Origin of the sequence: Actinoplanes solisilvae (assembly GCF_003999975.1) — a bacterium.
GTDB lineage: Bacteria > Actinomycetota > Actinomycetes > Mycobacteriales > Micromonosporaceae > Actinoplanes > Actinoplanes solisilvae.
The window spans coordinates 1-54,582 of sequence record NZ_RJAC01000027.1; the positions used below are offsets into that span (position 1 = coordinate 1).

Annotated in this window: 61 protein-coding genes and 1 riboswitch (1 of these 62 only partly in view); of the genes, 35 read left to right on the plus strand and 26 right to left on the minus strand. The window is 70.8% G+C overall.

The features are described 5' to 3' along the window. Nucleotides 1-124 precede the first annotated feature (124 nt). The 5 genes from dtd to EER30_RS39320 all read right to left on the minus strand — a co-directional run bounded on the left by dtd (nucleotide 125) and on the right by EER30_RS39320 (nucleotide 2,519). Complete coding sequence (gene dtd / locus EER30_RS39300; RefSeq protein ID WP_127506651.1) at nucleotides 125-547, minus strand: D-aminoacyl-tRNA deacylase; 423 nt, start codon at nucleotides 545-547, stop codon at nucleotides 125-127. 1 nt (nucleotide 548) lies between these two features. Continuing rightward, nucleotides 549-1,193: a phosphotransferase gene (locus EER30_RS39305; RefSeq protein WP_127506823.1), complete on the minus strand. Its 645-nt coding sequence runs from the start codon at nucleotides 1,191-1,193 to the stop codon at nucleotides 549-551. A 27-nt stretch (nucleotides 1,194-1,220) separates the two neighbouring features. Then, nucleotides 1,221-1,571 (minus strand): hypothetical protein, encoded by a 351-nt coding sequence (locus EER30_RS39310; RefSeq protein WP_127506653.1) that lies wholly within the window; start codon nucleotides 1,569-1,571, stop codon nucleotides 1,221-1,223. A 73-nt stretch (nucleotides 1,572-1,644) separates the two neighbouring features. Further along, on the minus strand, nucleotides 1,645-2,205 hold the full coding sequence (locus EER30_RS39315; RefSeq protein WP_127506655.1) for a Fic/DOC family protein: 561 nt from the start codon (nucleotides 2,203-2,205) through the stop codon (nucleotides 1,645-1,647). Further along, the gene (locus EER30_RS39320; RefSeq protein ID WP_127506657.1) at nucleotides 2,202-2,519 is read right to left on the minus strand and encodes an antitoxin VbhA family protein; all 318 of its coding nucleotides are present in this window, start codon (nucleotides 2,517-2,519) and stop codon (nucleotides 2,202-2,204) included. Before EER30_RS39320 ends, EER30_RS39315 begins: the two co-directional genes overlap by 4 nt. 67 nt (nucleotides 2,520-2,586) lie before the next feature. On the opposite strand from EER30_RS39320, the gene EER30_RS39325 reads away from it, so the two are divergent. Both EER30_RS39325 and EER30_RS39330 read left to right on the plus strand, forming a co-directional pair. Next, nucleotides 2,587-3,156: an HhH-GPD-type base excision DNA repair protein gene (locus tag EER30_RS39325; protein WP_205650620.1), complete on the plus strand. Its 570-nt coding sequence runs from the start codon at nucleotides 2,587-2,589 to the stop codon at nucleotides 3,154-3,156. A 109-nt stretch (nucleotides 3,157-3,265) separates the two neighbouring features. After that, nucleotides 3,266-3,655, plus strand: coding sequence for a DUF3099 domain-containing protein (locus EER30_RS39330; protein WP_127506661.1), 390 nt, complete (start codon nucleotides 3,266-3,268; stop codon nucleotides 3,653-3,655). Between the two features lie 310 nt (nucleotides 3,656-3,965). Here EER30_RS39330 and EER30_RS39335 read toward each other — a convergent pair whose 3' ends face one another. Continuing rightward, complete coding sequence (locus tag EER30_RS39335) at nucleotides 3,966-4,844, minus strand: carbohydrate kinase family protein (protein WP_127506825.1); 879 nt, start codon at nucleotides 4,842-4,844, stop codon at nucleotides 3,966-3,968. Further along, nucleotides 4,844-5,791, minus strand: coding sequence for a pseudouridine-5'-phosphate glycosidase (locus EER30_RS39340; protein WP_127506663.1), 948 nt, complete (start codon nucleotides 5,789-5,791; stop codon nucleotides 4,844-4,846). Before EER30_RS39340 ends, EER30_RS39335 begins: the two co-directional genes overlap by 1 nt. A 172-nt stretch (nucleotides 5,792-5,963) precedes the next feature. Here EER30_RS39340 and EER30_RS39345 point away from each other — a divergent pair, with 172 nt between their 5' ends. The 5 genes from EER30_RS39345 (at nucleotide 5,964) to EER30_RS39365 (ending at nucleotide 9,463) form a co-directional block, all read left to right on the plus strand. Beyond that, a complete protein-coding gene (locus EER30_RS39345; protein ID WP_127506665.1) occupies nucleotides 5,964-6,182 on the plus strand; it encodes a DUF3039 domain-containing protein in 219 nt (72 codons plus the stop codon). A 25-nt stretch (nucleotides 6,183-6,207) separates the two neighbouring features. Then, on the plus strand, nucleotides 6,208-6,822 hold the full coding sequence (locus tag EER30_RS39350; protein ID WP_127506667.1) for a trimeric intracellular cation channel family protein: 615 nt from the start codon (nucleotides 6,208-6,210) through the stop codon (nucleotides 6,820-6,822). A gap of 90 nt (nucleotides 6,823-6,912) precedes the next feature. Continuing rightward, complete coding sequence (locus EER30_RS39355; protein WP_127506669.1) at nucleotides 6,913-8,637, plus strand: DEAD/DEAH box helicase; 1,725 nt, start codon at nucleotides 6,913-6,915, stop codon at nucleotides 8,635-8,637. Nucleotides 8,638-8,708: 71 nt separating this feature from the next. Then, entirely contained in the window at nucleotides 8,709-9,203 is a 495-nt protein-coding gene (locus EER30_RS39360; RefSeq protein ID WP_164842651.1) for a hypothetical protein, read from the plus strand. Then, nucleotides 9,203-9,463, plus strand: a complete 261-nt coding sequence (locus EER30_RS39365; protein WP_127506671.1) for a helix-turn-helix transcriptional regulator — start codon at nucleotides 9,203-9,205, stop codon at nucleotides 9,461-9,463. Before EER30_RS39360 ends, EER30_RS39365 begins: the two co-directional genes overlap by 1 nt. Nucleotides 9,464-9,773: 310 nt before the next feature. Here the strand turns inward: EER30_RS39365 and EER30_RS39370 are convergent, their stop codons facing one another. Together EER30_RS39370 and EER30_RS39375 are read right to left on the minus strand one after the other, a co-directional pair. Further along, nucleotides 9,774-10,013: a DUF7455 domain-containing protein gene (locus EER30_RS39370; protein ID WP_127506672.1), complete on the minus strand. Its 240-nt coding sequence runs from the start codon at nucleotides 10,011-10,013 to the stop codon at nucleotides 9,774-9,776. Nucleotides 10,014-10,257: 244 nt separating this feature from the next. Further along, the gene (locus EER30_RS39375) at nucleotides 10,258-11,847 is read right to left on the minus strand and encodes an RNA polymerase sigma factor (protein WP_205650621.1); all 1,590 of its coding nucleotides are present in this window, start codon (nucleotides 11,845-11,847) and stop codon (nucleotides 10,258-10,260) included. Nucleotides 11,848-12,051: 204 nt separating this feature from the next. Between EER30_RS39375 and EER30_RS39380 the strand changes: the two genes are divergently transcribed. After that, complete coding sequence (locus tag EER30_RS39380) at nucleotides 12,052-12,906, plus strand: inositol monophosphatase family protein (RefSeq protein ID WP_127506676.1); 855 nt, start codon at nucleotides 12,052-12,054, stop codon at nucleotides 12,904-12,906. Between the two features lie 16 nt (nucleotides 12,907-12,922). Here EER30_RS39380 and EER30_RS39385 read toward each other — a convergent pair whose 3' ends face one another. Then, the gene (locus EER30_RS39385; protein WP_127506678.1) at nucleotides 12,923-13,462 is read right to left on the minus strand and encodes a LytR C-terminal domain-containing protein; all 540 of its coding nucleotides are present in this window, start codon (nucleotides 13,460-13,462) and stop codon (nucleotides 12,923-12,925) included. A gap of 351 nt (nucleotides 13,463-13,813) precedes the next feature. On the opposite strand from EER30_RS39385, the gene EER30_RS39390 reads away from it, so the two are divergent. Both EER30_RS39390 and EER30_RS39395 read left to right on the plus strand, forming a co-directional pair. Next, nucleotides 13,814-14,110, plus strand: a complete 297-nt coding sequence (locus EER30_RS39390) for a DUF4193 domain-containing protein (RefSeq protein ID WP_127506680.1) — start codon at nucleotides 13,814-13,816, stop codon at nucleotides 14,108-14,110. 154 nt (nucleotides 14,111-14,264) lie between these two features. Beyond that, entirely contained in the window at nucleotides 14,265-15,083 is an 819-nt protein-coding gene (locus tag EER30_RS39395) for a hypothetical protein (protein ID WP_240670587.1), read from the plus strand. Here the strand turns inward: EER30_RS39395 and EER30_RS39400 are convergent. After that, nucleotides 15,080-15,562: a DUF3093 domain-containing protein gene (locus tag EER30_RS39400; RefSeq protein ID WP_240670588.1), complete on the minus strand. Its 483-nt coding sequence runs from the start codon at nucleotides 15,560-15,562 to the stop codon at nucleotides 15,080-15,082. The two genes, EER30_RS39395 and EER30_RS39400, sit on opposite strands and share 4 nt — an antisense overlap. A gap of 100 nt (nucleotides 15,563-15,662) precedes the next feature. Between EER30_RS39400 and dut the strand changes: the two genes are divergently transcribed. The 4 genes from dut to EER30_RS39420 all read left to right on the plus strand — a co-directional run bounded on the left by dut (nucleotide 15,663) and on the right by EER30_RS39420 (nucleotide 18,072). Then, complete coding sequence (dut, locus tag EER30_RS39405; protein ID WP_127506684.1) at nucleotides 15,663-16,139, plus strand: dUTP diphosphatase; 477 nt, start codon at nucleotides 15,663-15,665, stop codon at nucleotides 16,137-16,139. A gap of 16 nt (nucleotides 16,140-16,155) precedes the next feature. Further along, nucleotides 16,156-16,830, plus strand: a complete 675-nt coding sequence (locus tag EER30_RS39410) for a DUF3710 domain-containing protein (RefSeq protein ID WP_127506686.1) — start codon at nucleotides 16,156-16,158, stop codon at nucleotides 16,828-16,830. Nucleotides 16,831-16,918: 88 nt separating this feature from the next. After that, entirely contained in the window at nucleotides 16,919-17,296 is a 378-nt protein-coding gene (locus EER30_RS39415; protein ID WP_127506688.1) for an OB-fold nucleic acid binding domain-containing protein, read from the plus strand. Then, nucleotides 17,293-18,072 (plus strand): DUF3159 domain-containing protein, encoded by a 780-nt coding sequence (locus EER30_RS39420; protein ID WP_127506690.1) that lies wholly within the window; start codon nucleotides 17,293-17,295, stop codon nucleotides 18,070-18,072. The genes EER30_RS39415 and EER30_RS39420 overlap by 4 nt, the downstream gene beginning before the upstream one ends. A gap of 42 nt (nucleotides 18,073-18,114) precedes the next feature. Here the strand turns inward: EER30_RS39420 and EER30_RS39425 are convergent, their stop codons facing one another. Together EER30_RS39425 and EER30_RS39430 are read right to left on the minus strand one after the other, a co-directional pair. Continuing rightward, nucleotides 18,115-18,798: a potassium channel family protein gene (locus tag EER30_RS39425; protein ID WP_127506692.1), complete on the minus strand. Its 684-nt coding sequence runs from the start codon at nucleotides 18,796-18,798 to the stop codon at nucleotides 18,115-18,117. Beyond that, a complete protein-coding gene (locus EER30_RS39430) occupies nucleotides 18,795-19,460 on the minus strand; it encodes a potassium channel family protein (RefSeq protein ID WP_127506693.1) in 666 nt (221 codons plus the stop codon). Before EER30_RS39430 ends, EER30_RS39425 begins: the two co-directional genes overlap by 4 nt. Nucleotides 19,461-19,572: 112 nt before the next feature. Between EER30_RS39430 and EER30_RS39435 the strand changes: the two genes are divergently transcribed. Both EER30_RS39435 and EER30_RS39440 read left to right on the plus strand, forming a co-directional pair. Next, nucleotides 19,573-21,618, plus strand: coding sequence for an APC family permease (locus EER30_RS39435; RefSeq protein WP_127506695.1), 2,046 nt, complete (start codon nucleotides 19,573-19,575; stop codon nucleotides 21,616-21,618). Continuing rightward, on the plus strand, nucleotides 21,615-22,871 hold the full coding sequence (locus tag EER30_RS39440) for a class I SAM-dependent RNA methyltransferase (RefSeq protein ID WP_240670589.1): 1,257 nt from the start codon (nucleotides 21,615-21,617) through the stop codon (nucleotides 22,869-22,871). Before EER30_RS39435 ends, EER30_RS39440 begins: the two co-directional genes overlap by 4 nt. Before the next feature lie 30 nt (nucleotides 22,872-22,901). Here the strand turns inward: EER30_RS39440 and EER30_RS39445 are convergent, their stop codons facing one another. Beyond that, nucleotides 22,902-23,768 (minus strand): bifunctional 5,10-methylenetetrahydrofolate dehydrogenase/5,10-methenyltetrahydrofolate cyclohydrolase, encoded by an 867-nt coding sequence (locus EER30_RS39445; RefSeq protein WP_127506698.1) that lies wholly within the window; start codon nucleotides 23,766-23,768, stop codon nucleotides 22,902-22,904. Between the two features lie 15 nt (nucleotides 23,769-23,783). Further along, nucleotides 23,784-23,867: riboswitch (ZMP/ZTP riboswitch) on the minus strand. A 160-nt stretch (nucleotides 23,868-24,027) separates the two neighbouring features. Here EER30_RS39445 and dxs point away from each other — a divergent pair. The 6 genes from dxs (at nucleotide 24,028) to EER30_RS39475 (ending at nucleotide 31,989) form a co-directional block, all read left to right on the plus strand. Further along, nucleotides 24,028-25,947, plus strand: coding sequence for a 1-deoxy-D-xylulose-5-phosphate synthase (gene dxs / locus EER30_RS39450; protein ID WP_127506700.1), 1,920 nt, complete (start codon nucleotides 24,028-24,030; stop codon nucleotides 25,945-25,947). An 83-nt stretch (nucleotides 25,948-26,030) separates the two neighbouring features. Further along, nucleotides 26,031-27,338, plus strand: coding sequence for an outer membrane protein assembly factor BamB family protein (locus tag EER30_RS39455; RefSeq protein ID WP_127506702.1), 1,308 nt, complete (start codon nucleotides 26,031-26,033; stop codon nucleotides 27,336-27,338). Nucleotides 27,339-27,341: 3 nt separating this feature from the next. Continuing rightward, nucleotides 27,342-28,700 carry a PQQ-binding-like beta-propeller repeat protein gene (locus tag EER30_RS39460; RefSeq protein ID WP_127506704.1) on the plus strand — a complete coding sequence of 453 codons (1,359 nt, stop codon included), beginning with the start codon at nucleotides 27,342-27,344 and terminating at the stop codon, nucleotides 28,698-28,700. A gap of 33 nt (nucleotides 28,701-28,733) precedes the next feature. Continuing rightward, nucleotides 28,734-30,011, plus strand: coding sequence for an outer membrane protein assembly factor BamB family protein (locus EER30_RS39465; RefSeq protein ID WP_127506706.1), 1,278 nt, complete (start codon nucleotides 28,734-28,736; stop codon nucleotides 30,009-30,011). A gap of 68 nt (nucleotides 30,012-30,079) precedes the next feature. Then, a complete protein-coding gene (locus EER30_RS39470) occupies nucleotides 30,080-30,754 on the plus strand; it encodes a response regulator transcription factor (protein WP_127506708.1) in 675 nt (224 codons plus the stop codon). Continuing rightward, a complete protein-coding gene (locus tag EER30_RS39475; RefSeq protein WP_205650622.1) occupies nucleotides 30,751-31,989 on the plus strand; it encodes a sensor histidine kinase in 1,239 nt (412 codons plus the stop codon). The genes EER30_RS39470 and EER30_RS39475 overlap by 4 nt, the downstream gene beginning before the upstream one ends. 7 nt (nucleotides 31,990-31,996) lie before the next feature. Here EER30_RS39475 and EER30_RS49090 read toward each other — a convergent pair whose 3' ends face one another. The 5 genes from EER30_RS49090 to EER30_RS39500 form a co-directional block, all read right to left on the minus strand. Continuing rightward, on the minus strand, nucleotides 31,997-32,938 hold the full coding sequence (locus EER30_RS49090; protein ID WP_240670590.1) for a DUF2637 domain-containing protein: 942 nt from the start codon (nucleotides 32,936-32,938) through the stop codon (nucleotides 31,997-31,999). A gap of 140 nt (nucleotides 32,939-33,078) precedes the next feature. After that, complete coding sequence (locus EER30_RS39485; RefSeq protein WP_127506710.1) at nucleotides 33,079-33,906, minus strand: hypothetical protein; 828 nt, start codon at nucleotides 33,904-33,906, stop codon at nucleotides 33,079-33,081. Nucleotides 33,907-34,033: 127 nt separating this feature from the next. Continuing rightward, nucleotides 34,034-36,094: a 3-hydroxyacyl-CoA dehydrogenase NAD-binding domain-containing protein gene (locus EER30_RS39490; protein WP_127506712.1), complete on the minus strand. Its 2,061-nt coding sequence runs from the start codon at nucleotides 36,092-36,094 to the stop codon at nucleotides 34,034-34,036. Then, nucleotides 36,091-37,281 carry a thiolase family protein gene (locus EER30_RS39495; protein WP_127506714.1) on the minus strand — a complete coding sequence of 397 codons (1,191 nt, stop codon included), beginning with the start codon at nucleotides 37,279-37,281 and terminating at the stop codon, nucleotides 36,091-36,093. The genes EER30_RS39490 and EER30_RS39495 overlap by 4 nt, the downstream gene beginning before the upstream one ends. A gap of 535 nt (nucleotides 37,282-37,816) precedes the next feature. After that, nucleotides 37,817-39,118, minus strand: a complete 1,302-nt coding sequence (locus EER30_RS39500) for a ribonuclease D (protein ID WP_164842652.1) — start codon at nucleotides 39,116-39,118, stop codon at nucleotides 37,817-37,819. A 142-nt stretch (nucleotides 39,119-39,260) separates the two neighbouring features. On the opposite strand from EER30_RS39500, the gene EER30_RS39505 reads away from it, so the two are divergent. After that, nucleotides 39,261-40,490 (plus strand): trypsin-like peptidase domain-containing protein, encoded by a 1,230-nt coding sequence (locus EER30_RS39505; protein WP_240670591.1) that lies wholly within the window; start codon nucleotides 39,261-39,263, stop codon nucleotides 40,488-40,490. 1 nt (nucleotide 40,491) lies between these two features. Here EER30_RS39505 and EER30_RS39510 read toward each other — a convergent pair whose 3' ends face one another. Further along, a complete protein-coding gene (locus EER30_RS39510; RefSeq protein ID WP_127506716.1) occupies nucleotides 40,492-41,058 on the minus strand; it encodes a DUF3000 domain-containing protein in 567 nt (188 codons plus the stop codon). A 73-nt stretch (nucleotides 41,059-41,131) separates the two neighbouring features. Here EER30_RS39510 and hemE point away from each other — a divergent pair, with 73 nt between their 5' ends. The 3 genes from hemE to hemQ are packed head-to-tail and all read left to right on the plus strand — an operon-like array spanning nucleotide 41,132 to nucleotide 44,435. After that, nucleotides 41,132-42,169, plus strand: coding sequence for a uroporphyrinogen decarboxylase (hemE, locus tag EER30_RS39515; protein ID WP_240670592.1), 1,038 nt, complete (start codon nucleotides 41,132-41,134; stop codon nucleotides 42,167-42,169). A 59-nt stretch (nucleotides 42,170-42,228) separates the two neighbouring features. Next, nucleotides 42,229-43,665 carry a protoporphyrinogen oxidase gene (hemG, locus tag EER30_RS39520; RefSeq protein ID WP_127506720.1) on the plus strand — a complete coding sequence of 479 codons (1,437 nt, stop codon included), beginning with the start codon at nucleotides 42,229-42,231 and terminating at the stop codon, nucleotides 43,663-43,665. A 23-nt stretch (nucleotides 43,666-43,688) separates the two neighbouring features. Beyond that, nucleotides 43,689-44,435 carry a hydrogen peroxide-dependent heme synthase gene (gene hemQ / locus EER30_RS39525; protein WP_127506722.1) on the plus strand — a complete coding sequence of 249 codons (747 nt, stop codon included), beginning with the start codon at nucleotides 43,689-43,691 and terminating at the stop codon, nucleotides 44,433-44,435. On the opposite strand, the gene EER30_RS39530 is transcribed toward hemQ, so the two are convergent. After that, nucleotides 44,419-44,868 carry a GNAT family N-acetyltransferase gene (locus tag EER30_RS39530; RefSeq protein ID WP_127506724.1) on the minus strand — a complete coding sequence of 150 codons (450 nt, stop codon included), beginning with the start codon at nucleotides 44,866-44,868 and terminating at the stop codon, nucleotides 44,419-44,421. The genes hemQ and EER30_RS39530 overlap by 17 nt on opposite strands. 81 nt (nucleotides 44,869-44,949) lie before the next feature. Here EER30_RS39530 and EER30_RS39535 point away from each other — a divergent pair, with 81 nt between their 5' ends. The 6 genes from EER30_RS39535 (at nucleotide 44,950) to EER30_RS39560 (ending at nucleotide 48,676) form a co-directional block, all read left to right on the plus strand. Next, nucleotides 44,950-45,225 (plus strand): isoamylase early set domain-containing protein, encoded by a 276-nt coding sequence (locus EER30_RS39535; protein WP_127506726.1) that lies wholly within the window; start codon nucleotides 44,950-44,952, stop codon nucleotides 45,223-45,225. 85 nt (nucleotides 45,226-45,310) lie between these two features. Continuing rightward, a complete protein-coding gene (wrbA, locus tag EER30_RS39540) occupies nucleotides 45,311-45,919 on the plus strand; it encodes an NAD(P)H:quinone oxidoreductase (RefSeq protein ID WP_205650623.1) in 609 nt (202 codons plus the stop codon). A 29-nt stretch (nucleotides 45,920-45,948) separates the two neighbouring features. Then, nucleotides 45,949-46,206 carry a type 1 glutamine amidotransferase family protein gene (locus EER30_RS39545; RefSeq protein ID WP_127506730.1) on the plus strand — a complete coding sequence of 86 codons (258 nt, stop codon included), beginning with the start codon at nucleotides 45,949-45,951 and terminating at the stop codon, nucleotides 46,204-46,206. 151 nt (nucleotides 46,207-46,357) lie between these two features. Continuing rightward, nucleotides 46,358-47,158 carry a thymidylate synthase gene (locus tag EER30_RS39550; RefSeq protein WP_127506732.1) on the plus strand — a complete coding sequence of 267 codons (801 nt, stop codon included), beginning with the start codon at nucleotides 46,358-46,360 and terminating at the stop codon, nucleotides 47,156-47,158. Next, nucleotides 47,155-47,649 carry a dihydrofolate reductase gene (locus tag EER30_RS39555; protein ID WP_127506734.1) on the plus strand — a complete coding sequence of 165 codons (495 nt, stop codon included), beginning with the start codon at nucleotides 47,155-47,157 and terminating at the stop codon, nucleotides 47,647-47,649. The genes EER30_RS39550 and EER30_RS39555 overlap by 4 nt, the downstream gene beginning before the upstream one ends. A gap of 25 nt (nucleotides 47,650-47,674) precedes the next feature. Continuing rightward, entirely contained in the window at nucleotides 47,675-48,676 is a 1,002-nt protein-coding gene (locus EER30_RS39560) for a glycosyltransferase family 2 protein (protein WP_127506736.1), read from the plus strand. Here EER30_RS39560 and EER30_RS39565 read toward each other — a convergent pair. Genes EER30_RS39565 through EER30_RS39575 form a run of 3 tightly spaced genes read right to left on the minus strand, consistent with a single transcriptional unit; the run spans nucleotide 48,630 to nucleotide 50,323 of the window. Next, the gene (locus EER30_RS39565; RefSeq protein WP_127506738.1) at nucleotides 48,630-49,037 is read right to left on the minus strand and encodes a DUF3037 domain-containing protein; all 408 of its coding nucleotides are present in this window, start codon (nucleotides 49,035-49,037) and stop codon (nucleotides 48,630-48,632) included. The two genes, EER30_RS39560 and EER30_RS39565, sit on opposite strands and share 47 nt — an antisense overlap. Beyond that, nucleotides 49,034-49,756, minus strand: a complete 723-nt coding sequence (locus EER30_RS39570) for a HipA family kinase (RefSeq protein WP_127506740.1) — start codon at nucleotides 49,754-49,756, stop codon at nucleotides 49,034-49,036. The genes EER30_RS39565 and EER30_RS39570 overlap by 4 nt, the downstream gene beginning before the upstream one ends. 9 nt (nucleotides 49,757-49,765) lie before the next feature. Further along, nucleotides 49,766-50,323, minus strand: coding sequence for a hypothetical protein (locus tag EER30_RS39575; RefSeq protein ID WP_127506742.1), 558 nt, complete (start codon nucleotides 50,321-50,323; stop codon nucleotides 49,766-49,768). 93 nt (nucleotides 50,324-50,416) lie between these two features. Between EER30_RS39575 and EER30_RS39580 the strand changes: the two genes are divergently transcribed. Both EER30_RS39580 and EER30_RS39585 read left to right on the plus strand, forming a co-directional pair. Beyond that, entirely contained in the window at nucleotides 50,417-51,484 is a 1,068-nt protein-coding gene (locus EER30_RS39580) for an ATP-dependent DNA ligase (RefSeq protein WP_127506744.1), read from the plus strand. A gap of 66 nt (nucleotides 51,485-51,550) precedes the next feature. Next, nucleotides 51,551-53,110, plus strand: coding sequence for an alpha/beta hydrolase (locus tag EER30_RS39585; RefSeq protein WP_127506746.1), 1,560 nt, complete (start codon nucleotides 51,551-51,553; stop codon nucleotides 53,108-53,110). On the opposite strand, the gene EER30_RS39590 is transcribed toward EER30_RS39585, so the two are convergent. Continuing rightward, entirely contained in the window at nucleotides 53,061-53,519 is a 459-nt protein-coding gene (locus tag EER30_RS39590; protein ID WP_127506748.1) for a potassium channel family protein, read from the minus strand. The two genes, EER30_RS39585 and EER30_RS39590, sit on opposite strands and share 50 nt — an antisense overlap. A 68-nt stretch (nucleotides 53,520-53,587) precedes the next feature. Between EER30_RS39590 and EER30_RS39595 the strand changes: the two genes are divergently transcribed. Beyond that, nucleotides 53,588-54,049, plus strand: coding sequence for a GNAT family N-acetyltransferase (locus tag EER30_RS39595; protein ID WP_127506750.1), 462 nt, complete (start codon nucleotides 53,588-53,590; stop codon nucleotides 54,047-54,049). Nucleotides 54,050-54,135: 86 nt separating this feature from the next. Here the strand turns inward: EER30_RS39595 and ligD are convergent, their stop codons facing one another. Continuing rightward, on the minus strand, nucleotides 54,136-54,582 hold the final stretch of the coding sequence (gene ligD / locus EER30_RS39600; RefSeq protein WP_127506752.1) for a non-homologous end-joining DNA ligase. Its footprint extends 576 nt past the window's final position; 447 of the gene's 1,023 nt are visible here — the last part of the coding sequence; its start codon lies beyond the right edge, outside the window; its stop codon occupies nucleotides 54,136-54,138.

The following is a 54,582-nucleotide window of genomic DNA, read 5'->3' on the forward strand; positions in this document are numbered from 1 at the left end:
ACCACCCAAAATCCCCACCCCCGGATGGCTCCAAGCCCAACTCCTCACCCACCTCAAAGTCGACCCCACCCGACCCCGCTGGCTATAACGGCAGTCCAACACCATGTGCGAAGTCCAGGTCTAGTCAGAGCTCGATCAGGATTGTCCGTGGCCCGACATTCACGCTCTCGACCAGCATGTGCGCCCGGAAGCGGCCGGTCTGAACGGTCGCTCCCCGGGCGCGCAGGCCTTCCACGTACGCGGTGACGAGCGGTTCGGCCACCTCGGCCGGCGCGGCCGCGTTCCAGGTGGGCCGGCGACCCTTCCGGGCGTCGCCGTAAAGGGTGAACTGGCTGACCACGAGCAGCGGGGCGCCGAGATCCGACGCGGACGCCTCGTTGTCGAGAATGCGCAGTTCATACGTTTTCCGAGCCAGTTCGGCGGCCTTGGCCGGTGTGTCGTCGTGGGTCACCCCGACCAGCACCAGCAAGCCGTCCTCGATCTTGCCGACCACCTCGTCGTCGACCGTGACCGAGGCCCGGCTCACCGTCTGCACCAGCGCCCGCATCTCAGAAATCTCCCCGCACTCGCGCGGCGGCCACCGGCAGGGCGGCCACCTCCTCGGCCGACATGGTCCACTGCGCCGCCCGGAAGGCGACGACCTCGTCCAGCTTCCCGAGCGGGTCGCCGGGCACGATCGCGAGTAGGCGGTCGAGCATCGCGCCCGCGTCCGCGCCGATGTCGTGGTCGATCGACCCGATCGCGACCTGGGCCAGGATCAGCGCGGTCAGGGCGGTGTCGAAGTCGGGATCGCCGTCGCCCGCGTTACGCCAGTCGATGACGACGGGGCCGCGCGCGGTGAGCAGGACGTTGTCCGGGTGCAGGTCGAGATGCACGATCGAGCCATCGCCCGAGCGGGCCGGCAGCGAGTGCAGGTGGCGCAGCAGGTCGGCCATGATCGTCGCGGCCTCGTCGGAGGTCAGGTTCCCGCTCAGGTAGGCGTCGGCCATCGTCGGGCCGTCGAGCCGCTCCATCTCCAGCTCGGGGCCGTCGACGCGATAGACCTGCGGCACCGGGTAGCCCAGACCCCGGGCGTACGCCATCACGGCGGCCTCGGGCGAGGAATCGCTGCCGTCCCGGTAGCGTCGCAGCACCCGATCCGCGCCGAGCGCGAAGACGTCGGCCTCGCGTCCGGCGGCGATCGGTTCGTCCATGGGCGTCACGCCGTGGACGGTAGCGGATCAGTCGACCGAATTACTGCTCGAGTCGCTGGTGTAGCTGTCGACCGGTGTCTCCATCGCGCCGGTCGTGGCGTCCCCGGTCGTCGTGTTGGCGACCCCGGGCCCCGAGCGAGGCCGCGTCTTGAAACTGTTCGGCCCCGCGGTGCCGCCGGTCGTGGTCATCACGCCGTGCTCGGGGTGCTCCCCGCCGTCCTGGAGCCGGTCGACGTCGGTGCCCGCGGCGAGCGTGCTGGACAGGCCCGGGTCGTCGTCGCCCTTCTCGGGCCGGTAGGTCTCGGGCACGTCGAGGGCGCCGGCCCCGTAGTCGCCTCCGAGGATCTCGCGCTCGATCTCTTCCTGCGAATCGCTCATGTCGTTCCTCCCGACGGTTCGGCGGCACCCAACGTTCCCCACGCCGGAGCAGGCAAAACCGAAGTGACGCGGGCTACAGCGGCCGGACCATGCCGTCGAGCATGGCGACGAGCGGTGAGAGGTCCCCGTGCAGTGCGGCGGCCGACGCGGCGTCGTTCACCGTCGCGTCGAGCTCGCTCCACGCGATCCGCCAGCCGGCCTCGCGGGCCAACTGCCCGAGGAAGGCTCGCTGCGTCCGGCCGTTGCCCTCGCGGAACGGGTGGATCGCGTTGATCTCGCCGAGGTAGTGCGCGAGTCGGCGTACGAAAGAATCGCGGGCCAGACCGGCCAGCAGACCCTCGGCGGCGAGGGCGGCGAAGACCTCGGCCGAGGAGGACTCGATGAACCGCCAGTGGCAGAACCTGTCCCGCGAGGTTCGCGCGATGTCGACGGTGCGCAGCTCGCCCGCCCACGGGTAGACGGCGCCGAAGATCTGCCGATGGAATTCGCGCAGATGAGCCAGGTCGTAGGAGCCGGGCAGAGGCCGTACCGAAAATCGAAGTAGCGCGGCGAAACTGAGGTCGGCCTCGGCCCGGCTCAGCGCGGCCGCCGAGGTGATGCCGAGTCTGTTGGGGAGGGCGTCGCCGTCGGTCACGCGCGGTGGTAGGCGAGCAGCATCGCTTCCATCTGGCCCGCGGTGATGCGGCCCTGGGCGAACAGGCCGGCCAGCTCGCTCGCCACCGACGACGGCTCCTGCCCCTCGGCCCGCAGCGATCCGGTAGCGTCGTCGACTGCCTGGTCACGCTCGCTGCGAAGCTCGTCGTAGACCCTGACCGGCACCAGCACGCCGACCGCCTTGCGGTGGGCGCCCAGAAACACGGAGTCGCCGGAGCCCCGGCTGAATCCGGCAAGAAGGTCGGGAAGCTGCTTCCGCGCTTCCGCGACCCCGAGAACGTCCTGACGTGGCATTTCTCAATGGTACAAGAAGATGTACAACTTTGCCGCCGCCCGGCGGCCCTCTTGCGGGATGGTCATCATGAGTATGTCGCTGCCGATCGCGCCCGAAGCCAACGATCTGCTCAACAAGAACCCGCTGGCACTGCTGATCGGGATGATTCTCGACCAGCAGATTCCGCTGGAGAAGGCGTTCAGCTCGCCCTATGTGCTGGCTCAGCGGCTCGGTCACGCGCCGACGGCGGCCGAGCTGGCCGGCTTCGACCCCGACGCGCTCATCGCGATCTTCGGGGAGCCGCCGGCGCTGCACCGGTTCCCCAAGGCGATGGCCGGCCGGGTGCAGGAGGTGTGCCGCACGCTGGTCGAACGCTACGACGGCGACGCCGCCAACCTGTGGACCGGCGTCGACAGCGGGGCCGAGCTGCTCAAACGGATCGCGTCGCTGCCCGGGTTCGGCAAGCAGAAATCGCAGATCTTCGTGGCCCTGCTCGGCAAGCAGTACGGCGTGCAGCCGGCCGGCTGGCGTGAGGCGGCCGACGGCTACGGCGTCGACGGCTCGCGCAAGTCGGTCGCCGACATCGTCGACGAGCAGTCGCTGGGCGAGGTCCGTACGTACAAGAAAGCCATGAAGGCCGCGGCCAAAGATCGATAGATTTGGATGTGTAACATCTTCCGGCTGCGATTTTTTGAACACGTTCGGCTCCCGCTGGGCGTACCGGCGGGAACGGTGCAAGTATGAGGGGTCGATCGGAGACCCCATCGTGAAGAAGCAGCCGGACCGGGCGGTTCTCATCACGGACGCCGCCCGCAGCCAGGACGAGCAATTCCGCAGCCGGCAGATCCGCTACGTGTCGATGATGGGCCTTCGCGCCGCGTGTCTCGTGGCGGGCGCCGTGCTGATCAGCATCCGCCCGCCCCTGCTCCCGCTCTGGCTGATCCTGTGCGCCGCGGGCATGGTCTTCCTGCCCTGGGCAGCCGTTCTGATCGCCAACGATCGCCCCGCGCGGTCGAAGGCCGAGCGGGCCGCCAGCGCCCAGGCCCGAGCCCCCAAGCCCCAGCCGACGATCACCCAGCACACCCCCGAGCCGACCGAATACCTGACGATCGACCTCGAGCCCGAGGCAACGTTCGAGCACCGCGAAAAACGTTGAATCGGACGTACGCCTCGTGTGGTGGGACAACCGCATTGCCGCGAACTCCGCCTTCGGCGGCTGCCGCGGCGACCTGATCGGTGGTCACGGCCGTAGCGCCCGACCGGGCCGTTCCCGGTGGTAACGCTTCAAGCACAACAACCCGAGCGGTAGAGCGATGCCCTGGGGACGCGCTGACCCGCGGATTCGGCTTTGCCCGGTCCAGCCCGGTCCAGCCCGGTCCAGCCCGGTCCAGCCCGGTCCAGCCCGGTCCAGCCTTGCCCGGCCGAAATGCGGCATTTTCAGCCGCGTGTTGTGAAGCGCTTGAATGTCAACGCCGCGGGCGGGCGCCGATCGCCGTGACGGCCTTGGCGCCTAGCGTGGTCGCGATCTTCAGGGCCGCCTCGGGCGTGTTGCCGGTGCACCAAGCCGTGAGCAGGCCCGCGGCGAAGGCGTCGCCCGCGCCGGTCGGGTCCTTCATAGCGACCGGGTCGGGAGCCACCGTGTGGCCGGCTCCGTCGGCCGAGACCCAGGTCGCCCCGGCCGCGCCCTGCTTGACGACGACATTCCGGGCGTGAGCGGTCAGGCGGCGGGCCTGTTCCTGGGCGGGGGCCACCCCGGCGAGCACATCGGCTTCGTCCGCGTTGCACAGCAGGACGTCGCACCCGCGTACCCAGGCCAGGAAAGCCTCGGGGCCGGCCGCACGCAGCGGAGCAGCCGAGGCCGCGTCGACACTGGTGGTCAGGCCGAGCTTGGCCGCCGCGGCCAGCGCGGCCAGACCCGCCGGGCGGGAGCCGTCGTGCAGCAGCGGATAGCCCGACAGATGCAGGTGGGTCGCCCCGGAGGACTCGATCGCGGCCCGCACGTCACCCGGGTCGAGCAGCAGCGCCGCTCCCCGGTCGGTGATCATCGTGCGTTCCGTGGGTCCGGCGAGCACGACGACGCTGCCCGTGACGGCTCCCGGATGGGCTCGCACCGCGCAACGGACGCCGGCCGCGGTCAGCTCGGCGACCCGCTCGCGGCCGGCGAGATCGTCACCGACCGCGGCGACCAGCGTGACCGCCCGGCCCGCGTGAGCGAGCCAGGCCGCCGTGTTCGCGGCCTGGCCACCGCCGCCCACGCTGATCGCGGCCTCGGTGTCGGTGCCCGGCTCGATCGGCCCGCCGTGCGCCACCAGCACGTCGGTGACGAGATCCCCGACGACGACGATCACGCGACGCTGAAGCCCAGGGGCGCGGTCGAGTCCTCGGCGGTCGCGACGGCGATCTTGGCGGCCAGCTCGGCGTTGCGCAGGATGATGCGTACGTTGACCTCGAGGCTCTTGCCGTGGGTGCTCTCGTGGAAGTGGCTCAGCAGGAACGGGGTGACCGCCTTGCCGGTGATGCCGCCGCGCGCGAGCAGGGCGAGGCCTTCCGAGAGCGTACGGTCGTGGAGCGCCGGGTCGAGTTGCTCATCGGCCGGCAGCGGGTTGGCCAGGATCAGCGCGCCGGCTCCCACGTTCTGGTCGGAGCGGGCGCGGATCACGTCGGCCACCTGCTCGGGCGAGTCGAGCTCCCAGTCGATGTCGAAGCCGCCGTCGGTGATGAAGAAGCCGGGGAAGCGCTTCGTGCGGTAGCCGGCGACGGCGACGCCCAGCGTCTCGAGCCGTTCGAGCGTGGCGCCCACGTCGAGGATCGACTTGACGCCGGCGCAGACCACGACGATCGGCGTCTGCGCGAGCGTGGTGAGGTCGGCCGATTCGTCAAAAGTGACATTCGCCTCGCGGTGCACGCCGCCCAGGCCGCCGGTGGCGAACACGCCGATGCCCGCGGCGGCCGCGACCGCGCTGGTGGCGGCGACCGTGGTGGCGCCGTCGGCCCGTCGTGCGGCGGCCACAGCAAGATCACGGACGGAGAGTTTCGCCACGCCCTGAGCCAGCGCGAGGTGCTCGATCTGGGCGTCGTCGAGCCCGACGATCAGCTGGCCGCCGACCATGCCGATGGTCGCCGGCACGGCCCCCTGGTCGCGCACGGTCTGCTCGATCTCGCGCGCCACCCGCAGGTTGTCGGGGTGCGGCAGCCCGTGCGAGATGATCGTGCTTTCCAGCGCGACCACCGGCCGGCCGTCCCGGCGGGCACGGGTCACGTGCTCGCCGTATCGAATCGCGAAGTCAGTCACGACAGCTACCGTACGGTGCCTGATCAGTGCCCGGCCAAGGACCGGCGAGCTGGTCGTTGGACCGACCCGGCCCGAGGTGTCAGACTTGCGGGTTGGAGCTTTCGTTAGAGCCGCCGCGACCGGGGGGCCCGGGGGCTCGATGACCCCGTGACCTGAACGAAAGGCAGATGTCGTGAGCACGCAGATCCTGGAGCGTCCGGAGACCAAGGACGCTGACACTGGGCCCGAGATGTTCCATTACGTGAGCAAAGAGAAGATCGCCGAGAGCGCGGTAATGGGCACCTATGTCGTGGCCCTGTGCGGCGAGAAGTTCCCGGTGACCAAGTCTCCGAAGCCGGGTTCCCCTGTGTGCCCGCAGTGCAAGGAGATCTACGAATCGATGCAGGACTGACCAGTCGTAACCCCCGAGGTGTCCGGTGACGAGTGGTGACGGGCTCCTCGCCGCCGATCTGATCGGCGTCGCGGTCTTCGCCGCCTCGGGCGCCTCGGCCGGAATCGCGAAACGGCTCGACCTCTTCGGGGTCGCCTTCGTCGGTTTCGTCGCGGCGCTCGGCGGCGGCATCCTGCGTGACCTGGTGATCGGGTCGGTCCCGCCGCTGGCCTTCGCCGATTGGCGGTACGCGGTCACCGCGGTCGCCGCCGCGCTGCTGGTCTTCTGGCTGCACCCGCAGTTGACTCGGTGGCGACGCCCGGTGCTCCTGCTGGACGCCTCGGGCCTGGGGCTCTTCACCGTCACCGGCACGATCAAGGCGCTCGACGCGGGCGTGCCGCCGGTCGGGGCCTGCCTGATCGGCATGCTCACGGCCATCGGCGGCGGCCTCGCGCGCGACCTGCTGACCGGAGAGATCCCGGTGGTCCTGCAGCGTGACTTCTATGCGCTCGCGGCCCTCAGCGGCGCGATTCTTGTCACGATCCTGCGGGAGACGGGCATCGCGGATCCACTCTCGATGGGCGTGTCGGCCCTGCTCATCACGGGGGTCAGGCTCGTTGCGCTCTATCGCCGGTGGTCGGCTCCGGTGGCTGCGCCGTAAGCCGCGCCCAGCCGTCGCCATGGCTATGCTGAATGCCGCCTCCGGTCCCGTGCCGGGGGTGTTTTTCTTGAGCGGAAGGATCGTCGCAGCTTGAGCCCGCCACTGCCGGACCTGGAGACCTTCCCGCCCCTTCGCGACTGGCAGCGCAAGGCCCTCGTGGGCTACCTGCGCCGCCGCAGCGACGACTACATGGCGGTGGCGACCCCCGGCGCGGGCAAGACCACCTTCGCGCTGCGGATCGCGGCGGAGCTGCTCGCCCACGGCACCGTCGAGGCGGTGACCGTGGTCTGCCCCACCGAGCACCTCAAGGTGCAGTGGGCGTCGGCCGCGGCCCGGGTCGGCATTCAGCTCGACCACGCCTTCCGTAACTCCGACATCCACTCGTCGCGCGACTTCCACGGCGCCGTGCTCACCTATGCCCAGGTCGGCATGGCGCCCGCGGTGCACCGGCGGCGCACGATGACCCGACCCACGCTGGTGATCCTCGACGAGATTCACCACGCGGGCGATTCCCGCAGCTGGGGCGACGGCGTCAAGACGGCCTTCGAGCCCGCCGAGCGCCGGCTCATGCTGACGGGAACGCCCTTCCGCTCGGACGAGAACCCGATCCCGTTCGTCAACTACGAGCGGGGGGACGACGGGCTGCAGCGGTCGCGGGCCGACTCCGTCTACGGCTATTCCGACGCGCTTCGCGACGGCGTCGTGCGGCCCGTGCTCTTCATGGCCTATTCCGGCGAGACCCGCTGGCGCACCAACGCGGGCGACGAGCTGGCGGCGCGGCTGGGCGAGCCGATGACCAAAGACCTGATCGCTCAGGCCTGGCGCACGGCGCTCGACCACCGTGGCGACTGGATGCCGCAGGTGCTGCGGGCGGCCGACGCCCGGCTCTCGAAGCTGCGCGACCACGGCATCACCGACGCGGGCGGCCTGATCATCGCCAGCGATCAGCAGACGGCCCGCGCCTATGCCAAGCTCATCGGCGAGATCTCGGGGCAGCCGGCCACCGTGGTGCTCTCGGACGACGAGGGTGCCTCGAAGCGGATCGCGACCTTCGCCGAGTCGCAGGACCGCTGGATGGTCGCGGTGCGGATGGTGTCGGAGGGCGTCGACATTCCCCGGCTCGCGGTCGGGGTCTATGCCACCAGCGCCTCGACCCCGCTCTATTTCGCCCAGGCGATCGGCCGTTTCGTGCGGGCGCGGCGGCAGGGCGAGACCGCGACGGTCTTCCTGCCGAGCGTGCCGCACCTGCTCGGGCTGGCGAGCGAGATGGAAGCGCAGCGCGACCACGTGCTCGGCCTGCCGAAGCAGAAGGACGGCCTGGACGACGACCTGCTGGAGCGGGCGCAGCGCGAGGAGAACGCGGAGGGCGACCTCGAGAAGCACTTCGAGGCGCTCTCGGCGACCGCCGAGCTCGACCAGGTGATCTATGACGGCACGTCGTTCGGCATGGGGGCGCTCACGGGCACGCCCGAGGAGGAGGAATATCTCGGGCTGCCGGGCCTGCTGACGCCCGACCAGGTGTCGGTGCTGCTGAACAAGCGGCAGGCCGAGCAGATGGCGGCCCAGAAGCGTAGGAAGGCGGCCGAGCCGGTGCCGGCCCAGCGCGAGGCCGCGCCGGTGCCGATGTCGGCCGGGGAGCGCCGCAACAGCCTGCGCCGCCAGCTGAACACGCTGGTAGCGGCTCATCACCACCGCACCAACCTGCCTCACGGCAAGATTCACGCGGAGCTGCGCCGGCTCTGCGGTGGGCCGCCCAGCGCGCAGGCGACCATCGAACAGCTCGAGGAACGGATCGCGACGATTCAGACCCTGTGACGCCGTCATGTGAAGCAGTCTTGACGTTAAGTCCTCTTGACGTCAAGAGGACTTAACTCGATGATGGACGCATGACGACGACAATCCTTGATCGGGTCGTTCGCTGGAACCTCGACCCCGACGGTGAGATCTACGGCGACGAGCGCGAGCGCTACCGGTGGTATGAGGGCATTTCCGCCGCCGCCTCCATGCAGTGGCTCGCCGTCCCGTGGGCCGCGGCCATCATGGTGTGGCCCCTGGGTCGCTCGTCCGTGCTGCCGCTCGCCGTGATCCTCGTCGCCATGATCATTCCGATCTGGATCTGCGGGACCTACGTGCGCCGCCGCCGGGTCGACACCCTGCCGCGAGTGTGGAGCGCGAAACGCGTCGTCCTCGGCGTTCTCAGCGGCATCCCCTACGCGGTGTTCCTCGTCGGCGCGCTCTACGCCTACGACCCGGCCGGCGCCACCTGGAAGGGCGCGGCGGGCGGGGGAGTGGCCGGCGGAGTGATCGGCCTGGTGGTCCAGGTTGCCCAGAGCCGCCGTCGTCGCCGTCGCGAGGCCGCCGCCGCTGAGGACGAGGACTGATGGCGCCGCCGTCGGGCCCGGTGCGCGCTCCCGAGGCGAGTGGTGCCGCCGGGGTCCGCATCCGCGCCGCCCGCAAGGACGCCGGCCTGACCCAGCAAGACCTGTCCGCGGCCGTGCAGGTGAGCCGCCAGACCATCATCGCGATGGAGACGGGCGACTACGCGCCCTCGGTCTACCTGGCCCTGAAGGTCGCCAAGGCCCTCAACGCCACCGTGGAGCAACTCTGGGACGCTGACCCCGAACCGGGCCCCACGCTCTGATTCAGGCCCAGGTTGGCCGTGGAGAGCGGGCTTAGTGATCCGGCCCAGGTTGGCCGTGGAGAGCGGGCTTAGTGATCCGGCCCAGGTTGGCCGCGGAGAGCGGGCTTAGTGATCCGGGCCAGGTTGGCCGCGGAGAGCGGGCTTAGTGATCCGGGCCAGGTTGGCCGCTGAGAGCGGGGCCTGGTGATCGAGGCCCAAGTCGGCCGCTGAGAGGGCGGGGCAGGGCTGTGGCGGGGTCAGGGCATGGAAAAGGGGCGCCCCACACCGTGGGCGCCCCTTTCAAAGTTCTGGTCGGGGGGTTTGGGGAAATCTAGTTGGAGTTAGACATCATGTCCGCGCCGCGCCAGGTGAACTCCGGGTCCGCCGCATACTGCACCGCGATCTTCACCAGGTCTTCGGCGTAGCGGTTGGCGTGGTGTCCGCAGAACACCAGCTCACTTCCACCAGCCAGGGTCAAACGGAGCTTTCCGGCTGCATTGCAGCGGTCGCACCGTTCATCGGCTGCGGTGCCGGCCACACTACCCGCCGGCGGCGTGAGAGTCGGGGTCATCGCCTTCCTCCTCTGTTCGAACCGATGAACATGTTCCTCGGCTACTGCTCACCATCGTGCAACACCCTGCACCGTTGCGGCCTTCCCACTGTGCCCCGGGGGGACCGAGGTCACACGTGCTGGGCTCTAAGTGTGCCGTGATCCAAGGGTGCCACGTCAACGATCACTTCTGCACAACGGTCTGATCACCACCCGGTGATGTACGGGTGGTGACCAATTGGACACGTATTGTTGACTGAAAGCCCTAATCCAGGTAGTCGCGGAGGACCTGCGAGCGGGACGGGTGTCGCAATTTCGACATCGTCTTCGACTCGATCTGGCGGATGCGCTCACGGGTGACCCCGTAAACCTGACCGATTTCGTCCAGGGTGCGAGGCTGCCCGTCGGTCAGGCCGAACCGCAACCGTACGACACCGGCCTCGCGCTCCGAGAGCGTCTGCAGCACCTGCTGAAGCTGGTCCTGCAGGAGCGAGAAGGACACCGCGTCGACCGCGACGACCGCCTCGGAGTCCTCGATGAAGTCGCCGAGCTGGCTGTCGCCCTCGTCGCCGATCGTCTGGTCGAGCGAGATCGGCTCCCGGGCGTACTGCTGGATCTCGAGGACCTTCTCCGGGGTGATGTCCATTTCCTTGGCGAGCTCTTCGGGCGTGGGCTCGCGGCCCAGGTCTTGGAGCAGCTCACGCTGTATGCGGCCGAGCTTGTTGATGACCTCCACCATGTGCACCGGGATGCGGATGGTGCGGGCCTGGTCGGCCATCGCGCGGGTGATCGCCTGCCGGATCCACCACGTCGCGTAGGTCGAGAACTTGTAGCCCTTGGTGTAGTCGAACTTCTCGACCGCGCGGATCAGGCCCAGGTTGCCCTCTTGGATGAGGTCGAGGAAGGCCATGCCGCGGCCGGTGTAGCGCTTCGCGAGCGACACGACCAGACGCAGGTTGGCCTCGAGCAGGTGGTTCTTGGCCCGCTCGCCGTCCCGGCCGATCCAGCGCAGGTCGCGCTCCATGTTGCGCTCGAGCTTCTCCTCGCCCTCGTCGCAGGCGCGCAGGCGCTCGGCGGCGTAGAGGCCGGCCTCGATGCGCTTGGCCAGCTCGACCTCCTGCTCGGCGTTGAGCAGCGGGACCTTGCCGATCTGCTTGAGGTAGGCGCGGACCGAGTCGGCCGACGCGGTGAGCTCGGCGTCGCGGCGCGCCTGCTTCAGCGCCTCGGACTCCTCGTCGTCCCATTCGAAGTCGCCGTCGGTGGCCGAGCTGGCGGCGTCGGTCGCGGCGGCGGCGACCATGGCCGGCGCCTCCTCGACGACGACGTCCTCGATCTCGGCGGCGAGTTCGGCGGGGTCGATCTCCTCGCCGTCGCCGGGGCCCTCCTCGCCGGGCTTGCCGGCCTTGGCCGGTCCCGCGGCCTTCTTGGCCGGGGTGGCCTTGGCGGCAGCCTTGCGCGGGGCGGCCTTCTTGGCGGGAGCGGTCTCGTCCCCGGCTTCGGCGGCCTGCTTGGGGGCGGGCGCTGCCTTGCGGGCCGGGGCGGCCTTGGCGGTGGTGGCCTTGGAGGCCGGAGTTGCGGAGCGGGCGGCGGCGACCTTGCGGCGAGTCGTGCTCGGCGTCCCGTCGACGGCCACGGTGATGCCCGCGTCCATGAGGCCGCGGAGGATCTTCTTGGCCTGAGCCGGATTCACCTGGGCGGACTCGAGCGTGCGCGCGACCTCGACCGATGTGAGCTGTCCGCCCGCGCCCTGGGCATGAGCGATCAGGGCCTCGGTGAGGGAACGAACGTCGGCACCGTTCTGGTGGGCTTCTGTCACGAAAGACCTTCCGGAGGCGATGAGGTTGAGCACGGCCATGAGCCCAGCGCAGCGCACGGCGAAGAGGCTGGCCGGTGTTGGTGTGGGGACCCCCGGGACGCGAACTGTGTCCGCGAAGCGGTGGGCAGGGGTGAATTGTAGCGCCGTCGAGCGAGATCCTCCCGCCGCAGCACGCCGCAGGGGGCCGCCGACCTCGCTGATGACCTCCGGCGGGAGAATGGTAACGGTGGAAAGGGCGTGCACGTGAGCGAGTTTTCTCAGACTTCGCAGTCATCGACACCGGGTTCGGCAGCGGGATCGACACCGGGCGCTCTGCTCGAACTCGCCGTCCGGGTGGCCCGCGAGGCGGCCGACACGGCGCGGCGAATGAGGGCCGAGGCGATCGGTGACGTCCAGACGAAGAGCACCGCGACCGACGTGGTCACGGCGGCCGACAGGGCCGTCGAGCGTCAGGTGGTCGAGGCCCTGCGGGCGGCCCGGCCGGGCGACGGCGTGCTGGGGGAGGAGTACGGCAGTTCGGCCGCGCCCGAGCCCGGGGCGGTGCGCTGGATCCTCGACCCGATCGACGGCACGGTGAACTACCTCTACGGGATTCCGCAGTACGCGGTTTCGCTCGCCGCCGAGCTGGACGGCGAGGTGATCGCCGGGGTGGTCGTGAACGCGGCGACCGGCGACGAGTGGACGGCGACGCGTGGCGGGGGCGCCTGGCGCGGCGAGCGGCGGCTGCACGGCTCGGCTCCCACGGGGCTCGACCAGTCGCTGGTCGCCACGGGGTTCAGCTACGACGCCCGGCGCCGGGCCCATCAGGGCCGGGTGGTGGCCGGATTGATCACCCAGGTGCGCGACATCCGCCGGTTCGGCGCGGCGGCCCTCGACCTGTGCGCGGTTGCCGAGGGCACGCTGGACGGCTACTACGAGAAGGGCCTCAACCCGTGGGACTGGGCCGCTGGGGCCCTGGTCGCCACCGAGGCCGGTGTGGTGGTCTCGGGCCTGAACGGGGCCGCGCCCGGCCCTGAGATGCTCGTGGCGGCCCCACCGGCGATCTGCGGCCCTCTCCTGACGGCCCTGGAGGACCTGGACGCGTCGGGCGGCCCCTAGGGACCGCCCGAAGGCGTCAGGAGTCCTTGTCGGCGGGCTTGACGCAGGCGCCCGGCGGCAGCGTCGGCTCGCCCACCTCGACCAGCGACTGGTTGACCTCGGTCGTGGTGGCGAGCTGGCGGAACTGGTTGCCGATCACGATCTCGATGACCGCGCCCTTGCGCTTGGCGCTGTAGGACATCTTGGACTGGGCCAGGAAGTAGGCCCGCAGGAGCTGCGCCTTGCCGACGGTGTCGGGGCCGTAGCGGATCTCGGCGACGCCCTTGAGCTTCGTCTTGCTCTCGCCCGGCTTCTGCACGGTGAAGCGCCGGTTCTTGAACTCGTTCGTGACGTTCTCGGCCAGTCCGGCGGTGCCGGTGCCGTTGAAGACCTTTACGGTCACCTCGGCCGGGTCGTCGGGCAGCCGCAAGTCGGCGAGCGGGGCTCCGGCCGGGCAGCCCTCGCCGGCTGTCGTGCCGCCCTGCGTGTCCTGCACCAACGCGACGATGACGAACACCACCGCGGCCACGGCAAGCACGCCGACGACGACGAGCGCTCGTACGCGCGCAAAACTCATGGGGTTGGCTCCAGGAATGTGGGGTCTCACGCCCGCCGGGGAGAGGGCGGGACCTGTCGAGAGGTTAGCGTCTGTGCGCCAGGCGCGCGGAAACAGGGAATACTTCCGGCGCGCCGACGATGATCCAGAGGCTGCGACCCCTACTTTGATGTCGCCTCGGTCACATCGGGAACAATGGGCTGCCCGTGCGCGTACAACACTGCCGCGACAGCGGTAATGTTCCCCGCTCACCGGGGGTGTTTCACGTGTTAGGGGCGGTGTCGGAAATCGTCCGGCGGAACCGGGAACCGAAACAACGTCGCGGGCGTTACTAACGCCAAGTGACACATCGATACAGGAGAGTGAAGACCGATGGCCACCGACTACGACGCTCCGCGTCGCGATGAGGTCGACCTCGGCGAGGACAGCCTCGAGGAACTCAAGGCCCGCCGCGCCGACTCGCAGTCCGGCGCGGTGGACGTCGACGAGGTCGAGGTGGCGGAGAGCTTCGAGCTTCCCGGCGCTGACCTCGCCGATGAGGAGCTCACCGTCAAGGTGCTGCCGATGCAGTCCGACGAGTTCCGCTGTGCTCGCTGTTTCCTCGTCCACCACCGCAGCCAGCTGGCCGCGGAACGCAATGGGGAGCTGATCTGCCGCGAGTGCGCCTGACGGCCACTCCCAGCAGCGCAACACCACCCGGCCGCGGCTCGCGGTCGGGCGTCAGGCCGTTGCCGGGTTTGACCCGGGGTCGACACCGGGCATCACCATGAGGCCAGCACGATCGTGAGGCCGGAACCCGGCGACCGATGACGGGAGGACGACGATGAGCGGAACGGACAACACCGCCGAGACAGGCGTACCGCCGGCCCTGGAGCAGAAAACTGCCGAGAGCCAGGAGCTGACAGCGGTCGACACCCAGCTCGAGCAAACCGTCGCCGCCCTGACCGCCGACGATTTGGAACCGGCCGGCCGCCGCCAACTGCTCGGCCGGCTCGCCGGGGACATCCGACGCCGCGGGCTGGGCCAGTTGTTCAAGCCCAAGGCCGCGATGCGCTGGATGGGTGACGTCGTCGCCGACGTGGCGCCGCACGTCCCGATCCGGGACCTGGAGACTCTGCGCCGGCACTACCCCGGCAAGAGTGACGACGAACTGGCGGATCACCTGATCAAGGTCTCCGCGCTGGCGACGGCCGGAGTGGGCGCCGCGGGCGGTGGCGTCGCCTCGGTCCAGTGGGTCGCCCCGCCGACCCTGCTCAGCGCGCCCGTGCTGCTCGCGGCCGAGACGGTCGCGGTGGTGGCGGTCGAACTGAAGCTGATCGGAGAACTGCACGAGATCTACGGCCAGCCGGTGCGGGGCAGCCTTGGCCAGCGTGCGATCGCGCTGATCCAGGCCTGGTCCCAGCAGCGCGGGGTCAACCCGTTGCTGCCCGGCGTCGGGGTGGCCACCGTGCTCGGCACGGCGGCCCGCAAGGAGCTCCAGCACACGCTGCTCAAGCGGTTCGGGCGCAACCTGACCACCCTGGGCCCGCTGCTGACCGGCGCGGCGGTCGCCGGCTACCTGAACCGCCGGGCCACCCGCCACCTCGGCGAGCACGTGAAGAAAGACCTGCGCAAGTCGCGCGGGAAGGCGATCGAGGGCTAGTTGTCGCGCGCCGCGAGCAGCGCGGTGGCCAGCTCGACCGGGCGGCGGGTGCTGACGATCCAGTAGGGCGTCGGGTCGTCCGGGTCGTCGAGCAGCACCTGGACGGCCGGGCCGACCCACGGGCGCTGCACCACGAAGGCGAGCGGGTGGGCCCCCACGCCGAGCGCTTCGCGCTTGCCCTCGGCGTCGAGCGCGACCACGTCCTTGACGAAGCGGACCGGCAGCCGGGCGTCGTCGACCTGGAACTCCCCGTCGGCGACGGCGATCCGGATGCGGCCGAGATAGAGCATCCAGGCGGCGGTGAGCGGGGTCAGGACCGCGAACGGCACCCAGGCCGGCACGGTCGGGAAGCCGAGCAGCGCCTCGACCGCGAGGATCGCCACGACGATCAGGGCGACCGGCCAGAGCCACCAGGTCAGGCGCAGCCGCTCGAGATAGGCGGGCGCCGCGGTGGTGCGCGCGGAGGTCTCCGGTGTCACCCTGGAAGGGTACGGCGCGCCTCCGCGACCGGGCACGGCAGGATGGCAGGGTGGGTGCCGCCCGCAGCGCCCTGATCGCCGCCAGTGAGGAATCTCAGTCTTGACCGACGTAGTCATCCCGATCCGCCTGCTCGACAAGGATCTGCCGCTGCCGGCCTACGCGCACCCGGGCGACGCCGGGGCCGACCTGGTCGCCGCCGAGGACGCCGAGCTGGCCCCCGGCCACCGCGTCAAGGTGCGTACGGGCATCGCCGTGGCGATCCCGCAGGGCTATGTCGGCCTGGTGCATCCGCGGTCCGGCCTGGCGGCCCGCCTGGGCGTGACCGTCCTCAACGCGCCGGGTACGGTCGACGCCGGTTACCGGGGCGAGATTCTGGTGATCCTGGTCAACCACGACCCGGAGAACACCGTCAAGATCTCTCGCGGCGACCGCATCGCCCAGCTCGTGATCCAGCGGGTCGAGCGGGCCTCGTTCCATGTGGTCGACGAGCTCGACGACACGGCTCGCGGCGCCGGCGGGCACGGGTCGACCGGCGGGCACAGCGGTCTGCTGCCGACGCAGCAGACGCAGGTATGAACGGAAGGTGGCAGTGATGTTCTCCCGTAAGCGCGGCGAACCCAAGCACGTGCGCGCGACCGACGCGCCGCCCTCCGAGGCGCTCAAGCAGAGCCTGGCGGCGGGCGACGAGCCGCCGCGGCCCGACCGCGGGCCGTGGGACGCGAACCAGGCCCCCGACGACATCCAGCGACTCGACCTGGGCAGCCTGCTGATCCCGGCGGTCGACGGCGTCGAGGTGCGGGTGCAGGCCAACCCCGACGGCGCGGTCGAGCAGATCGTGCTGGTCGACGGCGACAGCGCGTTGCAGCTCGGCGTCTTCGCGGCGCCGCGCACCGAGGGCATCTGGAACGAGGTGCGCGACGAGATCGCCGAGGCCATGAAGTCCGACGGTGTGGCCGCCCGCGAGGTCGACGGGCCGTACGGTGTCGAGCTGACCGCCCGGGTCAACACCCCGGAGGGCCCGGCCGACGTGCGGTTCGTGGGGGTCGACGGGCCGCGCTGGATGGTCCGCGCGCTCTACCAGGGCGCCGCCGCGGCCGACCCGTCCCGCGAGGGCCGGCTCGGCGAGGTGCTCTCCGGTCTGGTGGTCGTGCGCGACAACGAGGCCCGTCCGGTGCGCGAGGCGCTGCCGCTGCGCCTGCCCAAGGAGATGACCGAGCAGGCTCAGCAGGAGCAGGACGCGCAGACCAACGGCAACCGTCCCGCCTAGCGCCTCGTGATGGCGCTCACCAGGGGCGTACCGTATATGAACGGCACGGTGTGCAGGTGACCGTGCCGTTCATCGCAGGGAGAGGGTCATGACCACCGACGCGCGTACCGGCTTGCGCCGGTTCTTCGACCGGTTGACCGCCACCGACTCCGAGCTCGACGCGGAAGACCTGCAGCGCGAGGTCGCGAAGTGCGGCGCGATGCCGGCCGGGCAGTGCATGCGCGGCCAGGTCGTCTCCGTGAACGGTCGGCTGCGTACGGTGGCCTACACTCCTCGCACCAACCTGCCCACCCTCGAGGCCGACCTCTGGGACGGCAGCGACGTGGTGACCCTGGTGTTCCTGGGCCGCCGGTCGATCGCCGGCATCGAACCGGGGCGGCAGCTCACCGCGCGCGGCCGCATCGCGATCCGTGACGACCGCAAGGTCATCTACAACCCGTACTACGAGCTGGAGGCGCCCCGGTGACGTCCGGTAGCGAGCCGCGCCACGCCGCGCACGAATCCGTGGAGGAACGGCTCGCCGAGGAGGTCGTCGAGGAACTCGACCTGCACCCGGTCGAGGAGCCGAAGAAGGACGACGACGAGCCGCTCCCCTCGATGAGCGAGCAGATCGCCGAGCAGCTCGGCGGGGTGCGGGGCCTGATCGAGTCGAGCCTTCCGGTGCTCGCCTTCGTCGCGCTCAACGTGATCCTCGGCGACAGCGTCGTCGGGCTCGAGACCCGTACGGCGCTTTACTGGGCGATCGCGGGCGCGGTGCTGTCGGCCGTGGGCATCGGCGCTTACCGCCTGGCGCGCAAGCAGCCGGTGCGGCACGCGGTGAACGGCCTGTTCGGCATCGCGGTCGGCGCCTACCTGGCCTGGCGTACCGGCGACGCCAAGAACTTCTACCTGCCCGGCATCCTGCTGACCTTCGGGCAGGCGGCGCTGCTGCTGGGCTCCGTGGTGATCCGCAAGCCGATCATCGGCTACGTCTGGGGCATCATGGCCAACAAGGGCCAGCAGGACTGGTTCGGCAACGCCCGGCTCTTCCGCACCTTCCAGTGGCTCACGCTGGTCTGGGTGGTCTCGCTGAGCCTGCGCGCCGGCATCCAGTTCTACCTCTACCAGATCGGCGAGGCGAACGCGCTCGGCATCGTCCGCATCCTGATCAGCTGGCCGATCTACGCCGCCACGTTCGCCTTCACCGCCTGGGCCATCCACCGCGTCACCAGCGCGCAGAAGCCGGCCGAGTCCGCGGTCTAGAGCCGGTCGAGGCCGGGGTCCAGAGCCGGATGGGACCGCGGTCTAGTCGAGCGAGCGGCCCTGGCTGCCGAGCACGACGGCGCGGATCTGGTCCTCCACCTCGGCGGTGCAGACGAAGATCAACTCGTCGCCCGCCTCGAGCGTGTCGTCGGGGGTCGGCACCATGACCCGCTTGCCCCGCAGGATGGCGACCAGCGCCGAGTCGCGGGGGAGCGGCACGTCGCGTACGGGCTGACCCTCGTACGGCGCGTCGCGGGGCAGGGTGATCTCGACCAGGTTGGCCTCGCCCTGGCGGAACGTCATGAGGCGTACGAGGTCGCCGACCGTCACCGCCTCTTCGACCAGCGCGGCCATCAGGCGCGGCTTGCTCACCGACACGTCGACGCCCCACTGCTCGGTGAAGAGCCACTCGTTCTCGGCGCGGTTGACCCGGGCGACGACGCGGGGCACGGCGAACTCGGTCTTGGCCAGCAGCGAGACCACCAGGTTGGCCTTGTCGTCGCCGGTGGCGGCCACCACTACGTCGCAACCGGCCACGTCAGCCTCTTCCAGGCTGCTCAGCTCGCAGGCGTCGGCCAGCACCCACTCGGCCTCGGGAACGCGCTCAGGGCGCAGCTGGCGGGGCTGGCGCTCGATCAGCATGACCCGGTGGCCGTTGCCGATCAGCTCCTGCGCGATCGACCGGCCGACGTTGCCGGCCCCGGCGATGGCGATCCGCATGGTCACTGTCCTTCCTTGTCGGCACCGGAGGCGATGTCGAGCACGGCGTGCACCGTGTCGTCGGTGACCAGCATGAACACCTGGTCGCCGTCTTGCAGGACGGTCGACGCGGTGCCGAGCGTGCCCATGCCGAAGCGCATCAGGTAGGCCACGCGGGCGCCGGTGCGCTCCTCGAGCGACTTGAGCGTGCGGCCGACCCAGTCGCGGTGCAGCGGCGCCTCGACGATCGAGACCACACTGGTCGGGTCGCGGAAGACCTCGACCGTGCCCTCGGGGACCAGGTGGCGCACCATGCGGTCGGCCGCCCAGCGGATGGTCGCGACGGTCGGGATGCCGAGCCGCTCGTAGACCTGGGCGCGCTTGGCGTCGTAGATGCGGGCCACGACCCGGGAGACGCCGAACGTCTCGCGGGCCAGCCGGGCCGAGATGATGTTGGAGTTGTCGCCGCTGGAGACCGCCGCGAAGGCGTCGGCCCGTTCGATGCCGGCGGCCCGCAGGACGTCGCGGTCGAAGCCGATGCCGGTCACCGTCGTGCCGCCGAAGTCGGAGCCCAGCCTGCGGAAGGCGTCGGAGTTCTGGTCGATCACGGCCACCGAGTGGCCGCGCTCCTCCAGATTGTGGGCGAGCGTCGACCCGAGCCGGCCGCATCCCATGATCACCACGTGCACGTGCTGGGTCCTCCCGCGTGAGTGCGTCTGCACAGAGATTGTCACGCCTTCGCCAGCAGCGTCGCCCGGGGCGGGGTACGCGTCCAGGCGTACAGCCGTACGCTAGGCACTCGTGGCCAGTCCGACCTCCCTCGCGAAACGCCTGCTGCTCGGCCGGCCGTTTCGATCCGACAAGCTTCAGCACACGCTGTTGCCCAAGCGGATCGCGCTGCCGGTGTTCGCCAGCGACGCTTTGTCGAGCGTGGCGTACGCGCCCGATGAAATCCTCCTGACCCTGTCGATCGCCGGCGCGGGCGCCTTCGTCTTCTCCCCGTGGATCACTCTGGCCGTCGCGGTCGTGATGGTCACCGTCGTCGCCAGCTACCGGCAGAACGTGCACGCCTACCCCTCCGGCGGTGGCGACTACGAGGTCGCGACGGTCAACCTGGGCCCACGGGCGGGCCTGGGGGTGGGAAGTGCCCTGCTGGTCGACTACATCCTCACGGTGGCGGTCTCGAGCAGCGCGGGCGTGAACAACCTGGGCTCCGTGGTGCCGTTCGTCGCCGAGCACAAGGTGGCCTTCGCGGTCGGCGCGATCGTCCTGCTGACCTCGCTCAACCTCCGGGGGCTGCGCGAGTCGGGCACGGCTTTCGCCATTCCGACGTACGCCTTCATCGTCGTTGTCGTCGGCATGATCCTGATCGGTTTGTTCCGGGTCTACGTGCTCGGCGACGACCTGCGGGCACCCAGCGCCGGCCTGACCATCACGGCCGAGGAGGACCACCTCACCAGCTTCGGGTTCGCCTACCTGCTGCTGCGCACGTTCTCGTCGGGCTGTGCGGCCCTTACCGGCGTCGAGGCGATCTCGAACGGCGTGCCCGCCTTCAAGCCGCCTAAGAGCAAGAACGCCGCGACGACGCTGCTGTTGCTGGGTGGCCTCTCGATCGTCATGCTGGTCGGCATTATCTGGCTGGCGCGGGCCACCGGCTTGCAGTACGTCGAGGACCCCGGGCTGCAGATCGTCGCGGGCCCGGACAACTACGTGCAGAAGACGGTCACCACCCAACTGGCCGAGACGATCTTCGGCCAGGGGTCGTTGCTGCTCTACCTGGTCGGCGGGGTCACCGCTCTGATCCTCTTCCTGGCCGCGAACACCGCGTTCAACGGCTTCCCGGTGCTCGGCTCGATCCTCGCCCAGGACCGCTTCCTGCCCCGCCAATTCCACACCCGCGGCGACCGGCTGGCCTTCAGCAACGGCATTCTCTTCCTCGCCGTCGCGGCGATCGCGCTGGTGGTGGCGTTCCAGGCCGAGACGACCCGGCTGATCCAGCTCTACATCGTCGGCGTCTTCGTGTCGTTCACGCTGTCGCAGGGCGGCATGATCCGGCACTGGAACCGGCTCCTGCGCACCCAGCGAGATCCCGCGCGGCGACGCCGCATGAAACGCTCGCGGGCGATCAACGCCTTCGGCATGGGGCTCACCGGCACCGTGCTGGTCATCGTGCTGATCACCAAGTTCCTGCTCGGCGCGTGGATCGCGATCGCCTTCATGGTCGTCATCTACGCCGTCATGGGCGCCATCCGCAAGCACTACAACCGGGTCTCGCGGGAGCTGCAGCCGACCGACGAGCGGCCCGTGCTGCCGTCGCGCAACCACGCCGTCGTGCTGGTCAGCAAGGTGCACATGCCGACGCTGCGGGCGGTCGCCTACGCCCAGGCCACCCGCCCCGACACGCTGACCGCGGTCACCGTGAACGTCGACGACAAGGACACCCGCGTGATCCAGGAGGAGTGGGAGCGACGCCAGATCCCGGTGCCGCTGACCGTGGTCGACTCGCCCTACCGCGAGATCACCGGCCCGATCATCGACTTCGTCAAGGGCGTACGGCGTAGCTCTCCGCGCGACGTGGTGACCGTCTTCGTCCCCGAGTACGTGGTCGGCCGCTGGTGGGAGAACCTGCTGCACAACCAGAGCGCCCTGCGCATCAAGGCCCGGCTGCTCTTCGAGCCGGGCGTCATGGTCACCAGCGTGCCGTGGCAGCTGCGCTCGTCGCAGGACCGCAACCTTGACCGGTTCGACCAGAGCCTGACCCGGGTGCCGGCGCGCGGTCCGCGCGTGCGGCCGCCCGCCGAGCCCGAACCACCCACCGACGACCGCACCCCGGAGCCGCGACCGTGACCGACCTCATCGAAAGCGACCCCGTCGAAGGCGACCTCGTCGAACTGACCGTCGGCGCGCCCGCGCACGGCGGCCACTGCGTCGCCCGGCTGGGCGGTGAGCACGGCCGGGTCGTCTTCGTGCGGCACGCGCTGCCCGGCGAGCGGGTCACCGCCGAGATCACCGAGCTGCACAAGGGCTTCCTGCGGGCCGACGCGGTCGAGATCCACGAGGCCTCGCCCGACCGGGTCGAGCCGCCCTGCCCGTACGCCCACCCGGGGGCCTGCGGCGGCTGCGACCTGCAGCACGCCTCGGGCGACGCGCAGCGCCGGTGGAAGGCGTCCATCGTCGAGGAGCAGCTGCGCCGGCTGGCCAAGCTCACCTGGAAGGTCGAGGTCGAGGCGCTGCCGGGCGGGCTGCTGGGCTGGCGTAGCCGGGTGCGCTACGCGGTCGACGCCGCCGGGCGGGCCGGGCTGCTCAAGCACCGCTCGCACGAGGTGGTGGCGATCGACCGCTGCCGCATCGCGCACCCCGCGATCCAGGAGCTCGACCTGCTGAAGCTGGAGTGGCCCGACGCCGACGCGCTCGAGGCGGTCGCGACGACCGGCGGCGACGTGGTGGCGCTGGCCCGGCCGTCGGGCACCGGGGGCACGCTTCCCGCCGACGACCCGGCCGAAGCCCCCACGCTGGGCGGCGGCGGGCGCGTGCGGCTCTCCGGGCCGGCCGAGGTGACCGAGGTGGCCGCCGGGCGCAGCTGGCAGCTTCCGGCGGAGAGCTTCTGGCAGGTGCACCCGGCCGCCGCCGACACCCTGGCGGCCACGGTGGTCGAGATGCTGCACCCGACCGAGGGCGAGACCGTCTGGGACCTCTACGGCGGCGCCGGGCTCTTCGCCGCCGCGGTCCGGGAGCACACCCACGGCCGTACGACGTTGGTCGAGAGCTCGTCCGTCGGAGCGGCCGCCGCCCGCGAGAACGTGCCCGCGGCCGAGGTCGTCGAGGCGCGGGTCGAGACGGCGCTGTCCCGGCGCCGGATCACCGGACCGGTCGACCTGGTCGTGCTCGACCCGCCGCGGGCCGGGGCCGGGGCCACGGTGGTGCGTTCCGTCGTCGCGGCCGGGCCCCGCGCGGTGGCCTATGTGTCCTGCGACCCGGCGTCGCTGGCCCGCGACGTGGCCACCTTCCACGAGCTGGGGTGGCGGCTGACCGGGCTGCGCGCCTTCGACTGCTTCCCGATGACCCAGCACGTCGAATGCGTGGCGGTCTTCGAGCCCTGAGCCGGCGACCGGCTCAGGGCCCGCGCTGTCTCAGCGAGCGGCGACCGCCTTCTCGGCGGCGGTGATCGCGTTGCGGAAGAGCATCGCGACGGTCGTCGGGCCCACGCCGCCCACGCGGGGGGTGATGGCCCCGGCGACCTCGGCGCACTCCTCGGCCACGTCGGGCAGCAGGCGCTTGCCCTCATACCGGACGCCCGCGCCGATCACCGTCGCGCCGGGGCGTACGTGCTCGGGCTGGATGATGCCGGGCACGCCGGCCGCGGCCACCAGGATCTCGGCGCGGCGGGTGTAGCGGTCCCAGTCGGGTACGCCGGTGTGCACCACGGTCACGGCCGCGTTGGCGGTGGGCCGCTTCTGGGCCAGCAGCATCGCCAGCGGGCGGCCCAGGGTCGCGCCGCGGCCGAGGATGACGACCTCGTGGCCCGAGACCGGGATGTCGTAATAGGCGAGCAGCGCTTCGATGCCGGCCGGGGTGCAGGGCAGCGGACCGGGCAGGCCGACGGCGAGCCGGCCCATGTTGAGCGGGTGCATGCCGTCGACGTCCTTGTCGGGGTCGAGGGTCTGCAGCGCGGCGTCGTAGTCGAGGTGGCGCGGGATCGGGTACTGGATGAGCACGCCGTGCACGCTCGTGTCGGCGTTCAGCTCGGCGATCACCTCGTACAGGTGCTCCTGGGTGGTGTCGTCGGGCAGGTGCCGGTGGGGCGAGTCGAAGCCGAGCGAGGCGGCCTGGCGCTGCTTGATGCGGATGTAGCCGGCGCTGGCGTCGTCGTCGCCGACCAGGATCGTCGCGAGCGAGGGCGTGACGCCCTGGGCCTTGAGCTTGGCGGCCCGGTCGGCCACGTCGAGCAGGACTGCCTCGGCGACCGGAGCGCCGGGAAGGAGACGGGCTGTGGACATGCGGGCTCCCTGTCGCACGGGGGCCCAGGCGGTCGACTCCCCGTGACACGCTCCCCGATGGTCAATCCATCCCCGGTGCCGCCAGTCGCGTCCTCACCAAGGATGCCGGACGCCGGGAGGGGGATCGCAGCCGGGTTGTTACTGTGCGGTAGGTCACGAGCGGCCGCAGGTCACGCTCACGTTTCGGTTCTGTGGAGGAGCTGAGGAGAGCCGACCGGCCGGGATGCGCGCTCGCCACGCGCCGATAGACTTCGCACCCATGAGCGAATCCCTTCCCGCCACGGCCGGCATTCTGGCGACGATCACCGGCCCGGGTGATCTCAAGCGCCTCAGCAATGAGCAGCTGACCCTCCTGGCGGCGGAGATTCGCGATTTCCTGGTGGCCAAGGTGTCGCGGACCGGCGGCCACCTCGGCCCCAACCTCGGCGTCGTCGAGACCACCCTGGCCCTGCACCGCGTCTTCGACTCGCCCCGCGACCGCGTCCTTTTCGACACCGGCCACCAGGCGTACGTTCACAAGATCGTCACCGGTCGGCAGGACGGATTCGACCTTCTCCGCCAGCGCGGCGGGCTCTCCGGCTACCCGAGCCGCGCCGAGAGCGAGCACGACCTCGTCGAGAACTCGCACGCCTCGACCGCGCTGTCCTATGCCGACGGCCTGTCCAAGGCGTTCGCGCTGCGCGGGGAAGACCGGCACACCGTGGCCGTGGTCGGCGACGGCGCGCTCACCGGCGGCATGTGCTGGGAGGCGCTCAACAACATCGCCGCCGCCAAGAACCGCCTGGTCATCGTCGTCAACGACAACGGCCGCTCCTACGCCCCGACCATCGGCGGCCTGGCCGACCACCTCTCCACGCTGCGGCTCAACCCGGGCTACGAGAAAGTGCTCGACCTGGTGAAAGACGCGCTGGGCTCGACCCCCGTGGTCGGCAAGCCGGTCTACGAGGTGCTGCACGCGGTCAAGCGCGGCATCAAGGACGCGGTGAGCCCCCAGCCGATGTTCGAGGACCTCGGCATCAAATACATCGGCCCGGTCGACGGTCACGACGTGCAGGCGATGGAATCGGCGCTGCGCCGGGCCAAGGGCTTCAACGCACCGGTCATCGTCCACTCGGTCACCCGCAAGGGTTACGGCTACCGCCCCGCCGAGCAGGACGAGGCCGACTGCCTGCACGGTCCGGGCGCGTTCGACGCCGAGACCGGCAAGCTGCTCGCCGCGCCCAAGCTGAAGTGGACCAGCGTCTTCGCCGAAGAGCTGGTGAAGATCGCCGACGAGCGCCCCGACGTCGTGGGCATCACCGCGGCCATGGCCGAGCCGACCGGCATCGCGGCGCTGGCCGCCAAATACCCCGACCGCGCGTACGACGTGGGCATCGCCGAGCAGCACGCGGTGACCAGCGCGGCCGGCCTCGCGATGGGCGGCCTGCACCCGGTGGTCGCCGTCTACGCGACCTTCCTCAATCGCGCGTTCGACCAGGTTCTGCTCGACGTGGCGATGCACGAGCTGCCGGTCACCTTCGTGCTCGACCGGGCCGGCATCACCGGTCCCGACGGCCCCAGCCACTACGGCACATGGGACATGAGCGTGTTCGGCGTGGTCCCCGGCCTGCGCATCGCCGCGCCCCGCGACGAGGCCTCGCTGCGCGAGGAGCTGCGCGAGGCGATCGCGGTCGAGGACGGGCCGACGATCGTCCGCTTCCCGACCGGCGCGGTGCCGGCCGCCCTGCCCGCCGTGCGCCGGGTCGGTCAGGTCGACGTGCTGCGCGAGGACGACCGCCAGGACGTACTGCTCGTCGCGGTCGGCTCGTTCGCCGGGCTCGGCCTCGAGGTGGCCGACCGGCTTGCCGAGCAGGGCTTCGGGGTCACCGTGGTCGACCCGCGCTGGGTGCGCCCGGTGCCGATCGAGCTGAGCGGCCTGGCCGCCCGGCACCGCCTGGTCGTCACGGTCGAGGACGGCATGCGCACCGGTGGCGTGGGTGACGCGGTGGCGAGCTCGCTGCGCGACGCCGGCGTCGAGGTGCCGCTGCGCAACTTCGGCGTGCCGGCCGGCTTCCACCCGCACGGCTCGCGCGGCGAGATCCTGGCCGCGCTCGGCCTCACCTCGCAGGACGTGGCACGCGACGTCACCGAGTGGGTTGCGAAGCTCGACCAGCAGCCGGAGCTTCAGCCCAAGGCGTGATCCACGACACCGATAAAACGGCGATTGCCCCACGAAGCGGACTGGCGTGGGGCAATCCGTTATCTGCTCGTTATTTTTGGAACATGACGGTGCAGGGCAACACGGTGGTCATCGATCTGGGTCTGGAACGCGGCGAACCTGACTCGTACGACTCACCGCGACGCTCGACGTTTCCCGGCTGGTTCCCGGCCGCGGTTCTGGCCGTGCTCGTCCTGGCCACGTCGGGCGCCTCGATCGCCCCGGCCAAGCCGGCCCTGAGCGAGGTCTTCAGCCTGCGGGTCGGGCCGGCCGACGCGTACGCGATCACCGACGACGGCCGCCTGCTGGCCCAGACCTTCGGCCTGCTCAGCGCCTATGACCTGAGCGACGGCGAGACGCAGTGGGAGGCCGGGCAGACCGCCCCCGCGTTCCGGCTGCGCCTCGGCTCGGGCCTGGTGCTGATGCGGCCGTGGACCGTCGGCTCGCGCGATCCGGGCACGACGGCGATCGCGCTGACCGACGGCGGGCCGCGGTGGAGCCGCCCCGGCAACGTGGTCACGCTGCCCGGCTCGCCCACTCTGATCTCGGCCCAGCCGATCCGCAACGGGACGGGCGTGTCGCGACGCGTCCAGGGGCCGGTCGAGGCCATCGACCCGGCGACCGGCAGCACGAACTGGACCGTCGACGTGCCGTCGAGCGCCGTGCTCCTGGGGCTGCACGGGCCGGGGGACTCGGGCACCCGCATGCTGCTCGTGCACGACGACCGCACCATGGCCGTGCACGACCTGGTCACCGGCGCCCGGCTGGCCACCGCCCGCATCCCGGCGGCCGACTACGACCCGGCGAACCCGACGGTGGTCAACGGCATCATCCTGCTGCGGCACCCGGGCCGGCCGGACATGGAGTTCTCCGCCTACGACCCGGTCACGTTGCGCAATCTGTGGAGCCAGCCCGCCCGGGGGTCGTTCGAGGTCGACCCTTGTGGGGTTCTGGCCTGTCTGACCGGGCCGGACGGGATGCGCGCGATCGACCCGGCCACCGGCGACGTGCGCTGGACCAACCCCGACTGGCGGGGGCTTCAGCAGTTCGGGAACATGTTCGTCGCCTACGGCTCGACCGAGAACACGCGACCGCTGGCCGTGATCGACCCGGACACCGGGGCCAGCGAGGTCGACCTGACCGGATGGCGCCCGGTCAGCGGAACGGTCGGCGAGGACCACCTGCTGGTCACACGCTCGGTCGACTCCGGAGGTCGTACGATGGTCGCCTTCGCCCAGCCGGGCGAGAGGCAACCGCGGCTGCTCGGGCCGCTCCCGGACGGCACCGGTGACTGTCAGGCCGCCCCCGAGCGGCTGGTGTGCCGCTCGATGTACGGCCAGCTCGTGGTCTGGGCGTACGGCAAGAAGGGGTAACCGTTGGCGCTGATCGAGCTGGATCTCACCGGCCGGCCCGACCACCTGCCCCGGTCCCGGCCGCCCGCGCGGCGTTATCGCCTGCCCGGCCTGCTGCTGGTCGCCGTGCTCGCCCTCGCGGCCGGAGGCGCCGCCCCGATCCTGCCTGTGCTCTGGCGCTACGTCGGCGCCGTGCCCGCCCCGATGGGCCCGGAAGCGCCGTTCCAGCTCACCGGCGGCCGCATCTTCACGACCGAGCGGGACGGCAAAGATCGCATCACGACCGCGTGGAGCCTGGCCGGGCCGCCCCGGGAGGTGTGGAGCACGCGGTTCCCCGTGCGCGAGACCGAGCCCGACGAGATCAGCTTCGGCGGCCTGAACGCGGTGCCGGCCGGCGGCGTCGTGCTGCTCTCGGACGGCCCGGCCACGACCGTCGTCGACGCCACGACGGGCGAACGGGCCTGGTCGTCGCCGGTGGGTGTGACACCGCTGGCCGGCGGGCGCACGGGGATCGTGCAGGACAACGAGTTCCGCGACGGCACGCTCTACGACCAGTCCTCGGGCGAGCCCGGCCTGCTGTTCTTCGGGGCCACCGGCGAGCCCCACACCGAGCCGCCGCTGCGCACCGACGTACGCGGTGTCGACCTCGCCACCGGCCGCACGCTCTGGACCCTCGGCGCGCCCGGCTCGGTGAACGTGCTCGTCGCCCCGGGGGACGCCCCGGCTGTGCTGCTGCTCTCGTCCGACCGGCTGCAACGCATCGACGGGACGAGCGGCCGGGTCGTCGCCTCGATCGCCCTGCCCGCGCTGGACAGCGGCGGGCCCACCGGCGGCGAGCTGGTCGACGGGCTGATGATGGTCTACTACGGCCACGACGGCGTGGTCGCCCGCGAGGCGGCCTACTCGGCGGACACCCTCGGGCAACTGTGGTCGCGGGCGGTGCCCGAGGTGCTTCTCGACCGGGCGAGCTGCGCGGGACTGCACTGCTCGGGCAGCCTGCGGGCTCTCGACGTGCTCGACCCCCGCACGGGCGAACCGCGGTGGCGGGCGCCCACCGGCGTCGACCTGATGAAGCGCGGCGGCTACGTGATCGAGATCGGCAACGAGTCGGGGCTGCCCGAGCGCCTGGTCGATCCGGGCACCGGCGCCGCGCGCGTCGACCTGGCCGGCTGGCGGGCCGAGGTGATGGGCGACGACAGCCAGCCGATCCTGCTGCGGCGCAGTCTCGGCGCGGAAAGTGCTTTCGGCGTGGTCGTGCCGCGGCGCGACGCCGTCCAGCCGCTCGGGGTGACCGGCTGGCCCGTCGGCGACTGCACCTCCGACCGCTCCCACGTCGCCTGCCGCGCCGGCGGCGAGTTGCGAATCTGGGCCTACCGGGCCTGAAACAACCGGGCGCACAATGGGTGGGGGTGCGCCGTGGGAGTCATCGACCTGGGCGAGGTGCGCCGCGAGGCGCCGGCCACCGTCGTGCCCGAGCGCCTGTTGCCGCACCGGGCCCTGCTCGCCCTGCTGTCGATCGCGCTCGTCGTCCAGGTGGCGGCGGCCGCCGCCCCGGTGCCCGCACCGCGACCGGTCATCGTGCCGGCCCGGCTCGGCGACACGATGTTCCTCGCCCACAACCGCATGATGATGGTCTCCGGTTCGGCCACGGTGGTCGCCCAGGTCAGCCGAAGAACCATCAGCACGTACGCCCTCCCGAGCGCGAAACTGCTCACCCGCACCACGGTCACCGTCTCGGGCGCGATCAACCAGGTCCTGCTGGCCGGCGAGACGATCCTGACCTCCTACCAGGTCGACGCCAGCGGCACGTGGGCCACCGTGGCCGTCACCAAAGGCACCGACCAGACCCGCTGGCGGCAGACGGCCAGGCTGATCGCGATCTCGCCGGAGGACGAACTGGTGCTGCTGGGCACCGACGACGCGGTGCGCGGTGTCGACCTGCTGTCCGGGGCGACCCGCTGGTCGCTGAGGCGCCCCACCGACGGCTACATCGCCGAGGCCGGGTGGGTCGGCGACTACCCGCGCTGGCTGGTGCTGCTCAACGAATCGGGGCGGCTGGAGACCCGCGACCCGCGCACCGGCGCGCTGATCGCCACCCGCGTCGTACCGTCCCGGCCCGGACGCGCGAACGGGCTGATCTGGCCGGTCGACGACCTCGTCATGGCCGACGACGGCGGGCCCGGCGTCGGGGCGTACCGGTTGCCGGGTCTGACGGCCCTCTGGCACACCGACGCCGACCTGTCGACGACCTGGACGCAGGTGGGCTGCGGCCGGTTGATCTGCGCCTTCCTGCATCAGCGGGGGATGACCGCCCTCGACCCCGCCACCGGTCGTGAGCTGTGGCATTCCGACCGGTGGGCGTACGCGGAAGGGATCGGGGATTATCTTCTGGCGACCCGGGCCGAACGTGGGCTGGACGAGCCCGGCCTCTGGGTCATCGACCCGGCCACCGGCCGGCCGAAGGGTGATTTCGGGCGCTGGGAATTCCTCGCCCCGACCGGCGACGGGCGCTTCTACGCCAAGCTGGACGTGCGCGGCGAATATCGCGTGCACTACGGCGTGCTCGATCCGGCCACGCTCTCGGTGCGCCTGCTCGGCACGGTCGAGGACGTCTCGGACAGTTGTCAGGCGACGGCCGGACTGTTCATCTGCCGGCTGATCGACGCCTCCGTCGCGATGTGGCCCCTTGGATAACCTTTGTCTTACGGTCTCTTCACACTCGGTCGGCGAGGCTGGTCCCGGCGGTTCGATGGAGGTCAGCGGTGCGTGTGCTGGTGGTGGAAGACGAGCGGAACCTCTGTGACGCGATCGCGCGAGGGCTGCGGCGCAAGGGCATGGCGGTCGACGTCGCCTACGACGGCCTCCAAGGCCACGAGATGGCCTACGTGACGCGATATGACGTCGTCGTTCTCGACCGCGACCTGCCCGGCATGCACGGCGACGAGATCTGCGCAGCCCTGGTCGAGTCGGGCGCGCTCACCCGCGTGCTCATGCTGACGGCCAGCGGCACGGTCGCCGACCGCGTCGAGGGCCTCCAGCTCGGCGCCGACGACTACCTGGCCAAACCCTTCGCCTTCGAGGAACTGGTGGCCCGGGTGCAGGCGCTCGGCCGGCGAGCGACCCCGGCCGCCCCGCCCGTGCTCACCGTGGGCAACCTGGTGCTCGACCAGACCCGTCGCGTGGTCACCCGCGGCGGCACCCCGATCGAGCTCACCAACAAAGAGTTCGGCGTCCTCGAAGAGCTGCTCAAGGCCCGCGGCGGCGTGGTCTCGAGCGAAGAGCTGCTGGAACGGGTCTGGGACGCCAACACCGACCCGTTCACCACGACCGTTCGGGTGACGATGATGACGCTGCGCAAAAAGGTGGGCGACCCGCCGTTGATCGAGACCGTGGTCGGCGCGGGCTATCGGGTGCCCGAACCGGTCGGCCTCTCATGACGGTCTACCTCGGCCGTGCTCGCCGCGGCTCGGGCTTCACCCTGCGGCCCACGCTGCGGTTGCGGCTCACCCTGCTCAACGGCATCCTGCTGGTCGGCGCCGGCGCGATCCTCGTGCTGCTGGCCTGGCTGCTGGTGGCCGACGTGATGCACCCCGGCGTCGGGCTCGCCCCCGGGTCGACCGTCACGCTGGCCGACGGGACGACCGCCGACGCCGTGTCGTGGCAGAAGACCCTGGTCGACTCGGCGTCGCGCGAGGTGCTGGTCAAGGGCCTGGTGGCGCTGTTCGCGATCGGCATCATCGGCATCGCCGGGGCCTACGCGGTGGCCGGCCGCGCCCTGCGCCCGCTGCACAACGTCACCCAGACCGCGCGGCGGCTCGGCGAGGAGACGCTCGACCAGCGCATCCGCTACTCCGGGGCGGACGACGAGGTGGCCGAGCTGGCCCGCACGTTCGACGCGATGCTCGACCGGCTGGCCGGGGCGTTCGAGTCGCAGAAACGGTTCGTGGCCAACGCCTCCCACGAACTGCGCACCCCGCTGGCCGTGATGCGCACCGAGATCGACGTGACGCTGACCGACGACGAGGCCGACGTGGCCGAATACCGGCGCATGGCCAAGGTGGTGCGCAACGCGTCCGAACGGGCCAACGGTCTGGTCGACGCGCTGCTGGTGCTGGCCCGCTCGGAGGCGCAGTCGGGGCGGCGGCTGGTGCGCAAGGTGCCGGCCGACCTGTCGATGAGCGTGACCAGCGCGCTGTCGGCGGTGAAGGCCGAGGCCGAGAGACTCAAGCTCGACGTCACGACCGACCTGCAACCCGCGAACGTGGTGGGCGACCCGTCCCTGCTCGACCGGCTGGCCGGCAACCTCATCGAGAACGCGATCCGCTACAACCACCTGCTCGGCCGGCTGTGGGTCAGCACGTCGACGGTGAACGGGCAGGCGCGGCTGGTGGTCGGGAACACGGGCTACGAGGTGGAGCCGGCCGACGTGCCCGGGCTGTTCGAGCCGTTCCGGCGGGGCGGCTGGGAGCGTACGGGGTCACGCGGCTCGGGGCTGGGACTGTCGATCGTGCGTGCGGTCTGCGACGCCCACGGCGGCACGGTGTCGGCGGTCGCCCAGGAAGGCGGCGGCCTCGAGGTGACGGTTTCGCTGCCCACAGCCGACACGACCCCGGTGGTGGCGGCGTCGGCCTCGGTGCCCCGCGCCAAGGGGCTCGGGGTCGCTTCCTCGTAAGCCTCGGTCAGGCGGAGGACTCGCGGCGGATCGAGCGCCAGCGGGACGGGCTGATGCCCAGCTCCGCGGCGATCTCCGCTTCGGACAATCCGGGCCGTGCGGCCTTGATCTGCTCGGCCAGCGCGAACGTCTCGGCCGGGGTGCGGCGAGCCCTCGAAGGTGTCTCGCCCGTTTGCTCGGTGCGGGAGGTGACCCGGCCGGGCGTGGACCGCTGGGCGGGAACGACGCGGCCGCTGGCGGCGGTGGCCCGGGGAGCCGCCGACCGGGGCGCTGCCGGCCGGGGCGCTGTGGATCGGGGCGCTGTGGATCGGGCTGTCGTCGGCTGCGCGTTGGTGGTCTCCGTGCGGGGGAGCGCCGCCGCGACCTCGGCCAGAGCGGCGGCCGTGGCCGGGCTGAGCCCCACCGCGCCACGCGGGACCGGAATCGGGGCGGGGCCGTTGACCCGGGCGTGCGCGGCGCTGAGCGGGCTCGGCATCAGGCTCGGAGCCCCCACTGGCGGCTCGACGGCAGGCACGGGCACGAGGGCGGGCTCGGGTTCGGGGTCTGCGGCGCGTTCCAGGGTGGAGATGCGGCCGCCCAGTTCGACCAGGCAGATGCTGGCCACGACGATCAGGCCGTCGACCGAGAGCGGCAGCAGATAGGGCGAGGCGCCGGTCTCCCCGTAGCGGGCCGCCACCCCCACCATGTGCCAATAGGACACCCAGGCGGCGATTCCCGCGATGATGGCCGTCGACGCCAGCCGCAGGACGGCCAGGTAGCGGCGGTGCACCGGCACCCGCGAGATCAGCTCGACGGTGAGCAGCAGCGCCAGCGGCGGCCACGCGGCGATGGCCTGGCTGATCGGGTTGTCCAGGGCGTGCAGGACGTTGGCGACGACCGACGCGGCCACGCCGAGCAGCAGCGTCGCTCGGACGGCCCAGCGAACGCGGCGCAGTTGCTGCAGAACCACCGGACCCTCCTCGGCCTGTATCGGGACCGACCCATCCTGACCGCTGCCGGTTACACGAACGCCTCCGGAAGGGAACCGTGACCGGTCCGTTCCGGAGGCGTTGCGACTATGTGATCAAGTGCAGCGGTGTGTCGCCTTGACTACCTCTTCTTCTCGACTTCAGCGCGGAGTTTCGGGAACTCGGCCTTGGCCTTCGCCACCGACACGTCGAACCACATGAACATGCCCTTGCTGCCCTCGTCGGCCCAGGTGCAGATGGCCATTTCGATGCCGGAGGTCGCGGAGCTGCCGCACTTCGCGGCGCCGCCCAGCGCGCCGGTCGACGCCGTGGTGATGTTGTCGATTTTCAGGCCGCCGATGCCGGCACCGTAGAAGGTGGACTCGAGCTCGCCCTGCGGGTCTCGGATGGGGGCCTCGGCGGCGGAGAGGATCACGATGTCTTGAGCGGCCACGTCGCCGTAGATCGCACCGATCGTCTTCGTTGCGTTGGGCGTCGACGCGAGGCCGCTCTTGAGCTGCTCGGCCAGCGCGGCGAACGAGGGCGAGGTCAGCTTCTCGCGGCCGCCCAGGGTGGCCGGCTCGGTGAGCGTCACGGTCGAGACCGGCGCCGGCGCGGCTGAGGTGCCGGCGGTCGCACGATCTTCCTTGTCGGCCTCGTTCTTGCCGATGATGAGGATCGCGGCGACGCCACCGACGCAGAGGACCAGCACGATCGCGATCGAGAGGAGCACGATCGGCACGGTCCGGGATTTCTGGGGCGGCTGCGGTGGCGGGGTGCCGTAACCGGGCGCCGCGCCGTATTGAGGCGGCGTGTAGTCGCCGTGGACCGGCTGCGTCGGCTGGCCGTAGCCGGGCTGACCGGGCGGCGGATAGGCCGCGGTCGGCGGCGGCTCCGGAGCCCCGGGATACGGCTGGCCGGCGGTGGGGTCGTCCGGGTAGGGCGGGCCGGGGTAGGGAGGCTGCGACATCGGACGCTCCAGGAATCGGCTATCGCGCGAGCCTATCGGCCGGGTGCGACCCGGCGGAGCGCCGAACTGGGCGAATGCGGACGCCCCGCACCTTTCAGCGTGCGGGGCGTCGGCAATCGGACGCAAATCAGGCGGGCAGGCTCGCCACGCCGCGGGGGAGGAACCGCTTGCCGGTCACCCGTTCGGAGGTGCCGCTGCGGTCGAGGTAGGGCGTTACGCCGCCGAGGTGGAACGGGTAGCCCGCACCGAGGATCATGCACAGGTCGATGTCCTGCGCCTCCGCGACCACGCCCTCGTCGAGCATGATGCGGATCTCCTCGGCCAGCGCGTCCAGCGCCTTCTGGCGTACCTGGTCAGAGGTGAGCGGGGCCGACCCGCCGGCCACGAGCGCGGCCACCTCGGGGTTGATCTCGTCGTCGACCATGACGGGCAGGCCGGCGTCGACGATCTTCTTGAGGTTGGCCGACTCGGCGAACCGGTCGGGGAAGGCCCGGTGCAGCGTCTCGCCGACGTGGTAGGCCACGGCCGGTCCGACGAGCTGGAGCAGCGCGATCGGGCGCATCGGCAGGCCGAGCGGGTCCATCGCCTCGTTGACCACGTCGAGCGGCGTACCGGCGTCGATGGCCTGGAAGATCTCGCTGGTGACCCGGGTCAGCAGGCGGTTGACCACGAACGCGGGGGCGTCCTTGACCAGCACCGACGACTTCTTCAGCTCCTTGCCGACCGCGAACGCCGTGGCCAGCGTGGCGTCGTCGGTCTGCTCGCCCTTGATGATCTCGAGCAGCGGCAGCACGGCGACCGGGTTGAAGAAGTGGAACCCGACGACCCGCGACGGGTGCTCGAGGTCGGCCGCCATCTCGGTCACCGACAACGAGCTGGTGTTCGTCGCCAGGATCGCCTCGGGCGTCACGATCTTCTCGAGCTCGGCCCAGATCTGCTTCTTGAGGTCGAGGTTCTCGAAGACGGCCTCGATCACGAAGTCGGCGTCGGCGAAGACGGACTTGTCGACCGAGCCGCTGACCAGTCCGCGCAGGCGGGCGGCCGTACCCTCGTCGAGGCGGCGCTTGGCGACCAGCTTGTCGATCTGGTCGTGCACGTATTGCACACCCTTGTCGACCCGGGTCTGGTCGAGGTCGGTGAGTACCACCGGCACCTGCAGGCGGCGCGCGAACAGCAGCGCGAGCTGGGACGCCATCAGGCCCGCGCCGACGACGCCGACCTTGGTTACCTTGCGGGCGAGCGACTTGTCGGGCACGCCGACCGGGCGCTTGGCCCGGCGCTGCACCAGGTCGAAGGCGTACAGGCTGGCCCTCGACTCGTCGCCCATGATCAGGTCGGCCAGGGCCTCGGTCTCGGCCGCCGTGCCGTCCTCGAAGGACGCGTCCTTCGCGAGCGCGAGAAGAGAGAGCGCCGCGTTGGCCGAGGGGACCGCGCCGTGCAGCTTCTCGTCGAGCTGCTGCTTGGCGAAGAAGAGCACGCCCTCCCACATGTCCCGGTCGATCTCGGGCCGTTCCACGGTCACGTCGCCGCCGACGACCCCGGCCGCCCATTCGAGCGAGCGCTCCAGGAAGTCGGCCGGCTCGAAGAGCTGGTCGGCCACGCCCAGTTCGAGGGCCTGCTTGGGTCGCAGCACCTTCTGGGTGAGCGGGTTCTGCAGGATGACCTGGGCCGCGCCGGGCACGCCGATCAGGTTGGGCAGGAGCTGGCTGCCGCCCCACCCCGGAACCAGGCCGATCGCGACCTCGGGCAGCCCGAGCGCCGCCGCCCCGCCCGAGACCGTGCGGTAGTGGCAGTGCAGCGCGACCTCAAGGCCACCACCCAGAGCCGCACCGTTGATAAACGCAAAAGTCGGAATTGTCGAATTCTTCAGCCGAGCGAAAACCCGATGTCCCAGCTCGCCCAGCTCGATGGCCTGCTCGCGCGACGTCAAATACGGGATGCCAGTGATGTCAGCGCCGACGCAGAAGATGTACGGCTTGCCGGTGACAGCGATGAACGCCGGGTCTGCCTCGGACGCCGCCGTGATCGCCGCGTCCAACGACGCCAGCCCGGCCGGCCCGAAGCTGTTCGGCTTCGTGTGGTCGAACCCGTTGTCCAGCGTGATCAGGGCGGCCTTCTTCGCGACCCCCGGCACCTGGACAAGACGGACGATGGCCTTCGTAACGACCTCGTGAGGGTGCTCGATCACTTCGCCTCCCACAGCGGGTTCTCCCAGATCACGGTGCCGCCCATGCCGATGCCGACACACATGGCGGTGAGGCCGTAGCGGACCTCGGGGTGCTCGGCGAAGTGCCGCGCGAGCTGCGTCATCAGGCGGACGCCGGAGGACGCGAGGGGGTGGCCGATGGCGATCGCGCCGCCCCACGGGTTGACCCGCGGGTCGTCGTCGGCGATGCCGTAGTGGTCGAGGAACGCCAGCACCTGGACCGCGAACGCCTCGTTGAGCTCGAACAGCCCGATGTCGTCGATCGTGAGGCCGGCCTTCTTCAGCGCCTTCTCGGTCGACGGGATCGGCCCGTAGCCCATGACCTCGGGCTCGACGCCCACGAAGCCGTACGAGACCATCCGCATGGCGACCGGCAGCCCCAGCTCGCGTGCCGTTTCCTCGCTGGCCAGCAGCGCCGCCGTCGCGCCGTCGTTCAGCCCGGCCGCGTTGCCCGCGGTGACCCGGCCGTGCGGACGGAACGGCGTCTTCAGGGTGGCGAGCTTCTCCATCGACGTCTCACGCGGCGCCTCGTCGGCCGTCGCGAGGCCCCAGCCCTGCTCGGCACTGCGAATCGCGACCGGCACCAGGTCGGGCTGAAGCTTGCCGTCGGCGTACGCCTTGGCCGTCTTGATCTGGGAATTCAGGCCGTAACGGTCGGCCCGCTCCTTGGTGATGCCGGGCAGGCGGTCGTGCAGGTTCTCGGCCGTCGAGCCCATCACCAGCGCGGACGGATCGACCAGCTTCTCGGCCAGGATGCGCGGGTTGGGGTCGACGCCCTCACCCATCGGGTGGCGGCCCATGTGCTCGACGCCGCCGGCGATCGCCACGTCGTAGGCGCCCATTGCGATGCCACCGGCAACATTCGTCACCGCGGTCATCGCGCCGGCGCACATGCGGTCGATCGCGTAACCCGGCACAGTCTTGGGCAGGCCGGACAGCAGTGCTGCGGTGCGGCCGATGGTCAGCCCCTGATCGCCGATCTGGGTGGTGGCCGCGATCGCGACCTCGTCGACCATCTCGGGCGGCAGCTGGGGATTGCGCCGCATCAGCTCGCGGATGCAGCGGATGACCAGGTCGTCGGCGCGGGTCTCGGCATACATGCCGCCCGCCTTGCCGAACGGTGTGCGGACGCCGTCGACGAAGACGACCTCACGTACTTCACGGGGCACGGGTCCTCCTAAGGCGGTGGGTGCGATATTACTCATCGGTAACTAAGTCGCGCCACAGGGGTCGGTCAATCTCACAGCCCTCCATCGCAAGATCAAGAGCAGGAGGTCGTAGCGGGGTGGGTGGTACAGACCGTCGCTCACGCCGAGGGCCGCGCCGGGCCGAGCAGGGCGCTGGCGCGCCCAAACCGCTCACCCCGCCACGGCGACCTGCGTGCGTGGTTGCGCCCAACCCCAGAAAACCACGTTTGTGCTGGTTGGGGCGTCTTTCCCACTGACCGTTCGGGCGAGGGAATCGATCGCGGCGCGAGCGTAGCTTCACGCTATGAGCAAGCCGTTCAGATGCCGCCTCGGGCTGCACAAATGGGTGCGGCGCGCCAACCCGGAGGGCGCCCCGTATTCGCAGTGCGAACGCTGCGGCACCGACGCCGGTAACACCAAGGTTCAGTGGGGCGCGGGCGGCCAAGGCGGTTAGCCGTGCCCGGTCGAGCAGGCCCGGCCGCACGTGGGTCGGCCGGGCCTGAATGCCGTGTGTCGTTCAGGCCGCGGGAGCGGGCAGCGCCTCGGCGAGCTGGTCGGCCAGCAGGGTGATCTGCCAGTTGCGGGCGCCGAATCCGCGCAGGGTGTCGGCGATCGTCGTTGGGGTCGACTCGTCGGGCGGCGACCAGGCCAGCCTGCGCACGTAGTCAGGGCTGATCAGGTTCTCCGGCGGCAGGTTGTGGGCCTCGGCGGTGGCGACGACGACCGCGCGGCAGCGGGCGAGACGGGCGGCGGCCACCGGGTCACGCTCGGCCCAACGGTGCGGCGGGGGCGGGCCCTCGACCGGCTGGTTCACGGGCAGCGCGTCGTCGGGCAGGGCGCGGGCCTCGTCGAGCGCGTCGAGCCAGACGCGGGCCAGACGGCGCACCGAGCGGCCCCCGAAACCCGAGATCGCCAGAAGAGTGCGCTCGTCCTTGGGGTCAGCCTCGGCGGCGGCGACGATCGCGGAGTCGGGCAGAACACGGCCGGGGGCCGAGTCGCGGCGCGCGGCCACGCCGTCACGGGCATACCAGAGAGCCCGGACCCGGGACTGAGCCCGAGCACCCCGTACGCGGTGAATGCCCGACGTGCGGCGCCACGGGTCGGGACGCACCCGCGGCGGCCGGTCGGCGCTGGCCACGAGCGCGGCGAACTCCTCGGCGGCCCACTCGGTCTTGCCCTGGCGCTCGAGCTCGGCGGCCAGGTGGTCGCGCAGGTCGGTGAGCAGTTCGACGTCGAGCGCGGCATAGGTCAGCCACGACTCGGGCAGCGGACGGGTCGACCAGTCGGCCGCCGAGTGGTGCTTCTCGAGCGAATAGCCCAGAAGCTGCTCGGTGATCGCGGCCAGACCGACGCGCTCGAAGCCGGCCAGGCGCGCGGCCAGCTCGGTGTCGAAAAGCCGGCGCGGCTTCATGCCCACCTCGGCCAGGCACGCGAGGTCTTGGCTGGCGGCGTGCAGCACCCACTCGCTGTCGGCCAGCGCCTCGTCGAGGGTGCGCAGGTCGTCGAGCGGCAGCGGGTCGATCAGCACCGTTCCGGCGCCGGCGCGACGAAGCTGCACCAGATAGGCGCGCTGGGTGTATCGGTAGCCGGAGGCACGCTCGGCGTCGACCGCGACCGGGCCGGAGCCGGCGGCCATGCGGGCCACGACCTCGGCCAATTCGTCGGCGGACTCCAACGGACGCGGGGTGCCGTCGCGGGGCGCGGTGAGTGGAACGGGATCGGGACCGCCAGACGTCGGGTCGGGCGAGTCGGCGTGCGGTCGTCCGTCCCTTTCGGGCTCCGGCGTGTCCCGACGGCGCAGGGGTGCTTCGTCGGTCACTCCGTAACCGTACGGGGGTACCACCCTCGCCGCTTGCAGCCGGGTCCCGGCGCGCCGTTTCTCGATCGACAAAGGGCTGATCCGAGCGGCCGTTTTCTGCGTACTACCCGGCGCAGAGCCGATACCCGGGAGGCCGCGCCGGATGACCATGACCTACGAACCGTTCACCCCCGCGGGCTCCGACGAGCAGCGCCGATACGACGGACGGCGCCGCGCCGAGGAGCCCCCGCCGGCCGCCGACGGCCGATGGGGTGACCGGGCGGCTGACCAGGGCCGGCCCGCGCCGCCCCCCGCCGACCCGTGGGCCGAACCGCCGCGCGGCGCCCGCGACCAGTCGGGCGCCGGTAGGGACGAGCCGGCCCGCGGCGGCCGCGACCAGCAGGCCCACGGCTGGGAAGAGCCCTCGCGCGGCGTCCCGGCGCAGCATCCCCGCCAGTGGGAAGAGCCCGCCCGCGGCTGGGACGAGCCGGCGCCCGCCCCGCGCCGGCAGCGGGTCGAGGGTGCCCCGCCCGCGCCGCACTGGGAGCCGGCCGCTCCGCTTCCGCAGCAGCGGCACACCGGCGAGCAGCCCGCCTGGCACACCGGCCTGTCGTCCGCGATCGAGCCCGACCCGGTGCCCCAGACCGTTTCCAAGGCGGGCCGGGTCAAGCCGCTCGTCATCGGCGTGGTGACCCTGTTGCTCCTGGTGGCGGGCTGGCAGGCGTACCGGATCGAGGGAATGAGCCGGCACAACCAGGACCTGGCGTCGGTGCTCTCGGCCGAGCAGACCCGCACCGACCGGCTCGAGAAGCAGCTCGCCGGTGTGTTCGACCCCGAGGCGGTCTCGTCGGGGGTGCTGCCCAGCGTCTTCCGGGTGCGCGCGGGCGGCTTCACCGGCACCGCCTTCGCGGTCGGCAAGAAGGCCTCCGGCAACCAGACCAACCTGTTCACCAACTACCACGTCGTCGCCGAGACCTGGACCGACGGCGGTCGCAAAGTCTCGCTGGAGCGCGGCAGCACCCGCATCAGCGCGACCATCGTCAAGGTCGACAAGGGCAAGGACCTGGCACTGCTGCGGGCCAACCAGCGCATCGCCGGCCTCGGCACCTCGACCGGCCAGGTCAAGCCGGGCCAGCAGGTCGTGGTGGTCGGCGCCCCGCTCGGCCTGGACGACTCGGTCACCACCGGCGTGATCAGCGCCTACCGCCCCAACGACCAGGACGGCCCGACGGTCCAGTTCGACGCCCCCATCAACCCCGGCAACTCGGGCGGCCCGGTCGTCAACGCGAACGAGCAGGTCGTCGGCGTGGCGACCGCCAAGGCCAAGGACGCCGAGGGCATCGGCCTAGCGATTCCGATCAAGACGGCTTGCGACACGTTCGACGTCTGCTGACCTAGCCCACGCGCTGGCGGTCGGTCAGCGCGGAGACTCCCGGTGGCGGCAGGCCCGCCGTTGAGGCGAGCATCGAGCACCAGCCGTGCAGGTGGGCGGTGATGTCGTCGCCGGTCGGGGTCCAGGAGGCGCGGACCTCGATGTCGGCCGTCGGCGCGGGGCCGGCCAGCTCGCCGAAGCGGGTCGACGTGGTTTGGGTGATCGTGCCGCCGATGGCCGTGTAGGCGGCGGCGTGCTGGTCGAGCGCGTCGGTCAGCCAGGTCCAGGCGACGGCGGAGAGCATCGGGTCGCCCGCCATCTCTTCCTCGAGCTCGGCCGTGACCAGCGTGACCAGGCGGATGTCGCCGTGCCAGGCCTCGTGCCCGGCCGGGTCGTGGAGCAGGATCAACCGGCCGCCCGCCACCTCGTCGCCGGCGCGCAGCACCGTCGCGCTGATCGCGAAGGCGAACGGCGCGAGCTTCTGCGGGGCGGCGATCTCCTCGAGGAGAATCTCGGGGCGAGGCGCCGGTGCCCGCAGAGCGTCGGCCGCGCGGGCGAACGCCGGAGGAACAGCGGAGGGGGACGCCATGGCTGAAGACTATGCCGCCTTGAGGTGTCCGTAGCCGATCGGTGCTCCCCGCGTGTCGTGGCACGATGGCGCGGTGACTTCCGTTGTGAGCGATTCGCCCTTCGTGCGGGCATGCCGCGGCCTTGACGTGCCGCACACCCCGGTCTGGTTCATGCGGCAGGCGGGCCGGTCGCTGCCCGAATACCGCAAGATCCGCGAGGGCATCGCGATGCTCGACTCCTGCCGCCGTCCCGACCTGGTCACCGAGATCACACTTCAGCCCGTACGGCGTCACCACGTCGACGCCGCGGTGCTGTACAGCGACATCGTGGTGCCGATCGCGGCGGCCGGTGTCGATCTCGACATCGTCCCGGGCACCGGCCCGGTCGTCGCCGAGCCGATCCGCACCGCGTCCGATCTCGATCGCCTGCGGGCGATCACCGCGGCCGACGTCGATTTCGTGGCCGAGTCGGTGCGCCTGCTGGTCGGCGAGCTCGGTGCCACCCCGCTGATCGGTTTCGCCGGTGCTCCGTTCACGCTGGCCAGCTACCTCATCGAGGGCGGCCCGTCGCGCACCTACCTCAAGACCAAGGCCATGATGTACGGCGAACCGCAGCTCTGGAACGCGCTGCTCAGCCGCCTTGCCGACATCGCGCTGACCTTCCTGCGCACGCAGATCGACGCCGGGGCGAGCGCGATCCAGCTCTTCGACTCGTGGGCCGGGGCCCTGAGCGAGGCCGACTACCGCGAGCACGTCCTGCCCCACTCGGCCCGGGTGCTGGCCGGTCTGGCCGACGCCGGTGTCCCGCGCATCCATTTCGGAGTCGGCACGGCCGTGCTGCTCAACGCGATGGGCGAGGCCGGCGCCGACGTGGTCGGGGTCGACTGGCGTACGCCTCTCGACCGCGCGACCGAGATCGTCGGCCCGGGCAAGGCGTTGCAGGGCAACCTCGACCCGGCGATCCTGTTCGCCGGCTGGGACGTCGTGCGCCGCGAGACCGACCGGGTGCTCGAGCAGGGCAAAGCCGCGCCCGGCCACGTCTTCAACCTGGGCCACGGCGTGATGCCCGAGACCGATCCTGACGTGCTGACCCGCCTGGTCGCCCACGTCCACGAGGTGTCGGCGCGCTGACCGTCACATCGAGCGACCCCAGCCGTACGGGGTGGCGCCCGACCTGGAAGGCTTGAAGCGTGCGGAAGCGGGTTGCGGTCATCGGCGGCGGCATCGCCGGGCTGGCGGCCGCCGTGCGGCTGCGTGACCTGACCCCGCCCGACACCGAGATCATTGTGTACGAGCAGAGCGGCGCCCTCGGCGGCAAGCTGCGCACCGGCGAGCTGGCCGGCGTGACCGTCGAGCGCGGCGCCGAGTCGTTCCTCATGACCGGCAGCGACGGTGCCGAGTCGGCCGCCGTCGCCCTGGTCAAGCGGCTGGGCCTGGAAAGCGCCCTGGTGCACCCGCTCAAGGTGCCCGCGGCCCTGGCCTTCGGCGGGCAGCTCGCCCCGATGCCGGCCGGCACGCTCGTCGGCGTGCCCGGCGACCTCTCGAAGCTGGGCGGCGTCGCCCACGTCGACCCCGGCCACGACGTCGACGACGGCCGCCCGCTGCTGGCCGAGGGCACCGACGTCGCGGTCGGCGCGCTGGTCCGCCAGCGCTACGGCGACGAGGTCGTCGACCGCCTGGTCGACCCGATGCTGGGCGGTGTCTACGCCGGCCGCGCCGACCGGCTCTCCCTCGACGTGACGATGCCCCAGCTCGCGCGCACCGCCCGCGTCGAGCACACGCTGGTCGCGGCCGTCCGGGCCGCGCAGGCGGCGAGCGGGCGGGTGCCCGGCCGGCCGGTCTTCGGCGCGCTCGACGGCGGTCTGAGCCGCCTGGTCGGCGCGGCCGCCACGGCCAGCGGCGCCCGCATCAGCCTGGGCCTGCCCGTCCGCGAGATCGCCCGCACCGCCCACGGCTGGCGCCTGCTGCTGGGCCCGGCCGCGACACCGCCCGGCCCGTCCGTGCGCAACGCCGGGGCCACCGCGGGCGCCGACCTGGTTCCGCAGACCGACGACGTCGACGCTGTCGTGCTGGCCGTCCCCGCGAAACCGTCGTCTCGGCTGCTCGCCACGATCGCGCCGGTCGCGGCCGAGGCCGTCGGCGAGCTCGACTACGCGAGCGTCGCGCTGCTCGCCCTCGCCCTGCCGCCTGGCACGCCGCTGCCCGATCTGAGCGGCTTCCTGGTGCCCCCGAGCGAGGGCACACTGGTCAAGGCGGCCACGTTTGTGACCAGCAAGTGGACGCGCCCCGAGGGCAGCCCGGTGATCGTGCGCGTGTCGCTGGGCCGGGCCGGCGAACAGGAACGCCTCCAGTTCGACGACGCGGTGCTGACCGAGCGGGCGCAAGGCGAGCTGGGTGAGTTGCTCGGCGGTGAGCTGCCGCCCCCGGTCGCCACCTGGGTGCAGCGCTGGGGCGGCGGCCTGCCGCAGTACGCGCCGGGTCACCTCGACCGGCTCGCCACCGCGCGGGCCGCGTTGCCGCCGGGGCTGGTGCTGGCCGGGGCGGCCTTCGACGGGGTCGGCATCCCGGCCTGTGTGGCGAGCGGCGAACGAGCGGCCGAAGACTTGGGTAAGAGCTGGGCCGCGTGAGCGGCGGGGACGGAAGGGCCGAGATGAGCGAGCAGACGAACGCGGCGCGGATCAACGAGCTGAACGCGACGATCCGGTACACGATGTGGTCGGTGTTCCGGGCCGAGTCGCCCCTGCCGGCGCTGCGCGAAGAGCTGGCCGGTGAGGTCGACGGCCTCTTCGAGCAGCTCTCCGCCCATCCAACCGCCCCGCCCACCACCCAAAAGCAGACTGAAGGCCGAGCCGACGTGACGATCCGGGGCACGTACGACGTCTCGGGTCTTCGGGCCGACGCCGACCTGATGATCTGGTGGCACTCAAGCTCGCCCGACGCGCTCCAGGAGGCGTACTCGCTGTTCCGTCGCACCGCCCTGGGCCGTCACCTGGCCCCGGTCTGGTCGCAGATGGCGCTGCACCGGCCGGCTGAGTTCAACAAGAGTCACCTGCCCGCCTTCCTGGCCGGCGAGGAGGCGCGCCCGTACATCTGCGTCTACCCGTTCGTGCGCTCCTACGAGTGGTACCTGCTGCCCGACGAGGAGCGCCGCGGCATGCTGGCCGAGCACGGTCGCATGGCCCGCGGCTACCCCGACGTGCGCGCCAACACCGTGGCGTCGTTCGCGCTGGGTGACTACGAGTGGATGCTGGCCTTCGAGGCGGACGAGCTCTATCGCATCGTCGACCTGATGCGCGACCTGCGGGCGTCGACGGCGCGGCGGCACGTGCGCGAGGAGGTCCCGTTCTACACGGGCCGCCGTCGCTCGATGAGCGAGCTGGTCACGACGCTGCCCTAGCCATGGGGATGTGCGGAATGCCGTCTTCGAGGAATTCCGGGCCCGTCTGCACGAATCCATATTTGGCGTAAAACTTCGCGAGATGCGCCTGGGCGTCGAGAACGCTCGGGCGGTTCCCGATCACGACCAGGGCCTCCTCGATCAGGCGGCCGGCCAGCCCGGCGCCGCGCGCGCTGCGGGCGGTCACGACACGGCCGATCCGTTGCACGTCGCCGTCGTCCAGGATGCGTACGTATGCCCTGATCTCGCCGTCGCGGGAGAACCACAGGTGGCGTGTTCCGGGCTCGTCGTCGCGTCCGTCGAGGTCGCCGTAAGCGCACTCCTGCTCGACCACGAAGACGTCGGCGCGCAGTTTGAGAATCGCGTAGAGGGTAGTTGTGTCAAGGCCGCGGAAGGACGCCGTGCGAAGTTCGTCGTGGGGTTCCGGAAGCATCCCGAAAGAGTATTCGGCGCGTCGTCACCCGTATCGCGGGCTGCCGTTATAGAGATGGAAGCCCGAGCTGTGGAGGCCTTGATGATCAAGAGGAACAAGCTCTTCGGCAACAAGACGCGGGTGACCTTCTGCCTGCCGTCCGATCAGCCGAACGGGCCGGTGAGCGTCGTCGGCACGTTCAACGGCTGGGAGCCGGGCAAGCACGAACTCAAGCCGCGCCGCGACGGCACCCGCACGGTCAGCGTCACCGTGCCGGCGGGTCACTACCAGTTCCGCTATCTGGCCAGCGACGGGCACTGGTTCGACGACGACCACGCCGACGCGGTCGGCCCACATGGTGGCGAACTGCTGGTCTGAGACGAGGCCCACCTCGTCGTTTCAGCCCCCACCTCGGGGGGATCTTGCTTGACTGGGCAAGCATCGATCCGAGGGGGGAACCATCATGGCGCAGGTCAAGCTGGCCGTCATCTACTACTCGTCCACCGGCACCGTTCACAAGATGGCCGTACGCGCGGCCGAGGCGGGCGAGAAAGCGGGCGCCGAGGTGCGCCTTCGTCAGGTCACCGAACTGGCGCCGGCCGAGGCGATCGCCTCGAACGCCGCGTGGAGCCAGCACTTCGACCGTACGAAGAACGAGCCGAGGGCGACCGCGGACGACGTGGTCTGGGCCGACGCCGTGCTCTTCGGCTCGCCGACCCGCTACGGCAACGTGACCAGCCAGCTCAAGCAGTTCCTGGACACGCTCGGCCCGCAGTGGCAGCAGGGGCTGCTCGCCGACAAGGTCTACGCCGGCTTCACGGCGACGATGACGGCGCACGGCGGCCAGGAGTCGACGCTGCTGGCGCTCTACAACACGATCCATCACTTCGGCGGCATCATCGCGGCGCCCGGTTACACCGACCCGCTCAAGTTCGCGGACGGGAACCCGTACGGCGTCTCGCATGTGACCGGAGGGAACAATGACGCCCCGCTGGGCGACAACGAGTACGCCGCTCTGGACCACTTGGCGCAGCGGGTCGTTCGCATCGCGAGCAAGCTGAAAAGCGAATAAAACTACTCATCTTTCGCTAACGTGATCGCATGACCACGTACGAGACTTTGGACCTGCATACGCGGGTGGCCCGCTACGAGGCGGCCGTCGAGGAACTGCGTTCGGCTCACCAGGACGTCCGGGTCGTCCTGCAGGACCAGGTGCTCTACGAGCGCTGGCACCAGCTGGGCGCCGACCTCGGCTTCGTGACCGGGGCGAACGGCTCGCCGGTCACCACCGGACAGCAACACGATCTGCAGGGTCTCAACCAGCAGATCCCTCAGATGTCGGAATCCTGGGCGAGCTGACAGGCTGCACGTTGATCGTCATTCCCGGGCCACCTGGGCGGGTGACGATGAAGCCCGGTTGCCGGCCGCACCGGGCACGTGGGGTGTGGGCGCCACGACTGGCGCCCACACCTGCGCCGGTCCGGCCCGCGAGGCGGGTATTTTGGCTGCCATGCCCGTCGACACCCAGTACGAGGACCTGTTACGCCGGGTCCTGGCCACCGGCACCCCCAAGAGCGACCGCACCGGCACCGGCACGGTCAGCCTGTTCGGCGAGCGCCTGCGCTACGACCTGTCGGCCGGCTTCCCGCTGATCACGACCAAGCGGGTGCACTTTAAGTCGGTCGCCGTCGAGTTGCTGTGGTTCCTGCGCGGCGACAGCAACGTCGCATGGCTGCGCGACCAGGGCGTGACGATCTGGGACGAGTGGGCCTCGGAGTCCGGTGAGCTCGGCCCGGTCTACGGCGTGCAGTGGCGCTCGTGGCCCACGCCCGACGGTGGGCACGTCGACCAGATCAGCAGCGTGCTCGAGACGCTGCGCCGCGACCCCGACTCGCGCCGCATGATCGTCTCGGCGTGGAACGTGGCCGAGCTGCCCGAGATGGCGCTCGCGCCGTGCCACGCGATGTTCCAGTTCTACGTGGCCGACGGCCGGCTCTCCTGCCAGCTCTACCAGCGCAGCGCCGACCTGTTCCTGGGTGTGCCGTTCAACGTGGCCAGCTATGCCCTGCTCACCCGCATGGTCGCCGACCAGGTCGGGCTGCTGCCGGGCGACTTCATCTGGGTCGGTGGCGATTGTCACATCTACAACAATCACGTCGACCAGGTGCGTGAGCAGCTCTCTCGCGAGGCCTACGAGTTCCCCCAGCTCGAGCTCGCCCCGGCCGCGTCGCTCTTCGACTACAAATACGAAGACTTCACGGTCGTCGACTACAAGCACCACCCGGCCCTGCGCGCCCCGGTCGCCGTATGACGCTGCACATGGTCTGGGCCGAGGCCCGCGACCGGGTGGTCGGCGCGAATGGCGAGATCCCGTGGCGTCTCCCGGAAGATCAGGCGACGTTCCGGCAGCGTACGACCGGGGCGACCGTGGTGATGGGCCGAGCGACCTGGGACTCGCTTCCCGCCCGCTTCCGCCCGCTGCCGGGCCGGCGCAACGTCGTGCTGACCCGCGACCCGTCGTGGGCGGCGCCCGGGGCCGAGGTCGCGCACTCGGTCGACGAGATCGACGTGAGTGGTGAGGTCTGGGTCATAGGAGGAGAGTCGATCTACTACTCTTTCCTCCCGCGAGCGGAGCACATCCTCCGAACGCGCATCGACTTGGATATTTCGGGCGATACTCGAGCACCCGCTTTGGGTGACGAGTGGGTCGTCACCTCGTCCACCGGCTGGCAGACTTCTCAGGGCGGATTGCGCTACGTCACCGAGGATCTGACTCGCGGTGGAGGAAGCGACCCCGCCTGACGCGAGCTTTTCATGAGAGGGCGCCATGCCGCGGAGTCTCGAGTCCCCGTTGACGTTGTCGGTGGTGACGCCGATGTTCAACGAGCGCGAGGCCGTCGACCACTTCGTCGCCCGCCTGCGGCCGGTGCTCGACGGGCTGGGCGAGACCTACGAGGTCGTGGCGGTCGACGACGGCAGCACCGACGCGACCGTGGCGCGCCTGCTGCAGTTGCGAGCCGACTGGCCGGCCCTGCGCGTGGTGTCGCTGCGCCGCAACGTCGGCCACCAGACCGCGCTGCGGGCCGGGCTGAAATCCGCCCGCGGCGACTACGTCGTCAGCATCGACGCCGACCTGCAGGACCCGCCCGAGACGATCGGCGAGATGCTGGCCAAGGCGCGCGCCGACGAGGTCGACGTCGTCTACGGCGTGCGCAGCGACCGCAGCACCGACTCGTCGTTCAAGCGCAACACCGCGGGCCTCTACTACTGGACGATGCGGCGCATGGTCGGCCCGTGGGTCAACGACCAGGCCGGCGACTTCCGGCTGATGTCGCGGGCCGTCGTCGACGTGCTCAACAGCCTGCCCGAGCCGCGTCCGGTCTATCGGCTCGTCGTGCCGTCGCTCGGTTTCTCCAGCGCCGAGGTCGCCTATGTGCGCGAGGAACGGGTCGCCGGCGAGACCAAATACCCGCTGAGCCGCATGATCCGGCTGACCTTCGACAGCGTGACCGGCTTCTCGGCCGCGCCGCTGCGCATCGCCACCTGGCTGGGCCTGCTCAGCTTCCTGATCTGCGTGGGGCTGATCGTCACCGGGCTGGTGGCCTGGGGCTCGGGCGGCGTCGTGCCCGGCTGGACGTCGCTCTACATCGCGGTGCTGCTGCTGGGTGGGGTGCAGCTCATCTGCCTGGGGCTGCTCGGCGAATACGTGGGCCGCATCTACATGGCCACGCAGCACCGGCCGCCCTACCTCGTCGGGTTCGACAGCGACACCGACACCACGCCTATCGAGGCTGCGGAGCGCGAGGAGTCCGAGCTTCCGGTGGTCTGACCAGCAGCGTCACCAGGCGGCCGAGCTCGGCCCCGGGGTCGGCGGCCAGGCCCATGTGTACCGGTCCGGCCCGCAGCACCGTGCTGCGCGGCGCGACCAGCCAGCGGAACCGTTCGCCCAGGCTGATGTCGCCCGCCGCGCCCGCGCCGCCGCAGGTGGCGCCCCACGACATGAGCGCGGCCCGGATCGCCTCGACGTCGGCGCCCGGGTCGATCATCAGCAGGCGTTCCTCGTTCAGCTCGGTGCGGGCCTCGAGGAAGTCGAGCCGCTGGCAGTAGAGGATCACGCCCACGTTGATCAGCTCGCCGCGCTCGATGCGCGGAACGGCTTGAATGACGGCGTACTCGTAGGGGACTCTCACGGCAGCCACGCCTCCGGGCGCTCGGCACGGGCGGAGAGATGGGCGACGTACGCCTCGCGGTCGCCGTCCTCCAGCCACTCGTCGGGGACCAGGGCGACGACCTCTTCGATCAGTTCGGGCGTCAGGCGCTCGGCCAGGGCGGGACCCTCGGTGGCGAGCTTTGTCGCGTACGGCTTCAGAACGTGGTCGTCCCACTTGTACGGACGGTGCACGACGGCCGACGCCCGTGGCCAATTGTGATGGAAGTAGAGCGTCGCACCGTGGTCGATCAGCCAGAGGTCGCCGTGCCAGATGAGCAGGTTGGGGTTGCGCCAGCTGCGGTCGACGTTCTCGACGAAGGCGTCGAAGGCGATCACGCGCGAGGCCAGGGCGTGGTCGACCGGGTGCACGACCGGGTCGTAGCCGAGCGCGCCGGGCAGGAAGTCCATGCCCAGGTTGGCGCCCGCGCTGGCCTTGATCAGCTCTTGAACCTCTTCGTCGGGCTCGGCGCGCGCGACGATCGGGTCGAGGTGGACGACGGTGAGCTCGGGGACCGGCAGCCCGAGGCGGCGGCCCAGCTCGCCCGAGATCACCTCGGCCACCAGGGCTCGGGGGCCCTGCCCGGCGCCGCGGAATTTCACCACGTAGGTGCCGAGGTCGTCGGCCTCGACCACGCCGGGCAGCGAGCCACCCTCACGCAGCGGGGTGACGTAACGAATCGCGGTGACCTCTCGTAGCACCCCGCAACCCTAATCGGTGCTGTTCGGCCCCTGCTTACGGAGTTCGTCGACCCGGGTCATGGCGCTGCGCAGGTCGGCCAGCCACGCGTCGGTGTTCTGGCCGACGAGCTTGACGCACCAGGCCAGCGCCTCGGAGCGGGAACGGGCCACGCCGGCGTCGACCAGCGTGTCGAGGATCTGCCGCTCGGGCTGGCGCAACCGGGTCATGACCGGTGCGGCCAGGTGGGTGAAGAGCTCGTTGGTGTCGCCGCAGCGCACGCCCCAGGCGACCTTGCGCTGATAGCGGTGCTCGATCTGGCGGGCCACCCGCATGCGGTCCTGCCGGGTGTCCTCGCGGAACTGGTTGACGCGGCCGGCCTGGGCGGCGGCCCGGTCGGCCTCGGTGGCGTCGGCGCCCAGGTCGGGCGCGGCGACCCGGCCCCAAATGATGATCTCGTCACGGTCGACGACGACCTCGGGCCGCTCGGTGAACCAGCCGTCCTGAACGGCCCCGGCGATCCAGGCGGCGGCGTCGTCGGCGCTCGGCGGCTCGACCCGGCCGGTCGGTGGTGCATTACGAAAACGCATGATCTTCCTCCCCGGTGCAACGTTGATTACATGATTACACCGTTGCGTCCGAAACGGCCAGCGGAAAGCGGGGCCGAGAGGCAGACTGGGACGATGGAGCTGCCGATCAACCCGCCGGTCAAGCCGATGCTGGCCAAGCCCGTCGCCGAGATCCCGCCGGGCCAGGTCTACGAGCCCAAATGGGACGGCTTCCGGTCGATCGTCTTTCGCGACGGCGCCGAGGTCGAGATCGGCAGCCGCAACGAGAAACCGATGACCCGCTACTTCCCCGAGGTCGTCGAGGCGGTGCTGGCCAACTTCCCCGAGCGGGCCGTGATCGACGGCGAGGTCATCGTGGCCGACACCGGGCGCAACACCCTCGACTTCGAGGCGCTCCAGCAGCGCATCCACCCCGCGGCCAGCCGCGTCAAACTGCTCAGCGAGCAGACCCCGGCCGCCTTCGTCGCCTTCGACCTGCTGGCGATCGGCGACGAAGACCTGACCGAGCGCCCCTTCGGCGAGCGCCGCGATCGTCTCGTCGAGGTTCTCAAAGACGCCAAGCCTCCCGTGTACGTCACCCCGGCGACCGACGATCTCGAAACCGCGCGACGGTGGTTCGCCCAGTTCGAGGGGGCGGGGCTCGACGGGCTCATCGCCAAGGACCGCGAGCTGCTCTACCAGCCCGACAAGCGGGTCATGAGCAAGATCAAGCACAAGCGCACGGCCGACTGCGTGGTCGCCGGCTATCGCGTGCACAAGTCGGCCGACAACCGCATCGGGTCACTGCTGCTGGGCCTCTACGACGAGCGCGACGTGCTGGTCTCGGTCGGCGTCATCGGGGCGTTCCCGCTAGCCGTGCGCGAAGAGCTCTTCGCCGAGCTGCAGCCGCTGGTCACCGGCTTCGACGGGCACCCGTGGGACTGGGCCGCTCACATGCAGGGCGAGCGCACCCCACGCAAGAACGAGGTCAGCCGCTGGAACAACGGCAAAGACCTGTCGTTCACGCCGCTGCGTCCCGAGCGGGTCGTCGAGGTGCGCTACGACTACATGGAGGGTCTGCGGTTCCGCCACACCGCCCAGTTCGAACGGTGGCGGCCCGATCGTGAACCCCGCTCGTGCACCTATGAGCAGCTCGAACGCCCGGTCAGCTTCAACCTGGCCGAGGTGCTCACCAGCCGCTGACCGACGGGTTGTCAGACGGACGGGATAGCCTCTTTGGCAGCAACCCGCCGTCGAAAGGTCAGCCTCGTGCAGCGTCGCTCCCGCTCGGTGATCGCCGTGCTCGCCCTGATCGTGGCGGTCGCCGCAGGTTGCACGGTGCCCACGTTCGCGCCGAACGGCTCGGGTGCGGCCCCCGGCGCGAGCGCCTCCGCGGCCCCCGGCCCGGGCACCGCCGACTGGCGTCCCTGCCCCGACGTGCCGCAACAGCTCGTCGGCCAGGCCGCCGCCGGCATGACCTACGACTGTGCCGACGTCAGCGTCCCGCGTGACTGGAAGAAGCCGGGCGGCGGCGAGACCTACTCGATCGCCATGATCCGCATCCGGTCGGCCAAGCAGCAGGGGCGCATCGGGTCGCTGCTGCTCAACCCGGGCGGCCCCGGCGGCTCCGGCATCGAGACCGCGGTCTACCTGTCGTTCGGCGAGGCCTTCGGCGGTCTGCCGGCCGAGGTCACCAACAAGTTCGACATCATCGGCTTCGACCCGCGCGGTGTCGGCCGCTCCAACCCGGTCAAGTGCATCAGCCCCACCGACCAGGACGCGAGCTTCGGCGCCCCGCCCGACCCGGTCAGCCTTGCCGAGTTCGACAAGCTCGTCACCCTGAACAAGAAGGTCGCGAGCGACTGCGGCGCGAAATACGGCGCCCAGCTGCCCTTCTTCTCGACCGAGCAGGCCGCCCACGACATGGACGCGCTGCGCAAAGCCGTCGGCGACGCCAAGATGACCTATCTCGGCTTCTCCTACGGCACGCTGCTCGGCGCGACCTACGCCCAGCTCTACCCGCAGAACGTACGGGCCCTGGTGCTCGACGGCGCGGTCGACCCGAAGCAGAGCTTCATCGAGGGCTCCGAGACCCAGGCCAAGGGCTTCGAGCGCGCGTTCACCAACTTCACTAACTGGTGCAAGCAGACTCCCGACAAGTGCCCGATCGCGCCCGACGCGCGCAAGGCCGTGACCGACGCGCTGACCGCCGCGGCCACCAAGCCCGTCCCCGGCATTGACGGCCGCACGGCCACCCCCGGCTGGATCTTCGTGGGCGTCATCTCGTCGCTCTACACCGAGTCGGGCTGGGCCAAGCTGGCCGACGCGATCGCCGAGCTCAAGCAGGGCAACGCCAAGGGCATCTTCACGCTGGCCGACCAATACGCCGAGCGCAAACCCGACGGCACCTACAGCAACCTCTTCGACGCCAACCTCGCCGTCAACTGCGCCGACAGCCAAGACACCCCGTCGATCGACGAGATCCGCCGCCTGCAGGGCGAGTGGCGCAAGAAATACCCGCTGTTCGGCGGCGCGCTCGCGGTCGGCATGATCTCGTGCTCGGTCTGGCCCGGCGCCCGCGACCCCTACCCGGCCGGCCCGGCCAAGAACGCCCCGCCGATCGTCGTCGTCGGCACGACCGGCGACCCCGCCACCCCCTACGAGAACACCGCCGACCTCGCCTCGATGCTGGGCGTCGGCCACGTGCTGACCTGGGAGGGCGAGGGCCACACGGCCTACCCGAGCACCCCCTGCATCGTGAACGCGGTCGACGACTACCTCATCGATCTGAAGGTGCCGCAGGCCGGTTTGCGCTGTCCGGCAAAGTGAGGCCGTCCCGTTCGGCGAGGGTCTCCAGAATCAGGCGCACCCGGCGCAGGTTCTGCTTCAATTCCTCCTGCTCCTCGTGCCGGAAGGCATCGGTGTCGACGATCAGCTTGCTGGCGAAGTGCGCCGTGATCAACGGAATCACCAGCAACACCATGATCGAGATGAGGACGCCCGCGATGACCCGCGCCTCCACCGTCTTCGGCGAGATGTCGCCATAGCCGACGGTCGACGCGGTGACGACGGCCCACCAGATGGAATCGCCGATCGAGGCCGTCTTCTCGAAGTAGTGGTAAAGCACGCCACAGACCGCGATCAGGATGGCGTACGACAGAATCAGCGTGCGCGGCGAGTTCGCCAACCAGACGACCCCGCGGTAGAGCCGGCGCACCGGCCAGAGCAGCACGTTCATGGCGGTCATCGTGCCCGGACCGAGCCGCCGGGCGTAGGGCTTCCCGGGCAGAAAATTAGACTGCCGCGATGGAATTCCGTCTCGCATCCCGGGCCGATGTGCCCTCCATCCTGCGCCTGCTCGCCGACGACGACGTTTCACGTGCCCGGGGGTTCGGGTCAGTGCCGGTCGAGGAAGAGGTGGACGCGGGAATCTGGGCGGCGTTCGAGGAGATCTCGGCTGACCTGAACAACGAGCTGATCGTCGCGGTCGACTCCGGGGAGGTCGTGGGGACGTGCCAGCTGACGTTCATCCCAGGGCTGAGCCGGGGTGGCTCGCGGCGGATGACCATCGAGGCTGTTCGGGTTCGGGGAGATCGGCGTGGGGCCGGCCTTGGGCGTCGTCTGATGGAGTTCGCTGTGGGGCGGGCCCGGGAGCGGGGGTGTCGACTCGTGCAGCTCACTACGGACAAGCGGCGGGTTGATGCGCATCGGTTTTATGCGGGGCTCGGGTTTGTCGCTTCTCATGAGGGGATGAAGTTGGAGCTCTGATCCTCGGAGCTTTGACCTTTGGGGCTTCAGACCGCAGGGGCGCTGCCCCCGCCCCCCGGCCAACCCCGTCCCAGGGTGATCGAGCCTCAGTCCCTCTTCCGGTCACGGTCTTTGGACGGCTGCACCCGCTTAGGCTCCCCAGGCATCTTTGGATGATCAGGCGGATACGGCATATCGCCTTGGCCGGCCTTCTCGTCGCGCTCGACCCACTCCAGCAGCGGCGTCAGATCATGGGCCACGTCGTCGATGGCGGCATGCGGGTCGCCGATCTCGGCGAAGCGCTTCGGCAGCGTGCGCAGATCGAAGTCGTCCGGCTCCACGTCCGGCAGTTCCGCCCAGGTGACCGGGGCCGAGGCGGTTGCCCGGGCGTTCGCGCGCAGCGAGTAGGCGCAAGTGATTGTGCGGTCCCGGGCCATCTGGTTGAAGTCGAGGAAGACGCGTTCGCCTCGTTCTTCCTTCCACCAGGCTGTGGTGATCAGGTCGGGGCGCCGGCGTTCGGCCTCGCGGGCTAAGGCTATCGCCGCCCGGCGCAC

Coding starts and splice junctions, on each gene's coding strand:
- dtd (WP_127506651.1), bottom strand. CDS start 547: ATGCGGGCGCTGGTGCAGACGGTGAGCCGGGCCTCGGTCACGGTCGAC.
- EER30_RS39305 (WP_127506823.1), bottom strand. CDS start 1,193: ATGGACGAACCGATCGCCGCCGGACGCGAGGCCGACGTCTTCGCGCTC.
- EER30_RS39310 (WP_127506653.1), bottom strand. CDS start 1,571: ATGAGCGATTCGCAGGAAGAGATCGAGCGCGAGATCCTCGGAGGCGAC.
- EER30_RS39320 (WP_127506657.1), bottom strand. CDS start 2,519: ATGCCACGTCAGGACGTTCTCGGGGTCGCGGAAGCGCGGAAGCAGCTT.
- EER30_RS39325 (WP_205650620.1), top strand. CDS start 2,587: ATGAGTATGTCGCTGCCGATCGCGCCCGAAGCCAACGATCTGCTCAAC.
- EER30_RS39360 (WP_164842651.1), top strand. CDS start 8,709: ATGACGACGACAATCCTTGATCGGGTCGTTCGCTGGAACCTCGACCCC.
- EER30_RS39365 (WP_127506671.1), top strand. CDS start 9,203: ATGGCGCCGCCGTCGGGCCCGGTGCGCGCTCCCGAGGCGAGTGGTGCC.
- EER30_RS39370 (WP_127506672.1), bottom strand. CDS start 10,013: ATGACCCCGACTCTCACGCCGCCGGCGGGTAGTGTGGCCGGCACCGCA.
- EER30_RS39375 (WP_205650621.1), bottom strand. CDS start 11,847: ATGGCCGTGCTCAACCTCATCGCCTCCGGAAGGTCTTTCGTGACAGAA.
- EER30_RS39385 (WP_127506678.1), bottom strand. CDS start 13,462: ATGAGTTTTGCGCGCGTACGAGCGCTCGTCGTCGTCGGCGTGCTTGCC.
- EER30_RS39390 (WP_127506680.1), top strand. CDS start 13,814: ATGGCCACCGACTACGACGCTCCGCGTCGCGATGAGGTCGACCTCGGC.
- EER30_RS39395 (WP_240670587.1), top strand. CDS start 14,265: ATGAGCGGAACGGACAACACCGCCGAGACAGGCGTACCGCCGGCCCTG.
- EER30_RS39410 (WP_127506686.1), top strand. CDS start 16,156: ATGTTCTCCCGTAAGCGCGGCGAACCCAAGCACGTGCGCGCGACCGAC.
- EER30_RS39415 (WP_127506688.1), top strand. CDS start 16,919: ATGACCACCGACGCGCGTACCGGCTTGCGCCGGTTCTTCGACCGGTTG.
- EER30_RS39445 (WP_127506698.1), bottom strand. CDS start 23,768: ATGTCCACAGCCCGTCTCCTTCCCGGCGCTCCGGTCGCCGAGGCAGTC.
- dxs (WP_127506700.1), top strand. CDS start 24,028: ATGAGCGAATCCCTTCCCGCCACGGCCGGCATTCTGGCGACGATCACC.
- EER30_RS39455 (WP_127506702.1), top strand. CDS start 26,031: ATGACGGTGCAGGGCAACACGGTGGTCATCGATCTGGGTCTGGAACGC.
- EER30_RS39475 (WP_205650622.1), top strand. CDS start 30,751: ATGACGGTCTACCTCGGCCGTGCTCGCCGCGGCTCGGGCTTCACCCTG.
- EER30_RS39485 (WP_127506710.1), bottom strand. CDS start 33,906: ATGTCGCAGCCTCCCTACCCCGGCCCGCCCTACCCGGACGACCCCACC.
- EER30_RS39505 (WP_240670591.1), top strand. CDS start 39,261: ATGACCATGACCTACGAACCGTTCACCCCCGCGGGCTCCGACGAGCAG.
- EER30_RS39510 (WP_127506716.1), bottom strand. CDS start 41,058: ATGGCGTCCCCCTCCGCTGTTCCTCCGGCGTTCGCCCGCGCGGCCGAC.
- hemQ (WP_127506722.1), top strand. CDS start 43,689: ATGAGCGAGCAGACGAACGCGGCGCGGATCAACGAGCTGAACGCGACG.
- EER30_RS39530 (WP_127506724.1), bottom strand. CDS start 44,868: ATGCTTCCGGAACCCCACGACGAACTTCGCACGGCGTCCTTCCGCGGC.
- EER30_RS39535 (WP_127506726.1), top strand. CDS start 44,950: ATGATCAAGAGGAACAAGCTCTTCGGCAACAAGACGCGGGTGACCTTC.
- wrbA (WP_205650623.1), top strand. CDS start 45,311: ATGGCGCAGGTCAAGCTGGCCGTCATCTACTACTCGTCCACCGGCACC.
- EER30_RS39545 (WP_127506730.1), top strand. CDS start 45,949: ATGACCACGTACGAGACTTTGGACCTGCATACGCGGGTGGCCCGCTAC.
- EER30_RS39550 (WP_127506732.1), top strand. CDS start 46,358: ATGCCCGTCGACACCCAGTACGAGGACCTGTTACGCCGGGTCCTGGCC.
- EER30_RS39555 (WP_127506734.1), top strand. CDS start 47,155: ATGACGCTGCACATGGTCTGGGCCGAGGCCCGCGACCGGGTGGTCGGC.
- EER30_RS39560 (WP_127506736.1), top strand. CDS start 47,675: ATGCCGCGGAGTCTCGAGTCCCCGTTGACGTTGTCGGTGGTGACGCCG.
- EER30_RS39575 (WP_127506742.1), bottom strand. CDS start 50,323: ATGCGTTTTCGTAATGCACCACCGACCGGCCGGGTCGAGCCGCCGAGC.
- EER30_RS39580 (WP_127506744.1), top strand. CDS start 50,417: ATGGAGCTGCCGATCAACCCGCCGGTCAAGCCGATGCTGGCCAAGCCC.
- EER30_RS39590 (WP_127506748.1), bottom strand. CDS start 53,519: ATGAACGTGCTGCTCTGGCCGGTGCGCCGGCTCTACCGCGGGGTCGTC.
- EER30_RS39595 (WP_127506750.1), top strand. CDS start 53,588: ATGGAATTCCGTCTCGCATCCCGGGCCGATGTGCCCTCCATCCTGCGC.